The sequence below is a fragment of the Xenorhabdus szentirmaii DSM 16338 genome (genome assembly GCF_002632585.1).
GTDB classification, from domain to species: domain Bacteria; phylum Pseudomonadota; class Gammaproteobacteria; order Enterobacterales; family Enterobacteriaceae; genus Xenorhabdus; species Xenorhabdus szentirmaii.
Window position 1 is genome coordinate 1380313 of record NZ_NIBV01000002.1, and the last position, 57671, is coordinate 1437983.

The 57671-nt window shown below is 40.2% G+C and carries 60 protein-coding genes and 3 pseudogenes (2 of these 63 only partly in view); 22 read left to right on the forward strand and 41 right to left on the reverse strand.

The genetic code is table 11. The features are described from left to right. From Xsze_RS16070 to rsxA, 8 genes are all read right to left on the reverse strand, one after another. On the reverse strand, window positions 1-887 hold the 5' end (the start) of the coding sequence (locus Xsze_RS16070; protein WP_038233603.1) for an exoribonuclease II. 1054 nt of this gene lie to the left of the window's left edge; the window shows 887 of its 1941 coding nt (coding positions 1-887); its start codon is at window positions 885-887; the stop codon falls past the left edge of the window. An 872-nt stretch (window positions 888-1759) separates the two neighbouring features. After that, a complete protein-coding gene (nth, locus tag Xsze_RS16080; protein ID WP_038234087.1) occupies window positions 1760-2392 on the reverse strand; it encodes an endonuclease III in 633 nt (210 codons plus the stop codon). A gap of 14 nt (window positions 2393-2406) precedes the next feature. After that, window positions 2407-3111 (reverse strand): electron transport complex subunit E, encoded by a 705-nt coding sequence (locus Xsze_RS16085; protein ID WP_038233600.1) that lies wholly within the window; start codon window positions 3109-3111, stop codon window positions 2407-2409. A gap of 2 nt (window positions 3112-3113) precedes the next feature. Beyond that, window positions 3114-3740 (reverse strand): electron transport complex subunit RsxG, encoded by a 627-nt coding sequence (gene rsxG / locus Xsze_RS16090; protein WP_038233598.1) that lies wholly within the window; start codon window positions 3738-3740, stop codon window positions 3114-3116. A 17-nt stretch (window positions 3741-3757) separates the two neighbouring features. Beyond that, a complete protein-coding gene (gene rsxD / locus Xsze_RS16095) occupies window positions 3758-4837 on the reverse strand; it encodes an electron transport complex subunit RsxD (RefSeq protein ID WP_038233596.1) in 1080 nt (359 codons plus the stop codon). 12 nt (window positions 4838-4849) lie between these two features. Next, entirely contained in the window at window positions 4850-6850 is a 2001-nt protein-coding gene (rsxC, locus tag Xsze_RS16100; protein WP_038233594.1) for an electron transport complex subunit RsxC, read from the reverse strand. Beyond that, complete coding sequence (gene rsxB, locus Xsze_RS16105; RefSeq protein ID WP_038233592.1) at window positions 6843-7466, reverse strand: electron transport complex subunit RsxB; 624 nt, start codon at window positions 7464-7466, stop codon at window positions 6843-6845. The genes rsxC and rsxB overlap by 8 nt, the downstream gene beginning before the upstream one ends. Beyond that, complete coding sequence (gene rsxA, locus Xsze_RS16110) at window positions 7466-8047, reverse strand: electron transport complex subunit RsxA (protein ID WP_038233590.1); 582 nt, start codon at window positions 8045-8047, stop codon at window positions 7466-7468. Before rsxA ends, rsxB begins: the two co-directional genes overlap by 1 nt. Before the next feature lie 314 nt (window positions 8048-8361). On the opposite strand from rsxA, the gene Xsze_RS16115 reads away from it, so the two are divergent. Both Xsze_RS16115 and Xsze_RS16120 read left to right on the forward strand, forming a co-directional pair. Then, complete coding sequence (locus tag Xsze_RS16115; RefSeq protein ID WP_038234084.1) at window positions 8362-9402, forward strand: oxidoreductase; 1041 nt, start codon at window positions 8362-8364, stop codon at window positions 9400-9402. Between the two features lie 44 nt (window positions 9403-9446). Next, entirely contained in the window at window positions 9447-10448 is a 1002-nt protein-coding gene (locus Xsze_RS16120) for a bile acid:sodium symporter family protein (RefSeq protein WP_038233588.1), read from the forward strand. 95 nt (window positions 10449-10543) lie between these two features. Here the strand turns inward: Xsze_RS16120 and add are convergent, their stop codons facing one another. The 3 genes from add to manA form a co-directional block, all read right to left on the reverse strand. Next, window positions 10544-11545, reverse strand: coding sequence for an adenosine deaminase (gene add / locus Xsze_RS16125; protein ID WP_038233585.1), 1002 nt, complete (start codon window positions 11543-11545; stop codon window positions 10544-10546). A gap of 126 nt (window positions 11546-11671) precedes the next feature. After that, on the reverse strand, window positions 11672-13327 hold the full coding sequence (locus Xsze_RS16130; protein WP_038233583.1) for a YdgA family protein: 1656 nt from the start codon (window positions 13325-13327) through the stop codon (window positions 11672-11674). 163 nt (window positions 13328-13490) lie between these two features. Next, complete coding sequence (gene manA, locus Xsze_RS16135) at window positions 13491-14663, reverse strand: mannose-6-phosphate isomerase (RefSeq protein ID WP_038233580.1); 1173 nt, start codon at window positions 14661-14663, stop codon at window positions 13491-13493. Between the two features lie 173 nt (window positions 14664-14836). Here manA and fumC point away from each other — a divergent pair, with 173 nt between their 5' ends. Continuing rightward, window positions 14837-16231: a class II fumarate hydratase gene (fumC, locus tag Xsze_RS16140; RefSeq protein WP_038233578.1), complete on the forward strand. Its 1395-nt coding sequence runs from the start codon at window positions 14837-14839 to the stop codon at window positions 16229-16231. Between the two features lie 81 nt (window positions 16232-16312). On the opposite strand, the gene tus is transcribed toward fumC, so the two are convergent. Beyond that, the gene (gene tus, locus Xsze_RS16145; RefSeq protein ID WP_038233575.1) at window positions 16313-17254 is read right to left on the reverse strand and encodes a DNA replication terminus site-binding protein; all 942 of its coding nucleotides are present in this window, start codon (window positions 17252-17254) and stop codon (window positions 16313-16315) included. Window positions 17255-17381: 127 nt separating this feature from the next. On the opposite strand from tus, the gene Xsze_RS23130 reads away from it, so the two are divergent. Beyond that, window positions 17382-17510, forward strand: coding sequence for a hypothetical protein (locus tag Xsze_RS23130; RefSeq protein WP_280176092.1), 129 nt, complete (start codon window positions 17382-17384; stop codon window positions 17508-17510). Window positions 17511-17543: 33 nt separating this feature from the next. Here the strand turns inward: Xsze_RS23130 and Xsze_RS16150 are convergent, their stop codons facing one another. Then, window positions 17544-18497 (reverse strand): Rpn family recombination-promoting nuclease/putative transposase, encoded by a 954-nt coding sequence (locus tag Xsze_RS16150; protein WP_038233573.1) that lies wholly within the window; start codon window positions 18495-18497, stop codon window positions 17544-17546. A gap of 588 nt (window positions 18498-19085) precedes the next feature. Here Xsze_RS16150 and Xsze_RS16155 point away from each other — a divergent pair. Next, a complete protein-coding gene (locus Xsze_RS16155) occupies window positions 19086-19718 on the forward strand; it encodes a helix-turn-helix domain-containing protein (protein ID WP_038233570.1) in 633 nt (210 codons plus the stop codon). A gap of 88 nt (window positions 19719-19806) precedes the next feature. Here Xsze_RS16155 and Xsze_RS16160 read toward each other — a convergent pair whose 3' ends face one another. Further along, window positions 19807-21027: an MFS transporter gene (locus Xsze_RS16160; protein ID WP_408673374.1), complete on the reverse strand. Its 1221-nt coding sequence runs from the start codon at window positions 21025-21027 to the stop codon at window positions 19807-19809. A gap of 178 nt (window positions 21028-21205) precedes the next feature. Here Xsze_RS16160 and Xsze_RS16165 point away from each other — a divergent pair, with 178 nt between their 5' ends. The 3 genes from Xsze_RS16165 to bioD all read left to right on the forward strand — a co-directional run bounded on the left by Xsze_RS16165 (window position 21206) and on the right by bioD (window position 23694). Next, window positions 21206-22114, forward strand: coding sequence for a LysR family transcriptional regulator (locus Xsze_RS16165; protein WP_038234082.1), 909 nt, complete (start codon window positions 21206-21208; stop codon window positions 22112-22114). 190 nt (window positions 22115-22304) lie between these two features. Beyond that, a complete protein-coding gene (locus Xsze_RS16170) occupies window positions 22305-22892 on the forward strand; it encodes a helix-turn-helix domain-containing protein (RefSeq protein ID WP_051462242.1) in 588 nt (195 codons plus the stop codon). 127 nt (window positions 22893-23019) lie between these two features. Next, on the forward strand, window positions 23020-23694 hold the full coding sequence (gene bioD, locus Xsze_RS16175) for a dethiobiotin synthase (RefSeq protein WP_038233562.1): 675 nt from the start codon (window positions 23020-23022) through the stop codon (window positions 23692-23694). 36 nt (window positions 23695-23730) lie between these two features. Here the strand turns inward: bioD and Xsze_RS16180 are convergent, their stop codons facing one another. The 4 genes from Xsze_RS16180 to Xsze_RS16195 form a co-directional block, all read right to left on the reverse strand. Beyond that, complete coding sequence (locus tag Xsze_RS16180; protein ID WP_038233560.1) at window positions 23731-24048, reverse strand: DUF1161 domain-containing protein; 318 nt, start codon at window positions 24046-24048, stop codon at window positions 23731-23733. A 32-nt stretch (window positions 24049-24080) separates the two neighbouring features. Further along, window positions 24081-24443, reverse strand: coding sequence for a DUF1283 family protein (locus Xsze_RS16185; RefSeq protein WP_038233557.1), 363 nt, complete (start codon window positions 24441-24443; stop codon window positions 24081-24083). 148 nt (window positions 24444-24591) lie between these two features. Continuing rightward, window positions 24592-25341, reverse strand: a complete 750-nt coding sequence (gene ydfG, locus Xsze_RS16190) for a bifunctional NADP-dependent 3-hydroxy acid dehydrogenase/3-hydroxypropionate dehydrogenase YdfG (protein ID WP_038234080.1) — start codon at window positions 25339-25341, stop codon at window positions 24592-24594. A gap of 201 nt (window positions 25342-25542) precedes the next feature. Next, window positions 25543-25986, reverse strand: coding sequence for a PACE efflux transporter (locus Xsze_RS16195; protein ID WP_038233553.1), 444 nt, complete (start codon window positions 25984-25986; stop codon window positions 25543-25545). 102 nt (window positions 25987-26088) lie between these two features. Between Xsze_RS16195 and Xsze_RS16200 the strand changes: the two genes are divergently transcribed. Both Xsze_RS16200 and Xsze_RS16205 read left to right on the forward strand, forming a co-directional pair. Next, window positions 26089-26976, forward strand: a complete 888-nt coding sequence (locus Xsze_RS16200) for a LysR family transcriptional regulator (RefSeq protein ID WP_038233551.1) — start codon at window positions 26089-26091, stop codon at window positions 26974-26976. A 52-nt stretch (window positions 26977-27028) separates the two neighbouring features. Then, window positions 27029-27160, forward strand: a pseudogene (locus Xsze_RS16205) (DUF1176 domain-containing protein); the annotation flags it as partial. A 97-nt stretch (window positions 27161-27257) separates the two neighbouring features. Here Xsze_RS16205 and Xsze_RS16210 read toward each other — a convergent pair. Beyond that, complete coding sequence (locus Xsze_RS16210) at window positions 27258-27800, reverse strand: GNAT family N-acetyltransferase (RefSeq protein WP_038233549.1); 543 nt, start codon at window positions 27798-27800, stop codon at window positions 27258-27260. 102 nt (window positions 27801-27902) lie between these two features. On the opposite strand from Xsze_RS16210, the gene Xsze_RS22830 reads away from it, so the two are divergent. From Xsze_RS22830 to Xsze_RS16220, 3 genes are all read left to right on the forward strand, one after another. Continuing rightward, window positions 27903-28280 (forward strand): DUF4184 family protein, encoded by a 378-nt coding sequence (locus Xsze_RS22830; RefSeq protein ID WP_051462241.1) that lies wholly within the window; start codon window positions 27903-27905, stop codon window positions 28278-28280. Between the two features lie 19 nt (window positions 28281-28299). Next, window positions 28300-28689: a hypothetical protein gene (locus Xsze_RS23370; RefSeq protein ID WP_422645805.1), complete on the forward strand. Its 390-nt coding sequence runs from the start codon at window positions 28300-28302 to the stop codon at window positions 28687-28689. 279 nt (window positions 28690-28968) lie between these two features. Further along, the gene (locus tag Xsze_RS16220) at window positions 28969-29784 is read left to right on the forward strand and encodes an intradiol ring-cleavage dioxygenase (protein WP_038234078.1); all 816 of its coding nucleotides are present in this window, start codon (window positions 28969-28971) and stop codon (window positions 29782-29784) included. A 105-nt stretch (window positions 29785-29889) separates the two neighbouring features. Here Xsze_RS16220 and ptsJ read toward each other — a convergent pair whose 3' ends face one another. Beyond that, window positions 29890-31218, reverse strand: coding sequence for a MocR-like B6 salvage transcription factor PtsJ (ptsJ, locus tag Xsze_RS16225; RefSeq protein WP_038233546.1), 1329 nt, complete (start codon window positions 31216-31218; stop codon window positions 29890-29892). A 328-nt stretch (window positions 31219-31546) separates the two neighbouring features. On the opposite strand from ptsJ, the gene Xsze_RS16230 reads away from it, so the two are divergent. The 5 genes from Xsze_RS16230 to Xsze_RS16250 all read left to right on the forward strand — a co-directional run bounded on the left by Xsze_RS16230 (window position 31547) and on the right by Xsze_RS16250 (window position 35430). Continuing rightward, a complete protein-coding gene (locus tag Xsze_RS16230) occupies window positions 31547-31882 on the forward strand; it encodes a metalloregulator ArsR/SmtB family transcription factor (protein ID WP_038233543.1) in 336 nt (111 codons plus the stop codon). A 235-nt stretch (window positions 31883-32117) separates the two neighbouring features. Then, window positions 32118-33407 (forward strand): arsenic transporter, encoded by a 1290-nt coding sequence (locus Xsze_RS16235; RefSeq protein WP_038233540.1) that lies wholly within the window; start codon window positions 32118-32120, stop codon window positions 33405-33407. Between the two features lie 321 nt (window positions 33408-33728). After that, window positions 33729-33905, forward strand: a complete 177-nt coding sequence (locus tag Xsze_RS22235) for a hypothetical protein (RefSeq protein ID WP_038233538.1) — start codon at window positions 33729-33731, stop codon at window positions 33903-33905. A gap of 445 nt (window positions 33906-34350) precedes the next feature. Then, window positions 34351-35064, forward strand: a complete 714-nt coding sequence (locus Xsze_RS16245) for a hypothetical protein (RefSeq protein ID WP_038233536.1) — start codon at window positions 34351-34353, stop codon at window positions 35062-35064. Window positions 35065-35154: 90 nt separating this feature from the next. Then, complete coding sequence (locus tag Xsze_RS16250; protein ID WP_038233534.1) at window positions 35155-35430, forward strand: type II toxin-antitoxin system Phd/YefM family antitoxin; 276 nt, start codon at window positions 35155-35157, stop codon at window positions 35428-35430. 1050 nt (window positions 35431-36480) lie between these two features. Here Xsze_RS16250 and Xsze_RS16260 read toward each other — a convergent pair. From Xsze_RS16260 to Xsze_RS22835, 15 genes are all read right to left on the reverse strand, one after another. Continuing rightward, on the reverse strand, window positions 36481-37179 hold the full coding sequence (locus tag Xsze_RS16260) for a zonular occludens toxin domain-containing protein (RefSeq protein ID WP_084616094.1): 699 nt from the start codon (window positions 37177-37179) through the stop codon (window positions 36481-36483). Between the two features lie 5 nt (window positions 37180-37184). After that, window positions 37185-37472 (reverse strand): DUF2523 family protein, encoded by a 288-nt coding sequence (locus Xsze_RS16270; protein ID WP_038233529.1) that lies wholly within the window; start codon window positions 37470-37472, stop codon window positions 37185-37187. 11 nt (window positions 37473-37483) lie between these two features. After that, window positions 37484-39265 (reverse strand): hypothetical protein, encoded by a 1782-nt coding sequence (locus Xsze_RS16275; RefSeq protein WP_038233526.1) that lies wholly within the window; start codon window positions 39263-39265, stop codon window positions 37484-37486. A 96-nt stretch (window positions 39266-39361) separates the two neighbouring features. Next, window positions 39362-39607 carry a hypothetical protein gene (locus Xsze_RS16280; RefSeq protein ID WP_244431711.1) on the reverse strand — a complete coding sequence of 82 codons (246 nt, stop codon included), beginning with the start codon at window positions 39605-39607 and terminating at the stop codon, window positions 39362-39364. Between the two features lie 17 nt (window positions 39608-39624). Beyond that, window positions 39625-39825, reverse strand: a complete 201-nt coding sequence (locus Xsze_RS21850; protein ID WP_141557198.1) for a hypothetical protein — start codon at window positions 39823-39825, stop codon at window positions 39625-39627. An 88-nt stretch (window positions 39826-39913) separates the two neighbouring features. Beyond that, window positions 39914-40339, reverse strand: coding sequence for a hypothetical protein (locus tag Xsze_RS16285; protein WP_051462239.1), 426 nt, complete (start codon window positions 40337-40339; stop codon window positions 39914-39916). 243 nt (window positions 40340-40582) lie between these two features. Continuing rightward, window positions 40583-42655: a replication endonuclease gene (locus Xsze_RS16290; RefSeq protein WP_051462238.1), complete on the reverse strand. Its 2073-nt coding sequence runs from the start codon at window positions 42653-42655 to the stop codon at window positions 40583-40585. Between the two features lie 411 nt (window positions 42656-43066). Continuing rightward, entirely contained in the window at window positions 43067-43567 is a 501-nt protein-coding gene (locus tag Xsze_RS16295) for a GNAT family N-acetyltransferase (RefSeq protein ID WP_051462237.1), read from the reverse strand. A 14-nt stretch (window positions 43568-43581) separates the two neighbouring features. After that, window positions 43582-43893 (reverse strand): transposase, encoded by a 312-nt coding sequence (locus tag Xsze_RS22435; protein WP_071991723.1) that lies wholly within the window; start codon window positions 43891-43893, stop codon window positions 43582-43584. Window positions 43894-43913: 20 nt separating this feature from the next. Continuing rightward, window positions 43914-44642, reverse strand: coding sequence for a type 1 glutamine amidotransferase (locus Xsze_RS16305; RefSeq protein ID WP_038233524.1), 729 nt, complete (start codon window positions 44640-44642; stop codon window positions 43914-43916). A 577-nt stretch (window positions 44643-45219) separates the two neighbouring features. After that, window positions 45220-45549, reverse strand: coding sequence for a thioredoxin (gene trxA, locus Xsze_RS16310; RefSeq protein WP_038233522.1), 330 nt, complete (start codon window positions 45547-45549; stop codon window positions 45220-45222). A 105-nt stretch (window positions 45550-45654) separates the two neighbouring features. Beyond that, the gene (locus tag Xsze_RS16315) at window positions 45655-46680 is read right to left on the reverse strand and encodes a serine hydrolase domain-containing protein (protein WP_038233520.1); all 1026 of its coding nucleotides are present in this window, start codon (window positions 46678-46680) and stop codon (window positions 45655-45657) included. Window positions 46681-46766: 86 nt separating this feature from the next. After that, the gene (locus tag Xsze_RS16320; RefSeq protein WP_038233518.1) at window positions 46767-47873 is read right to left on the reverse strand and encodes an alkene reductase; all 1107 of its coding nucleotides are present in this window, start codon (window positions 47871-47873) and stop codon (window positions 46767-46769) included. 384 nt (window positions 47874-48257) lie between these two features. Continuing rightward, window positions 48258-49112: an SMP-30/gluconolactonase/LRE family protein gene (locus Xsze_RS16325; RefSeq protein ID WP_051462236.1), complete on the reverse strand. Its 855-nt coding sequence runs from the start codon at window positions 49110-49112 to the stop codon at window positions 48258-48260. A gap of 365 nt (window positions 49113-49477) precedes the next feature. Further along, window positions 49478-50065, reverse strand: a complete 588-nt coding sequence (locus Xsze_RS22835; protein ID WP_071991722.1) for an aminotransferase class I/II-fold pyridoxal phosphate-dependent enzyme — start codon at window positions 50063-50065, stop codon at window positions 49478-49480. Window positions 50066-50074: 9 nt separating this feature from the next. Here Xsze_RS22835 and Xsze_RS22440 point away from each other — a divergent pair. The 4 genes and pseudogenes from Xsze_RS22440 to Xsze_RS16350 form a co-directional block, all read left to right on the forward strand. After that, window positions 50075-50188, forward strand: a pseudogene (locus Xsze_RS22440) (Rpn family recombination-promoting nuclease/putative transposase); the annotation flags it as partial. 65 nt (window positions 50189-50253) lie between these two features. Further along, window positions 50254-50832, forward strand: a complete 579-nt coding sequence (locus Xsze_RS16340; RefSeq protein ID WP_038234053.1) for a TetR/AcrR family transcriptional regulator — start codon at window positions 50254-50256, stop codon at window positions 50830-50832. Window positions 50833-50848: 16 nt separating this feature from the next. Then, complete coding sequence (locus Xsze_RS16345; protein WP_038233516.1) at window positions 50849-51346, forward strand: nuclear transport factor 2 family protein; 498 nt, start codon at window positions 50849-50851, stop codon at window positions 51344-51346. 100 nt (window positions 51347-51446) lie between these two features. After that, window positions 51447-51989 (forward strand): annotated as a pseudogene (locus tag Xsze_RS16350) (LysR substrate-binding domain-containing protein); the annotation flags it as partial. Here the strand turns inward: Xsze_RS16350 and Xsze_RS16355 are convergent. The 6 genes from Xsze_RS16355 to Xsze_RS16380 all read right to left on the reverse strand — a co-directional run. Next, the gene (locus tag Xsze_RS16355; RefSeq protein WP_244431710.1) at window positions 51986-53155 is read right to left on the reverse strand and encodes an MFS transporter; all 1170 of its coding nucleotides are present in this window, start codon (window positions 53153-53155) and stop codon (window positions 51986-51988) included. The pseudogene Xsze_RS16350 and the gene Xsze_RS16355 overlap by 4 nt on opposite strands. A gap of 154 nt (window positions 53156-53309) precedes the next feature. After that, window positions 53310-53741: a GNAT family N-acetyltransferase gene (locus tag Xsze_RS16360; RefSeq protein WP_038233514.1), complete on the reverse strand. Its 432-nt coding sequence runs from the start codon at window positions 53739-53741 to the stop codon at window positions 53310-53312. 3 nt (window positions 53742-53744) lie between these two features. Then, entirely contained in the window at window positions 53745-54161 is a 417-nt protein-coding gene (locus Xsze_RS16365) for an ASCH domain-containing protein (protein WP_038233512.1), read from the reverse strand. Window positions 54162-54335: 174 nt separating this feature from the next. Continuing rightward, a complete protein-coding gene (locus Xsze_RS16370; RefSeq protein WP_038233510.1) occupies window positions 54336-55832 on the reverse strand; it encodes a CoA-acylating methylmalonate-semialdehyde dehydrogenase in 1497 nt (498 codons plus the stop codon). A gap of 16 nt (window positions 55833-55848) precedes the next feature. Then, the gene (gene aptA, locus Xsze_RS16375; RefSeq protein WP_038233509.1) at window positions 55849-57180 is read right to left on the reverse strand and encodes an omega-aminotransferase AptA; all 1332 of its coding nucleotides are present in this window, start codon (window positions 57178-57180) and stop codon (window positions 55849-55851) included. Window positions 57181-57621: 441 nt separating this feature from the next. Next, a protein-coding gene (locus Xsze_RS16380) for a hypothetical protein (RefSeq protein ID WP_038233505.1) crosses the window boundary here: on the reverse strand, window positions 57622-57671 show its final stretch. It continues 838 nt past the right edge of the window; 50 of the gene's 888 nt are visible here — the last part of the coding sequence; its start codon lies off the right edge, out of view; the stop codon is at window positions 57622-57624.

The following is a 57671-nucleotide window of genomic DNA, read 5'->3' on the forward strand; positions in this document are numbered from 1 at the left end:
AATTGCCCATCTTCCAGAATAGAAACCTGACAAACGAGAGCAGGGCGGCGGACATTTGGGCGCAGAGAGCATAAATCATCAGACAGCTCGCGAGGAAGCATAGGGATGTTGAAGCCTGGCAGATAGTTGGTGAAACTACGTTGATAGGCTATTTTATCCAGCTCACTATCCGCCTTGATATAAGCGGTTGGATCAGCAATTGCAATTGAGAGCTTCAGACTGCCGTCATCATGTTTGGCAATATGGAGGGCATCGTCCATATCTTCTGTTGTTGCACTGTCGATAGTAACAAAATCGAGATGAGTCAGATCAATGCGCTCAAGAGTGCCGTCATCCAATTGGCAGTCGGTCATGGCGGGTGCTTCACGTTCCAGGTTGTGGCGTGTCAGCGTTACCCACCAAGGAGCATAATGGTCATCACCTTTGGTAATGTAACCGGTAATTTCAGCATAGAAGCCCCGATCACCTTTTAGAGGATGACGGCGCATTTCAGCGACAGCCCAGTCCCCTTTTTCAAAGGCATGAGTAATATTATTAGAAGGACGGCAAGGAATGGTATCTTTCAATAAAGGATGATCTGGAATAATCCATAGGCGATTGTCATTTTCTTTTTTTTGGACTCTTCCGACAAAACGAGTCAAAAAGGGTTCAATTAGTGTTTCAGGTTCAGCGATTTCTTTGTCTTTATCCGTATGAATAGCTGCTGTAACCCGGTCACCATGCATGACTTTTTTCATGTGAGGAGGTGGAATGAAGTAGCTTTTTTGCCCATCGACTTCTAAAAAACCAAAGCCTTTTTCGGTGCCTTTGACTAAACCTTCTACACGTGTGGTTTGATCGTGTAATTGCTGTTTTAGCTGCGCAAGCAGCGGATTATTTTGAAACATAATATCTGGGGAGTATGGAGTTATTATCGGTAATTTTAGACAACAGTTTTACGCGAATCGAGGTTATGGAGCAAGTAACATCTTATCAAAACAGGAAAAACTGTGTGATGAGATCAATTATTCGACATTTACAGCAGATAGTTATCTTACCCTTGCAGATAGTGATTATGATTGAGCTATTAATATATTAAGTTAAATTCAGATTGATTACTTTTTTAATTTCTGTGTTGTCGATTAGATTGCCCCAATTCTGCTTAAATATAATAACTATATGATAAAAAATATTATTTTCACCTTTAAGGTTTTTGCAAAGTATATTAACCAAATTAATAGAAACAGTGACGAGAGTGTTTTACCTCTATTAGTTACAACATACTTTTTATTACCAAACAATCCACTCAACCTAAACTTCACCTACAATATTCGCTTACCAGACCAAAGATAGAAGCCTGGGATTCGAAGTGACAGCTGCATATTCACTTCCCTCTAATGGCCCTATGGTATATGCGATGATAAGACGAGAGGCATCTCGGTGACCTTGGTGTTAAATCGCCATGCACTGGATGTTGATCTGGAAAAAATCGGACTATTCTTGTAGAACAAATGGCTGAACGAATAGCTGAACAAATAGCTAAAATCACATAACGTTTGCTTATTGGTTCAGCTATTTGTTAGCCAGGATTGAATACCATATGAAGGATATCTTTATTTACACTTAAACCTGCCAAAACTATCAGTTGAACATCCATGTCCTGATACAGGAAGAATCGAGCTTAAAGAAGCGAGTGATATCAATTTCAACCGTCACTTTTTGCTAATACATCTCAGGGAGTGTATTCAATTTTATTATTTCCATTCCTTACACATTACTGTCACTCAGTTTTTTCCTGAAACTCGCACAGGTCTTCAATAATACACGATCCACAGCGGGGTTTACGGGCAATACAGGTATAACGCCCGTGCAGAATCAGCCAATGATGGCAATCAACTTTGAATTCGTCCGGAACAACTTTCAACAGTTTCTTTTCGACCTCATCAACGTTTTTCCCCGGTGCGAACTGAGTTCGGTTACTGACGCGAAAAATATGTGTATCTACCGCAATGGTTGGCCATCCGAAAGCTGTATTTAAAACGACATTTGCTGTCTTGCGGCCCACTCCCGGCAACGCTTCCAGCGCAGCGCGATCTTCCGGTACTTCACCCTGGTGTTTTTCCAGCAAAATCCGGCAGGTCTTAATCACGTTTTCAGCTTTGGTGTTATACAATCCAATAGTTTTTATATACTCTTTTAAACCATCCACACCGAGGTCGAGAATGGTTTGTGGAGTATTGGCAACGGGATAAAGTTTTGCCGTTGCTTTATTCACGCTGACATCGGTAGCCTGCGCAGACAGCAACACAGAAATCAGCAATTCGAAAGGTGAATTGAAAACCAACTCAGTTGTCGGGTGTGGGTTGTTATCCCGTAAGCGGGTGAGAATTTCGACCCGTTTTTGTTTATTCATACCTGATTGCACCTTCAGCTTCTTGTGATATGGCTTCCGCAGCCTTTTTCTATGTTGTAACGGCGTTCTTTATTTTCTGAACGGTTTCTCATGCGTTCATCAATAATGTATTTCCCTGCCAGCATCAAACCTAATCCAATAAAAGCACCGGGAGGTAAGATAGCAAGCAAGAAGGGCGAATCCATATGAATAATCTCAATACGCAGTGATTTTGCCCAACTCCCCAGCAGTAAATCCGCGCCATCAAACAGAGTGCCATTACCCAGAATTTCACGTATCGCTCCCAGAACGAATAGGGTAAAGGTTGCACCCAATCCCATAGCAAGACCATCAATCATTGAATGGTAGACAGAATTCTTGGATGCGTAAGCCTCAGCACGGCCAATCACAATGCAGTTAGTGACAATTAGCGGGATAAAGATGCCCAATGATTCATATAACCCAAATGCAAATGCGTTGATTAACATTTCAACGGCACTGACAACAGACGCAATGATCATGACATAAATAGGAATGCGGATTTCATGGGGAACCCAACGTCGTAAGGCAGATACGGCAATATTGGTGCTCAGTAGAACCAGCGTAGTTGCGAGTCCCAGCCCCAGAGCATTCGTTGCCGTGGAAGAAACTGCCAACAGAGGGCAGAGTCCCAGGAGCTGAACCAATGCGGAGTTATTTTTCCATAGTCCCTGGATAAATAGGTTTTTGGTTTCACTCATGATTATTTCTCTCCGCATGTTGGAAGTGAGGAAAGTTGTGTTGGCACTGTTTCCAGATAAAGCGCCGTTCGTTTTACCGCATTGACAACAGCACGGGGAGTAATGGTTGCTCCGGTAAATTGGTCAAATTCACCACCATCTTTTTTGACCGCCCAAGTGTGATCATTTTTTGACATAATCGTTTTGCCAGAGAAAGCATAAATCCAGTTGGAAATACGAGTATCAATTTTATCCCCTAAACCGGGGGTTTCATGGTGCTCAGTTACACGAACACCAAAGACTTTGCCGGAGAAATCAGCCCCAACCAGCAATTGAATGGCCCCTGAATAACCATCAGGTGCGGTACTTTCCAATGCGGCCGCAACAGGGATGCCATTTTTCCGGGCGAGGTAAAGGCGGTGGGATTGTTTGTTACCTAATTCTTTATCTGTGACCAGATAACATTCATCCTGCATTTTGTTGTCGTATAAGGCTGCAGGGACAACTTGATCCAGCAATATCTTATGTTGCAACGCGGTTTGTTCGGCGATCCGATCTTTTGTTAATGAATAGACAATTGCCGTTAATCCTGTCGTACAAGCGGCAAATATCGCAAGGGTAATACCGTGGCGTCGCATAGTTTCTAACATGCCTGTTCTCCCTTTTCCTATTGATGGCCGTAAACACGAGGTTGTGTGTAATGATCGATCAGCGGTACGCAAATGTTTGCTAATAATACGGCGAATGCTACGGCATCAGGATAACCGCCATAAACACGGATAATCCAAATGAGGAACCCGATAATCGCACCGTAAATCAGACGGCCTTTTGGTGTTGTTGAGGCACTAACCGGATCGGTTGCAATGAAAAATGCCCCTAACATGGTTGCACCGGAAAAGATTTGCAATAAAGGTGGTGAGTAACGGGCAGGGTCAATGAGCCAGCTCAGTAATGCACAAGCAGCCAGTGATAAAATAAATGCAGTTGGAATTTGCCAACTGATGATTTTCCGGTTGAGCATAATCAACCCACCAATCAGATACGCGACATTAACCCATTGCCAACCAATACCACCTAAGGTGCCTTGCAGTATAGGTTGTTGTAGTACTTCATTAATATCATGAGTCAGTCTGCCTGTTTTAAAGCTATCCAGTGGCGTTGCCTGGCTTAATCCATCAATGCCTTGCTGTAATTGAAACAAGGTAGAGCCATCAGGTGTATGCCCGGTAAAGATAACCATCAGACTATCCCAAGGGGCTAAGGAGAACATTTGCAAGGATGCTGGTGGTATCCAACTGGTCATTTGCACCGGAAATGAGATCAGAAGAACAACATACCCGACCATGGCCGGGTTAAATGGGTTTTGACCAAGCCCACCATACAGGTGCTTGGCAATAATGATAGCAAAGAATGTTCCGAGCACAATCAACCACCAAGGCGCTAATGGTGGCAGGCTGATCCCAAGTAGCAACCCTGTAACTAAAGCTGAATTGTCTTTGAGATAGGGAGTGACCAATTGTTTTTTCAGCGCAATGGCGGCGGATTCAGCTAACCATGCAGTAATGATCGCCAACAAAATCTGGAACAATGTTCCAGAACCAAATAAATATGTTTGTACGGCAATACCGGGAATGGCAGCTAATACCACCCAAAACATGATTTGACTGGTACTTTTCTTATTATGAGTAAAAGGCGAACTCGCGACTTTCAGTAGATTATTATCAGTGTTTACTGGCCTAAATTTCATCGGTAAATGTCACTATTCTGTTGGAATTTCTTGTTTTTCTTGGGCGGCTTTTTTGGCCCTGACGCGGGCAATTGCTGCGGCAACGGTAGCCTTGCGGGGGTCAATCTCTTCCGGTTCAGCCGCTTCCACGGGTTGCTGAACTGGGGCCGGTGGATTCTGCTCCGCCTTTTTGGCCTTGGCGCGGGCAATTGCCGCGGCAACGGCAGCCTTGCGTGGGTCAACCTCTTCCGGTTCAGCGGCTTTCACGGGTTGCTGAACTGGTGCCGGTGGATTCTGTTCCGCCTTTTTGGCCTTGGCGCGGGCAATTGCAGCAGCAAGAGCGGCTTTACGTGGATCGTCATTATTACCTGATGTTTCTATATTTGAATCCGTGTTTGTTACTGCCTGTTTTTCTGCCTGACGTGCTCGTAACTGTTCTTTTCTGGCCTGACGTGCCGCAATTGCAGCAGCATTGTCTGGAGATTGTCCTGCTTGCACTGTAATAGTTTCGCCGGCATTTGCATGTTTTTCTTTCATGCGGGAAAGGGCAGCTTGTACGGTATTTTTGTCATTACTATCAATTTGAACAGCAGCTTTCTTATGGCGTTCTTCACGAGCCAATTTCTCTCGTTCCATGCGTGCTTGTTTGGCTTCAAAGCGTACTTTAGCTTCAGCAGAACGACGAGTTTCTGAATCAATAGAGCGTATTTCCGCTTTTTCCTGCCGATAATATTGAACCAGGGGAATATTGCTCGGACATACATAAGCGCAGGCTCCGCATTCAATACAGTCGAATAAATTATGCTTTTTGGCTTTTTCGTGTTCTTGCCCACGGCTGAACCAATAGAGTTGCTGAGGAAGCAATCCGGCAGGGCATGCCTCGACACACAAACCACAACGAATACAGGCTTCCTCAATTTCCTTGGGTTCCATTTCTTGTGTTGAGGGAGCAAGAATACAGTTGCTGATTTTGATAATGGGTACATGGAGATCCGGAAGAGTAAAGCCCATTAATGGCCCGCCCATAATCACCATCTGTTCTGGTGCTGGTTTAAATCCGGCTTGTTGTAGTAGAAACTGCACAGGGGTTCCAAGGCGTGCCCAGAAATTACCCGGTGAAGTTACAGCCTCTCCTGTCAAAGTCACAATGCGTTCGATTAACGGTTCTCCGTCGATAACAGCGCGTTTGATGGCGACTACGGTGCCAACGTTTTGCATCAGGACACCAATATCAGAAGAACGCCCACCTGAAGGTACTTCTTTCCCAGTCAGGATCTTGGTAAGTTGCTTTGCACCACCAGAAGGGTATTTTGTCGGAATAACGCGTACAGTAATCGATTTATCGCCTTGGAGGGCTATATTTAAAGCGGCGGTTGCTTCGGGTTTATTATCTTCAATGCCAATCAAAGCCTGCTTAGGTTTGAGCAAATGCATCATGATGCGAATGCCTTCGATAACTTCGTCAGCATGTTCCCGCATTAGGCGGTCATCTGCCGTGATATAAGGCTCACATTCTGCTGCATTGATAATAAGAGTCTTAAGGTTATGCTTTCCTCCCTGAAGTTTTGTGGCCGCAGGGAAACCAGCTCCGCCCAATCCTGCGATACCCGCTTGTTGAATACGTTGCAACAGCGTGGCAGAGTCAAGTGATTTATAGTCAGTAATCTGAATGCGTTCACACCACTGATCTTCACCATCCGGTCGCAGTTTGATACACAATTCCTTCAATCCGGATGGATGAGTGGTCACACAAGGTTCAATCGCAGTAATTGTTCCTGAGGTGGAGGCATGAACAGGCAAAGTCCGCCCGGTACCAAACGTTAATGGTTGGCCTTTTAATACCTTGTCACCCGTTTTTACGAGTAATTCACCCGTCGGCCCCAAATGTTGCTGTAGAGGAATAATGAGTTCATCCGGAAGTGGGGCATAACGGATGGGAGTGCAATTGGATTGCAGTTTCATTTCCGGTGGGTGGATACCACCATCAAAATCCCAGATCTTATTCTTATTGAGCAAGTTGAATAGATTAAACATTAATTTTAACCTCAACAGGCTTAATATCTTGGAAAAGCGTGGGTTCAGGTGTAACTGCAATATTTTTAACCGGAATGGTATTTAAATCCCATTTCCAATTTGAAGTAGTGGTGGCAACTGGGATCATAGCAATACAATCTGTTGGGCAAGGTGCGACGCACAAATCGCAACCTGTGCAGAGATCTTCAACAACGGTGTGCATGGCGCGATTAGCACCGATAATCGCATCGACCGGACATGCCTGAATGCATTTAGTGCAACCTATGCAGTTTTCTTCGTCAATGAATGCAACTTTTCTGACCGGGTTCTGTACGCTTTCATCGCCATCCAACGGTTGCGGATCAACACCCAGTAATTCGGATATTTTGAGCATGACTTGCTCTCCGCCCGGAGCGCATTTGTTGATCATTTCACCGTTATTGGCGACAGCTTCAGCATAAGGCCGGCAGCCAGGGTAGCTGCATTGCCCGCACTGACTTTGAGGCAGCAGATTATCAATTTTCTCAACAATCGGATCTTCTTCTATTTTAAAGCGTCGGGCAGCAAAACCAAGAATTAAGCCAAAGCCTAACCCGAGCACACTTAATACGCCGATAGCAATCCATAATGATATCATCAGAATTTCACCAAACCACTAAAGCCCATAAATGCAAGGGACATTAACCCCGCAGTAATAAGCCCTATCGATGAACCACGAAAAGGGGCAGGAATATTGGCTACAGCCAAACGTTCACGAATGGCAGCAAACAGCACCATCACAAGGGAAAAACCCGCAGCAGCGCTGAATCCGTACACAGCTGATTGCAGGAAGCCGTGAGATTGATTGACATTGAGCAGTGCTACACCAAGTACCGCACAGTTGGTTGTGATTAGCGGTAAAAAGATCCCCAAGAGCCGATAAAGTGTTGGGCTGGTTTTGCGAACGGCCAGTTCAGTAAATTGAACGACAACCGCAATGACCAAAATAAAGCTCAAGGTACGTAAATAAACCAAATCCAGCGGAACGAGGATAAAAGAGTTTATCAGCCATGAACAAACAGAAGCCAGAGTAAGGACAAATGTTGTCGCTAAACCCATGCCAATGGCAGTTTCAAGTTTTTTTGAGACGCCCATAAAGGGGCATAGTCCCAAAAATTTAACCAAAACAAAGTTATTGACCAAAACGGTGCCAATAAATAAGAGAAGGTATTCAGTCATTGCTATACCTGAAAATAATATATTGGAAAATGAAATATTGCTTATATAGCCCGAATAGAAATTCCCCATCTTGCAGAGGGGCAGGGAGTGACAATAATAACAACCAATTATGGTGTATGTTATCGATCTTGTGTGAAAGTCATGTTTACACAGCAATCGTACTTATTTTAGTAATCATACTGATAGCGTGCGTTGATAAAGAAAAAAGAAAGTAGCATAAGAATAGAGATTATTTTAACGTGTGATAGGCGATGATATTTTCTTATGTCATTGTGATTACTGAAGGATATTACGATCATTTTCCAGAGGCTGTTATGAGTGATTTTTTAAGAGTGGGTTTAGTGGGTTATGGCTATGCAAGTAAAACATTCCATGCTCCTTTGATTGTCGGGACTCCCAATGTTGAATTGGTTGCAATTTCCAGCAGTAATGCCGAGAAAGTCAAAAAAGATTGGCCGGAGGTATCGGTTGTTTCTTCACCGGAAGCATTATTCAATGATCCTAATATTGACCTGATTGTGATCCCAACGCCTAATGATACTCATTATCCATTGGCACAGAAAGCGTTGTCTGCGGGCAAACATGTCGTCGTTGATAAACCTTTTACCATTACGGTAGAACAAGCGGAATCCCTAAAAAAACAAGCCGAAGATGCTGGTTTGTTGTTGTCTGTATTTCATAACCGTCGTTGGGATTCTGGTTTTCTGACAGTGCAATCCCTCATCAAAGAAAATACATTGGGTGCGTTGAAGTATTATGAATCCCATTTTGATCGTTACCGTCCTGATGTCAGGCAACGCTGGCGGGAATCGGCGGGTGTAGGCAGCGGTATTTGGTATGATTTAGCCCCACATCTGTTGGATCAGGCTGTTCAATTGTTCGGAAAACCACAGGCCATTACGGCAGATTTAGATATGATCCGCCCAAATGCTGAGACTGCGGATTATTTTCATGCACAACTCAGCTATCCCAATTTGAAAGTTGTACTGCACGCATCAATGCTTGCGGCAGCAGAATCACCTATTTATACCCTCCATGGTATGGCAGGCAGTTATGTTAAATATGGTTTAGACCCACAGGAAGAGCGATTGAAAATGGGTGAGAGGCCACCGCAAGAGGAATGGGGATATGATGCCCGTGACGGATATGTGACGTTGTCACAAAATGATGGGCTGATTACACAAGTGATCCCAACGTTACCCGGTAAATATGGTGCTTATTATGCTGCTATTCGTGATGCCATATTATTTGGAAAACCAAACCCTGTGACTGCGAGTGAAGCTATTTTGATCATGAAGCTTATTGAATCAGGTGAAAAATCGGCAAGAGAACAACGTACCATCTTGATTGATTAACGAATCTGGGCAGGCAAGATAAAGAAGATAAAGGAATGCAGCGGATGAACGTGTTACAGAAATTAAAGGTTGACTCTTTTTTAGTAATATTGATTTCAGTTGTCGTTGTTGCGTCTTTTTTTCCTTGCGAAGGTGAGGCGAAAAAATGGTTTCAGTATTTGACAACAGCGGCTATTGCACTTTTGTTTTTTATGCATGGGGCGAAATTGTCCCGTAATGCTATTCTGGCGGGAATAGGGCACTGGCGGCTGCATTTGGTGATATTCATCAGTACCTTTGTTTTATTTCCGGTATTGGGTATGGGATTGCATTTTATTGTGCCTGAATGGATGTCTCCTACGGTCTATATGGGGTTTCTTTATCTTTGTGCTTTACCTGCCACAGTTCAGTCGGCCATTGCCTTTACTTCTGTTGCTGGTGGGAATGTTGCTGCTGCAATATGCAGTGCTTCTGCTTCAAGTTTATTGGGAGTCTTTCTTTCCCCGCTATTGGTCAGTTTTCTGATTCAAGGTATTGAAAGTATTGAAGGCGAAGCAAATACCGATATCTGGAAAGCAATAAAAGATATTATTTTGCAATTGATGGTACCTTTTGTTATTGGTCACTTATCACGACCTTTGATTGCAGGTTGGGTGGAGAAACACAAGAAACTGGTTAACATGACTGATCGTTCCTCTATTCTGCTGGTGGTTTACGTTGCATTCAGTGAAGCTGTTGTGGAAGGGATCTGGCATAAAATTGATGTTTACTCACTGGTTATGATTGGTATTGTATGCTGCCTTTTATTGGCTATTGTGTTGGCAATTAATGTATGTAACGCCCGTTTGTTTAAATTCAGCAAAGAAGATGAAATTACCATTGTCTTTTGTGGTTCAAAGAAAAGCCTTGCGAACGGAGTACCTATGGCCAACGTGCTATTTCCAGCCCCGATGGTGGGGATCATGTTGTTGCCGCTGATGATTTTTCATCAGATCCAATTGATGGTGTGTGCTGTGCTTGCTCAACGTTATGCACGGAGTCTGAAATCTCGCAATAAGTCGGATTAATAAGTCAGAAATATCAATAAGTTATTGATGTTAAAAAGGCAGGTTAATTCCTGCCTTTTTAATGGATTGAAATAAGTCAGTTCAGAATGAATTCGTTAGCGGCTTGCGACTTTATCTTTCAGTGCCTGTTTTTCTGCGTTACTGAGAAATGCTGTTGATAATCCGTTAATTTGTGCTTGTCTGATTTGTTCAGGAGACAAGCCTGCCGCAGGTGCAGCAATATGATATTCATGATGAATTTCGATACCTTCCACCGCGGGATCATCAGTATTAATGGATGCCAAGATGCTATGCTCAAGGAATTGCTTCAGTGGGTGAGCTTGTAGTGAATTGACAGTGCTGGTCTGTAGATTTGAAGTCAGGCACGATTCAATACCAATACCGTGTTTTGCTAAGTAATCCATCAACACAGGATCGGTAATGGCTTTAACGCCGTGACCAATGCGGGTTGCGCCTAACTCACGGATAGCATGCCAGATACTTTCCGCACCTGCGGCTTCACCGGCATGTACGCTAATGTTCCAACCTGCATCTCGTGCCTGGATAAAATGTTGTTCAAAGAGATGCCCCGGAAACCCTAATTCATCACCAGCCAGATCTAATGCAGTAATGTGTTGCTTATGAGCCAAAAGACCGGCCAGTTCCTGAGAACAGGCTTTTTCGCCAAAGGTTCTGCTCAGAATACCAATCAAGCGAATTTGAATATCATGTTTCTGGCTTGCTGAATGAATGCCATCAATGACGGCTTCAACGACACCTTCAACCGGCAACTGATGTTTCATGGCCATGTAGTAAGGAGAAAAACGCAATTCAGCGTAATCAAGGCCCGCATTAACGGCGTCCTCAACGTTTTCAACAGCGACTCTGCGGCAGGCATCCAAATCAGCCAAAACAGCGACACCCCAGTCCAGTTTTTGGAGAAAACTGATAAGGTCAGGCTCATTTTCAACAATCTGGACATGAGAACGCAATGCTTCCAATTCGTAAGCGGGGAGTAGGATGTTATGTTGGCGGCCAAGGGCTAAAATGGTTTCTGGGCGAATATTTCCATCAAGGTGGCGATGTAAATCAGTCAGGGGAAGCTGCATATCAATCATGTTGTTATCCTTCTTATCAACCTAATATACAAAAAAGCCAGTCAACGTATTGACTGGCAAGAAAATGAAAGCACTATTGATGTTTGAATGAAACCTTAGTTTCTAATTGTTGGCATATACTTCCGTTTATTCTGCTATAGGAAGTTCAGTCTCATTGTACTGATCTTGTTCATCATCATAGGATCCTGTAAAGCCATAATCAAGCAGGAATTGATGCAGACTGTATTCTTTGCCGTTAAATTTCACTTTGTCATTGTCATAATGAAAATTGAGGGCAATGGTGTCTCCGTCTTTAGTTAAAATATTTTCTGATAAAAACCCGGATAACAGCATATTCACTAGTTTTTTTGAATTTTCTTCGGCGTCTTTTTTATCTGTTTTACCGGATATTGTGCTGGTTAAGGAGAATAACTCAACCAGCATAGATTCGGATAATTTCACATCCAAAGACATATCTTTGCTGAGGGCACGGATGACTTTTTCAGTATTTCCAAGTATGCCATTAAAATCATTAGGGTCTTTTGGTAAGTCATTTAATGTAAAGTTAAAGTTTACAGTTCCTTCCCCTTTACTATTTTTGTAGCTGACAGGCATGTTTAATTGTGGGTTGTGTTTCAGCAATGAGGGTAAAAGTGCTAATATGTCGGCATTTAATTTGATTGATTCATCAAGTAAATCGATATCATTCTTATCATTTTTAAATGCTTGGAGGAGAAAATCATATAACTTTTGCTCTAACTGCCCGTGTGCTTGCCCATCCAGATGGTTTAAAGCTGCCCCAACATTGATTGAACCTAAGTCGACATCGTTAACTTTAACAGTATCAATGCCATAAGACGATTGATTGTTTATATTTTTATTTTTATCTTCGCTGATAATGGTAGATGATTTTATTCCTTCTATAGACATGTCCTTAACGTCGCTGGAGAATCCTTTCAGGTTTATTTCGCCTATACTGTAAGCGGTATTACCAAGGTAACTGCCGAATTGATTTCTCTTTATGTCAGATGACGAACCTATATTTTTAATTGAAATAGTCTGTTCTCTTGGAAGATTAAATGCTATTTCACCTCCTTTCATCGTTGATGAAAATTTACTGAGTCTATTATCTTTACCCATATGGACTGTAGCTGAAAGGTCGATATCTTTCAGTGAAAGGGAATTAATGGATTTTGACTCTGGAAGGTTTATTGCCATTCCACCTCCCTTTATGCTTAATGAAAATTCATCTAGCTTGTTATTCGCATCTATATGAATTTTTGCACCAGGGAACCCGAAGGTTGTATTATTTTCTTTATGTTCAACGGGTGCGAGATCGATACCGAAAGATAGCGCTTTACTATAACCGATGGTTGTATCTACAGTGAACAGAGATTTGTCTTTGGTAATTTCGAACAGTTGCTTCAGAGTCTCATTTTTTTCTAGCTCTGTGTGTATTACTGCAAGCTTAGGTGCTAACTTGAATTTTACAACGTTGGCTACCGGAAATGGCCCGTGGCTGATATCTGATTTGAAAATGATACCTTTTTGTTCATCTTGAGAACCTTTGCTGTTTAGAACAAAGGTAACATTGGAACTAAAAATACCTCGTTTAAAATCTTTTTTCTGTAACTCAATCAGATCATTGCCGTCTTTGGGGTATTGCGCTGCAATGATGGCATTGACCTTGGCGAGCTGACTATCGAGGTGATTTTCAATTTTTTTACCTGTATACCATGATGCGCCTGTCCATGCAGCACCCAGAGCAACAATAACACTTACTGCGACTAACGATTTTTTCATGTGGAAATCTCATCCTTTTTTACGCATCTATGATAGAAGTATGCGTTCTGTCTTCATGCAAATAATGGTTGTTAAGTGTACAGACTAACTAAAATATTTTTAATTAGTTTTCACTAAAAATGTGACCAACAACCAATGAGTATAATGATAGTCTTATCAATGCTTAATTAGATACTTTGGCTATTTTTCCGTTGCCATAAACGGTTATGTTTCTTTCCGTAGCGGATAAGAAAATTGATTCACCTGAGTGTAAGACCAGTTGCTGCTCATCAGAATTAATGACAGCCTGACCATCAAAGCAAAATAAAATTGATGCAGAATCATTTTCAAATGTAACAGATTGCTCCAGAAGAGTATAAACAGAAAAAGTAAAGTCATTGACGGGAACAGGATAATTTAAGGCGCTTTTTTCCCGTTTTGGTGTAGTCAACAAAGTATCGGCAGCTTTTGGTATGAAATCTAAATTAGCCATTAACTCCGGTACATCAATGTGCTTACTGGTTAAACCGGCACGTAGGACATTGTCCGAGTTTGCCATCACTTCCAGTGCAACACCTTCGAGATAAGCATGAGGAGTACGTGCATACAGAAACATGGCTTGCCCGGGTTCCAGCTCAACAATATTGAGTAAAAGTGGTGAGAACAAACCATTATCATCGGGATAGAATACAGCCATTTTCCTGATGGTATCCCAGGGTTCTCCCTGACGACGGTTAAGCTCAGATTTTAGGGTTGCAATTGCGGAACGCTTTTGCTTCCCTTGCATATTCAACAAACCGGCAAAAAGAAATGATAAATGTTTTTCGTCAGGTTGCCGGAGGAACACAGAAATATCCGGGTGGGCATCAGCAACATAACTCAGTAACTGTGCAATCTCCGTTAACGGGCGGAAGGAGTTCATTGCCCTGAATGGTGTCAATGCATAAACCAGCTCTGGTTTATGGTTATTATCTTTATAGTTGCGTTGTGAGGAATCCAGGGGAATTCCGGCCTCATTTTCTTTGGTAAATCCTATTTCCGCAGATGCCTTATCCGGGTGTACCTGAATCGAAAGGGGTTGGGCTGCGCACAAAACCTTAAATAAGAAAGGTAAGCGTTGAAACTGATGAGCCACTTTTTTTCCAAGGTATTGCTCAGGTGCTTTGGCTATCAGTTCATTTAAAGTCATTGATTCACCGGTATGGGGATCTGCAATCAATGAACTGCATTTTGGGTGTGCGCCCATCCAGAGTTCTGCCATCGGCTGATTATCGGGGTTTTGGATGCCATAAATATCCGTTAGCGCGGTTTTACTTCCCCAATCATAATGTTGAATGTTATTGGTCATTTTCAGCATGGCGAGAAATCCTGTTGTAAAAAACTGATTTATTTATATGGCAACAATACAATAAACACGATTAGGTCGCATTATCGATAATAAATTTATGGCATTATAATCGAATGCCGATTGATTTATCTGCAAAATCTGTTCCGGCGTATTCAATTATTCTGTGTGCTAAGGAGATAGTAATGGCAGCCACTCGCATTGAAAAAGACTCAATGGGACCAATTGAAGTACCTGCTGACCAATTATGGGGAGCGCAAACTCAGCGTTCACTGGAGCATTTCCGCATTTCTCAGGAAAAAATGCCTGTTGCGTTAATTCATGCTCTTGCATTGACTAAACAAGCAGCAGCCAGCGTTAACATGGATCTGGGCCTTTTGCCTAAAGAACGTGGTGATGCAATTATCGCAGCAGCGAAAGAGGTGTTGGAAAACAAACACCCAACAGAATTCCCTCTTGCTATCTGGCAGACCGGTTCGGGTACTCAAAGCAACATGAACATGAATGAAGTGTTGGCGAACCGTGGTAGTGAGATCCTTGGTGGTCAAAGAGGTGGAGATCGTTTGATTCACCCTAATGATGATGTTAACAAAAGTCAAAGTTCTAATGATGTTTTCCCAACGGCTATGCATGTTGCAGCTGTGACTGCATTGCGTGAACATCTGTTGCCAGAGTTAAAAGTATTGCAAAAAACGTTGGCAGATAAAGCGGAAGCATTTAAAGGCATTGTAAAAATTGGTCGTACCCATTTACAAGATGCAACACCTTTGACATTAGGGCAGGAAATTTCTGGTTGGGCGGCTATGTTGACGCATAACCTGAAACACATTGAAGATAGTATCCCTCATGTATGTGAATTGGCTCTGGGGGGGACAGCGGTAGGTACAGGCCTGAATACTCATCCTGAATATGCAGTCCGTGTTGCGAAGAAAATCGCAGAATTATCCGGTCAGCCTTTTGTAACATCACCAAATAAATTTGAAGCATTGGCAACTTGTGATGCGCTGGTTCATTCACACGGTGCATTGAAAGGTTTGTCTGCGTCACTGATGAAAATTGCAAATGACGTTCGTTGGTTGGCATCTGGCCCTCGTTGTGGCATCGGTGAAATCTCCATTCCAGAAAATGAGCCAGGCAGCTCAATTATGCCAGGTAAAGTCAACCCGACTCAATGTGAAGCACTGACCATGTTGTGTGCTCAGGTTATGGGTAACGATGTGGCTATTAACATTGGTGGCGCATCTGGTAACTTCGAGCTGAACGTCTTCCGTCCTATGGTTATCGATAACTTCCTGCAGTCTGTTCGTCTGCTGGCGGATGGCATGCGTAGCTTCAATGAGCACTGCGCTGTTGGTATTGAACCTAACCATGACCGTATTACTCAATTGCTGAATGAATCATTGATGCTGGTGACTGCATTGAACACGCATATTGGCTACGATAAAGCAGCAGAAATTGCTAAAAAAGCGCATAAAGAAGGGTTAACCCTGAAACAATCAGCGCTGCAATTGGGGTATCTGACCGAAGCTGAATTTAACGAGTGGGTACGCCCAGAAGACATGGTTGGCAGCATGAAATAAACATATAATCTATTGATTATATGCATGATTGAATAAGAGCCGGAGTAAATATTCTCCGGCTTCTTTATTTAAAAAGCTTATTTAAATTTCTTTGTAGAGATGTAAACGGGGGATAATCAATTCCAGAGGCTTAGCTTTAGGTTTATATCGATGTTTAATGGCATTGACATTGTAGTTTAGTAGCATACCAATTTTGGGTTTTGCGTCATTGAATTCGGTATAGATATCTTCTGTGTAGAAAACAATAACAGGAAGCGGGCAGGCATATTGTACTTGCTTCTGTATTTCGGAATACCACACACGAGTAATGGGCTGAACTTTGACGGGGCGTTTAATTTTCAACACGACATCATCAGGCAATTTTTTTATATCTGTTATTTCCAAAGCAACCAACGCAGCCCATTGATCACTTGAGTAAGGAGGAACTGCTCGCCCGGCGCTGTGGCTTTTTTCCAGACGTTCTAAAATTTGTTGTTTAGTAACTTTGTTTATGATGTTCTTATTGGCCCAACCAAAATTAATGGAATCAGGGTTGAGAAGGGGAGTGATCGTACGATAAGCATTTAAGGTGATTAACCCCCTTAAATGATCATGAACAAATTCAAATCTTTGCTCTTTGCTGACACCGGATTCTTTGGTAACAATCGTCTCCAGCTCATTTTTTAATTGGTTTACTTCATCAATTAGCCTCATAGCATCTTTATATTGCTGGTGGCTAACGGAAAAACATATTGCACCGGGCAGGCGACTTGCTGCTTTGCTACTGATGTTAGGGTTGTTATGGTGTATAAACAGTTTTTGATAAAATCGTAATCCCAAATTAAGTGCCTCAACTCCTTGTATAGGGTTAACAGTAATTTCAGTGATCTGTTCGTGCTCTTCACCTTTTTCTATTTTAGGTAATTCAAATACTTTGGCATCAATCAACGAATAACTCTTCAACAACTCAATTAATTCCGATAATTTTTCTTCCTGTTTTTTAAAACAAGCTGTAAGTGATTCTATTGAAAGATATTTATTCATTTCAAGCCTCAATAAACCTTGTTAGTTACAACATAATTTTAAGTTTAAACCTAAAACGCATCTGCATCCAGAACAAAAAAATGTCAATAAAAATGGGAGGAGGAGTAAAAGGGAAATGAGAGTCAGCATGTCAGGAGTAATGGCAATGCAATTGTCAGGGATAAGAATACAGGAAAAAGTTGTCCAATGGGGAATCTCAATGGAACAAGAGGAAAAGGAAAATTCTGACATCATGGGGGTTATTTACCCGCCTTAGATTAAGGCGGGTAAGAGTACAAAAATGGGAAGGTTACTGCAAGGAGAGGAGTTCTTCACGGCTCAAACCGGTGCTTTTCATGACTAGCTCAATACTGGCACCGTTTTTTAAAAGAGCACGGGCAATATTAATTGAAGCCTGTTTTTCACCTTCCTTAATACCTTTTTGAATACCCTCTTGAATACCTTCCTGGATACCTTGTTGAATACCCTGCTGTATGCCTTGTTCCCGTAGTCGTTGTGCAATATTCATGATTGCCTCCTGGTGGCTGTCTACCTGTTCAATCAGTTTCTGGAGCACCTGTTCAAAATGGGGGGAGTCCATTGTCACAAACAGGTAGTTGAGAATAGTAACAACATCGTTGTCGCTATTATAATTGTCCTTAAGGGCTTGTGCCAATAATGCAGTCACCGCCTTGAAGCCTTCACGCAAGTTCTTATGTTTCATCGCCAGTTCCATCACGGCGATTTTGCGATGATTGACCAACTCATTATCATCAATCACGGTCACATCGACGAGGGGAAAAGGATGGAAATAAATATCTTCCGCCAGGCCCGGTAATGAAAAGCACTGTGTCCAGCGTTGCTGAAAAGGGTAAGGGCTGCTGTCACCGTGGTAAAACAGCACGGGCACAACCAGCGGAAGTGCCTTATTACCTTGTTGCAAATGCTGATTCATTGCCATAAACGCGTAATGCATCATTCGCCATGCCATCATTTTATCCGGCGTCGACTGGTGTTCAACCAAAACATAAATATACCCGTCCCCTTGTTGCGTTTTCACCGAATAGAGCACATCGGATATCCTTGAACGCAGCTGGTGGTCAATGAATGACGAGTTTGTCAGGGTTAATGTATTGAAATCGCAAATTTTTTTAATTTTTTCCGGCAGATGAATGTCAAAAAAGTCACGGGCATTCTCGATCTGTGCCATGAATCTTTTGAACGTCGAATCATGCGGTGTAGGTGGTGTCTTTTTATTGTTCATAGTTTCTTATAAAAAATTAAATTTCATATTCAATGTACAGTACAATACTCACTGATATCAAGGGTTATAATCATGTAGGCGATCGTATTACATGGAAAATTAATTAATTTTACTAATTATTATTTGAGTGTTGCACGAAAAATAGACGGTGGCGCAGGAATGTTGAATGACTTACTGGCACATGTCCTTTGTGTATTCGTACTGAAAGAAATAGAAACTGCATTATGAGGATTATCGTTGCCGGATATTGACTCAACTGAATTGAGTTGAGGGAAGACCGCCATTCCATGGTTATGATCATTTTTTACGGTTGGCGTGATGAGATTAGAAGAGGCCTGGTTGCATCATTTCACGACATTAAACATATAAATCAAACAAACATTCAATAAAGCATATTGATTAGAAACAGTCATTGCGAATTGTTTAATTTTTGTGATAAAAATGTAAACCGCAAGGGAATTTTTAGTTAATATAACGCTATTCTGTTCATAAGCTATTTACATAGTGATACATAAGAGAAATTTAAATTTATTCTCTCTGCTTATATGACTTATATGTCAGGAGAATAATGCAGCAGGATTTCCCAATATGAAAAAATTAGTTAAACCTGTGAATTCTTTTAAAAAGGTTGTTGATGCACTATTGCCATATTCAGAGTCCATCACATCTGATTTTCCGACACAAGGAACATTTATTAATGTAGAAAATGAATTTGCTAAAATTTTTTTATTAAATCAGGGTTATATCAATGTTCACAGGATAAATGATAATTTGATTGTTGCCACATCATTTTCTCCTTACATTACTGGATTATCTTTTTATTCCGGTTCGGAGATTTATTATTCTATTGAACTGGGGCCGGATTGCAAAATTTATCAGATTTCAAGAGGTAACGCTTTGAATGCGATAAGGAAACATGATTTGCATCGGGAATGGATGAGAATAGTTTCTTATAAATCAGCTTTTTTTTATGCGAGGGATATTAGTATTTTTCGCCATAGTTCCAAAGAAATAGTGTGCAATTTGTTATCTCGACTTATGACTTTCCCTGATGAGTTCCGTGAAAATATCTCAGCGATAAAATATGTAGAACAACGATGTACACTTTCGCGCAGTTGTATCCAGCGTATATTATTTTCCCTGAAAAAAGAAGGAAGTATTGAAATCATAGATGGATGTTTACAGCGAGTTTTAAAATTACCTTCGCAATCTTGCTATTGAAACGAAAAGATAAATCATTAAATCATCTTCCTGATTGATGATTAAAACATTGCCAACACCATTCATTAGCATCGGCAATGGAGAATAGTTATTGAGCTAATTTGTTGAGTTTAAAACCTAAGTAAGTAGCCAGTGTAATTAAAAGAAAAATAAATACAGCGACCCCATCCCATTTAAAATGGGACCAACAGATACCACCTAATGTTCCGACAACACTTGAACCTGAATAGTAACAGAATAAATAGATTGATGAAGCTTGTGCTTTTGCTCGTTTAGTTCTCTGTCCTATCCAGCCGCTGGCAACAGCATGAGCGGCAAAGAACCCTGTTGTCAAGATTGACACTCCCAGCATAATGACCCAAACATGGGAAAATACAGTCATGGCACAACCTATTAGCATAAGGCCCAATGCAAACAATAATACTTTTCCTCGTCCATATTGGCTGGTTAAAGAGCCGGCTTTTGTTGCGCTATACGTTCCTGTTAAAAAAATGACAGATAAAAATCCGATGATGGTTTGACTAAAATTGTAAGGTGTTTCTAATAACCGATAGCCAATGTAATTGAATATGGTAACAAAGCTTCCCATTAATAAAAAAGCTTCTGTAAAAAGAAGGGGCAGCCCTTGATCTCTAAAGTGTAATTTAAAGTTTAATAACAACGATTTAAACTTTAATGAAGAGGGCTTGAAATTTTTGGATTCTGGTAAAATTCGCCAAAATATAATGGCTGAAATTAAAGAAAAAGAACCCAGTAAAACAGTAGCAAATCTCCATGAAAAATGGTCTGTTACGATACCAGTAACCAAACGCCCGCCCATTCCACCGACTGAATTACCGCTGATATAAAGCCCGATAGATAAGGCTACATATTTAGGATCGATTTCTTCGCTGAGATAACTCATGGCAACGGCAACAACACCACTTAATGATAACCCCAACAGAGCACGAATGAGCAGGATGCCATGCCAGCTTGTGATCGTAGCGCTCAACAGAGTAAAAATGGCAGCAGAAATCAATGACACCACCATGATATTTTTTCGGCCAATTGCATCAGACAGGGGTCCTGTTATCAATAATCCGAGTGATAGCATTCCGGTGGAAAGCGATAAAATCAAACTACTATTGGCGGGGGAGATATGAAATTCTTCTGACAAAATTGGCAGTACGGGCTGAACAAAGTAAAGCAACGCAAACGTTGCTAATCCCGCAGCAAAAAATGATAGGGTGATACGTAAATACATTGTGTCTTCACGTTGGATCAGGCGGGGTTTGCTCTGATGTTTCTGGTTAATTCTGTCTTCATCTATTTCAAGGTCAGAGACTGCAGATTTTTCACCGACGCTTTGGATAATACTCACATTACTTCCTTAACTCATGTAAAAAAATGTTTCGGCTCAAGAATAGAAACTCGCAAATATATTGTCTAATATATTAATCATTCAAAATGATACTTTTAAAGTATCAATAAAGTGACGAATTATGACCATTAATATTGAACTCAGACACTTACGTTATTTCATTGCTGTAGCAGAAGAACTTCATTTCGGGCGGGCAGCAGAGCGTCTGAATATATCTCAGCCGCCACTGAGTCAACAAATTCAATCACTTGAATTGAATATAAATGCCAAGTTATTGGTCCGTAACAATAGAAATGTGAGCTTAACGGCAGCTGGCCAAATGTTTCTGCAAGAGGCATATCAGGTTATTGCTCAAGTTGAGGCTGCGGCAGTTAAAGCTGCCCGGATGCAACAGGGAGAATTGGGGGAAATATCTATTGGCTTTACGACCACGGCTCCCTTTATGCCTAAAGTGGCGCTGAGCTTACGTCAGTTCAGGGAACGTTACCCTGATGTTGCCATCCATATGCATCAGATGAATACAAAACAACAAATATCACCGTTGCAGACAGGGCGAATTGATGTCGGGATCATGCGTAATACGTTATTACCCGATAATTTGGAGTATCAATTACTTTTTAAAGAACGTTTTGTTTTGGCGGTATATGACGGGCACCCTTTATTGAAGTATGCAGATGAAGGCGTAAATTTAGCGATGTTATCTGGTTATCCACTGGTATTTTTCGAACGTGATGTAGGAACGGCTCTCTATGATGAGATCATTTCCTTGCTGGCCAATGCCGGAGTCACTCCCACAATTTCGCAAGAAGCGGGGGAAGCCATGACAATACTCGGATTGGTTGCTGCTGGGTTAGGAATCAGTATCGTCACTGAATCATTCATACGAATGAAACTTGCTGGTATTCAATATTTGCCTTTGGCCAATAACTCAATTTATTCGGAAGTATGGTTGGTTAAACACAAAAGCCAGCATAACAGCCGGGCGGCGGATCGATTAACCGACCTTCTGCTCTCCAATATTTCGCCAATGCTGTAAATGAATGCTGTCAAACAAAGGAAGTTCGTGTGAAGGATCACATTTCTACGTTAAATGAATATATTCTAATTTTAACAGTTACATAATCACCGTTAATTTTTTTAGTGGGTTGAATTAAATAGCGGGAGGCGAGGTCAGTGTTGATGTTCAGCCAAGTCATATTGACCAAATTAAACAAACAAATATTGGCTTGGTTTATCGACTCATTGATCAGCATGGTCCTATCTCTCGCATTGCACTTTCCAAAAGAACCCAATTAGCTCCTGCCAGCATTACCAAAATCACACGTGAACTTATTGAGTCGCATCTGGTGAAAGAAACCGAATTTCCTGATCTCGGTTTTCGTGGCCGTCCTGCCATCGGGTTAAAAGTTTCTAGTGAGGGGTGGCAGTTTTTATGTATTCGTCTCAATAAAGGAAATATGGTCATTGGGCTTCGTGACTTAAGTGGTCATCTTGTTGTGGAAGATAAACTGCCAATTACGGTGCTCCACCAGCAAACTTTTCTGGGCTGTATTGTTGAAAAAATTAATGATTTTTTCTTTCTCCATCTATTTAACCCTGAAAAAATATTGATTGGCTCGCCGCTGAACGGCGTACAGCATATCCTTTATCCGGCCATTCAAAGGCAAATAGTTCAAGGCTCACTTCCGGGATATAGTCGGCAAGTTGATATTGTCGCAACTCAATTTGAGAATGCAGGCACACTTCCCACCGCAGCACTAATTAAACAATCCTTGTATGGCGGCGAATTACTTATTGAACTTATGCAAGGATAAAATGCTTTCATCAAGTAAAACATTGAGCTAACGCAATCCCTATCTCAAAGACATCTCCTACACTTTAGACCTGCTCGCTGGAAAGCGTAGCTTGTCTATCTATTCTGTCATTACGGAAAAATGAATTATGTTAACGCGCTTATTTGTTACAGGCACGGATACCAACATTGGTAAAACAGTTGCTACCCGTGCATTACTGCAACTTCTTAATCAAGAAGGAATAAATGCAGTAGGCTATAAACCCATTGCAACAGAAAAACAAGAAACACCAGAGGGGATACGTAACCGAGACGCTGTCATCATACATAAATCTTCGCCGGTTCAAGTGACTTATGAAGAAATTAACCCTGTTATTTGGAACAGCAATTACGAGGAAGAAAATCAGGCTGACTTTGTTCAAATGACAAATGGGCTGAAAAATCTAGAGAGAAAATCAGATATTGTGATTGTTGAAGGTAACGGTGGTTGGCGTATGTTACTTGAGGATGAAACGTTTTACTCTGATTGGGTTGTGCGGGAAAAAATCCCTGTTATTTTGGTTGTCGGAATTCAGGCAGGTTGCGTAAATCATGCAATTCTGACAGCACAATCTATCATTAATGACGGCGTCCCTTTGGTTGGTTGGATTGCCAATCGCATTAATCCAGGATTGGCACATTATGCAAAGACACTCGAGCGTCTACGTCGCCATATTCCTGCACCACAATTTGGCGAAATCCCTTATCTCTTAAGGCCTGAGGAACGAGATTTATCTTGTTACCTAAGTGATTCTGCGATAGTTGTATTTAATGAAAGTAAGTAAAAAAAAGGGAGCATATCGTGCTCCCTTTTTTTAGATTTATTCGTGAAGTTCTGTGCTATCAGAAGGCGCATTAGAAGAGAGGGATTTAGATTTAGAAAAACGAGTGTAAACAATCTTTTTCTTCCCTAAGTCACAATGACCAACAACTTTCTCGTTGCCTGTCACAACATTGTCTTTCACATTTTGTTCATCAGGGATAATCTCGAGTTTAAAATCGCCTTCTGAAACACCATTTTTGATAATTTTTTGCGCTATTTCCTGTTTCAGGCTTTCACATGTCACTTTTTGTGTGGCCTGAACCGCAAAGGGAGAAAGTGCAAAAAATAAGGACCCAATCAATAGGATCTTCTTCACTATGATCTCCTTATGTTCATGTCTAATATCTATCAGGGTTTGATTGGCTGGCCTGTGTTGATATCCAGGCAACGTTTTGTATTGGGTTCCCAATAAGCATTGATATTGGCGCTTTTTAAACAATCGTCACGATTATCAACTTCCGTTTCATACTTATCAAACTCTTTCTCTCTGCGGTCATTGACCTTGTGGCGTAATTTTCTTTGCTCATCCCATTCTTCCTTGCTTTGGCGAGCATTTTCTTTATTCATTGCGCCACCTTCCGCTCCATTGATGGTTATACATGTACTATCTGATGTACAGGGGGCTGAAAATGCAGGGGCTTGCCAAAAAAACGAAAATAACAGGGCGATAACAGAAAGATTTTTGGCGATGAAGGAATTATGAATGCTCATGTTTGAACCTCTTTATTTGTGTCATTTACAAAACCAGATTATCTAACAAGAAGATTAGGTTATTTACAGATGCCATCCAAGCAATGTTGTGCTGGTCAGCGTCTTCAATGGCATCTGGCATTACATTAATACATGCTTGAGATTGCGATTATTGGTTTCTATGTACACTTAAGCCTGCGAATGACTGACACACAGGCATCATCTCTAATATATTAATATTGACATGAGACGGAAGGTTTGCAACCCAGAAAACGGCTTCAGCCACATCATCAGCAGTCAGGGAGTCAGTTCCGTCATAAGTCTTGGCCACTTTTTCATCATCACCCTTAAAACGAATTTGAGAAAATTCTGTTCCGCCAACAAGCCCGGGTTCAATGTCAGTAACCCGAATTTTTTTCCCTTGCAAGTCAGCTCGCAGCCCCAAACTGAATTGCTTAACAAACGCTTTGGTGGCTCCGTATACATTACCACCAGCATATGGCCAGCTTGCTGCTGTAGAACCAATATTAATAATGTGCCCATGATTGGCCTGTACCATATCAGGCAGCAGGGCGCGGGTCATGTTGACTAACCCCTTAGTATTGGTGTCGATCATAGTTTCCCAATCATCCTGATTCGCTTGATGGGCAGGCTCTAACCCCAACGCCAGCCCTGCATTATTCACGAGGACATCTATGCTGCGCAATAACTCGGGTAATTGCTGAACGACTTGATCAATGGCAACACGATCTCTTACATCAAGTTGAATAGGGTGGAAATTTTCTCCTAATTCTTGTTTCAAAGTCTCTAATCTATCTTTACGACGCCCTGTAGCAATGACTATGGAGCCATGTTTGATAAATTTTCTGGCAATTGCTTCACCAAAACCGGAGGTTGCTCCTGTCACAAAAATAATCATCATTACCTTCTTCTTTGTTATCGTTAATTCCTCACTAGTAGAAAAAGTTAAACCTGATTAGTCAAGGTTAAATTTCATTTTTTATTTATAACTATTTATTTTAATTATGAATTATTGTTTTTACATAAGGCGCAGGAATTAAAAACCTTGCGGATATAACTCATTCAGACCCAATTAAATCAGGCCTGAATGGATAACTGATTAAGAATTGTTTTGTTGTTCTTGTGGTAACGCTGATGCGGGAAGGCCAAAAATTTTATCGAAAGCCCAATTAAACATAAAAGTATAAATAGGAATATAAATAATGAAAATGACATCCAATATAAATGCTTCCAATAGTGTAATGGATAACCACCAAGATATTAAAGGAATTAAAAATACAACTAATGTGAGCTGAAATAAAATAGCATGGGCAAGACGTCGGCGAAATGTTCGGACCCGTGATACTTGGCGAGCTTCCCAATACTCAAATAATGAATTGAAAATAAAATTCCATGTTACTGCAATGGTCGTGATGGACAAAGCAAGGGGAGCAGTGGTATCGGTTGAATTTCCTGACAAAAATGCCATTCCCAAAGATGACATTATCATACCAATGATCTCATAGGATGAGATAAAGACTATCTTACGTTTAATGCCTTGCATGACAGTGAGTTGATTCCTGGATTTGAGAAAAGGCCAAGTTAAATCAATAGAAATGATAATAAAAGTCAGCTACTATCAGATTTTTTGAAAGGTCGTGCTCCTATGCCATTTTCAAGCGATAACTTGCAGCTATTTTTAACTGTGTTGGATAAGGGATCTTTTTCTGCGGCAGCACGAGCATTAAAACGTGTTCCCTCATCTGTCAGTATGGCGATTGCTAATCTGGAAGCAGAACTTGGCTATGAGTTGTTTGATAGAAAATGTCGAGAGCCACTTCCCACAGAAAAAGCATTGGTCCTTGTTCCCTACGCACGGGAGATCGTTGATAAGCTTCATCAAATAAATGCGTTTTCCCGGGAGCTGTCCCAGGGAATGGAAAGCACTCTTTCCATAGGGATAGCGACAGACATTAATCCATCCCGTGTGCTGGTGGCGCTGAAGGAATTGAATCAGCGCTATCCTTTAATGAATGTTGAAATAACAACCGCGCCACAAGACGATATTTTACCGTTGTTACATCAACATAAAATTCAGTTGGCCATCATTTTCGGCGGCTTATATATCAATCCGCAGGAACAGTTTCAATGTGTGGGGCATGAATCTCTTATTGCAACAATTTCAGCTGAACACCCTTCATTGACGCATACTAAACCGCTTTATATTGAAGACTTGATTCAAGCCCGTCAGATTATTATCGCCAGTCACCACCACGATCTCAGTGATGTTCGCACTCAGATTGGGACGAAATTTTGGCGCACAGACAGTTTTGCTATGGCATTGGGTTTAGTGGAAGCAGGGTTGGGATGGGGAAATCTGCCTTATTCATTGATTCAAGATCAGCTTTCAAAAGGTCAATTAAAGCGCTTAGAGTTTCGTAATTTGCAAAATGGCCTGATCTTACCGATAAACGTTGTTTGCTTAAAAGGAGAAGTACTGAAACGAGGCGCTCAAGAATGCATTGAATTGTTGAAGGAAGGTTTTTTATCATGATGGTGTACTTGAGTATTCGCTAAAAGGAAGAGGTTTAGGAGACTGCTGGAAATATGATTACTGGACATGGGATGGAAACGATTTTGTACAAAGTTCGAGTGGATATACTGGCCGTTGCCGGTTAATTCGCGCTGGTGGAGCATGGAATATACCAACAATGACGACTATAGTGGTCGCAGATTGATATTCACACCTATCTAACATTAACGCCAAAAATAAAAAACCAAGCTCTTGGTAAGAGCCTGGTTTTTATCACTCACAGAGAGATTTATTATTAAAAGCTATAATGAATTCCATTCATCTCGTGTGATCCGACTGATATTTTCAGTTCGAATTTCATCCATAATAACAACATACTGCTCATCAATGACATGATGATGGCGAAAACCGCACTTTTCCTGAACGCTTTTTGATTTATGATTGTCAGCAAAATAGCCGCACCATAAATTCTCTAACTTCAATTCTTCAAACCCATAGCGCATAAGTTCACGCAGTGCTTCTGGAATAAGCCCTTGTCCCCAAAAAGGTACACCGATCCAATAGGCTGCTTCTGCGTCATTATCTCCGATAGAGAAGTTGCTGTCTTTTGCCATTAACAGCCCGATGCAACCAATAGCCCGATTATCGCTTTTCAGTGTAACTGCATATACTTTGTCGACCATAAAGACATCGCGGATAATTTGTGCACTTTCTTCTATACTTTTATGTGCTGGCCAACCTGCAATAGGGCCTACACGTTCATCTTTGGCATATTCATACAAGCTTTCAGCATCTGTTTCCTGCCAGGGACGTAAAATTAATCTTTCTGTCATTAAATTTTGCATTGTGTCACTTATCGCTTTCTGAATACCGGAAAAAACAATACTCATGTAGGTAATTAATGGGTTAATTGGCTAAAGCACGCTAATTTTTGGGGGGTATTTATAATGCCTTGGACATTTTCACATCCAGCTGCCGTTTTTCCTTTAAGATATCTTCCTGGAGGAAAGTTATTGAATTTACCTGCACTCATTGTGGGAAGTGTGTCTCCTGATTTATTTTACTCTGCCGGATTGTATGTTATTGCAGCAACGGCGCATCACTTGCCTGGATGGTTTTATACTGGCTTACCTTTATGTTTACTGATCTTCTGGCTTGCTCGTCGGTTGTCATCGCCTTTATCCGTCCTTTCACCCATATCTTTTGTTTGTCATAAAAAGTGGGATCATAAAGATAAAATTATTTTCATCTTTTCGTTAATTATAGGCGCTATTACCCATATTAGCTATTACCCATATTATCTGGGATGCATTTACTCACGATAAGCGCTTTTTCGTTGAACTGATCCCTCTATTGCAATTTCGCGTTTTTCACTTCATTGCCGAGGGACAGGGGGTTGGTATATATAAAATTCTGCAACACCTCAGTTCATTGCTGGGAGTGTTGTATCCAATAATGATTTATTGGCAATATCAGAAAACATTGGATCCCGCCATTCAGAAAATAAACAAAAGAAAGCTGTATTGTCTGATTGTTATTGGGGGAATTTCAGGTCTTTTGACATGTCCCGTGGCATTATTTTTAACTTGGGAAGTCTCTGGAATAAATATGGGCCGGTTTGTTTTCAAGGAGTTAACGCTATCTGTGCCTGTCTTTTTCATTATTTTGGTTATTGTTTCATTATGGATAAGCCATTGTTCGCCAAGGATTAGATCTGTTCTCAATGATTATTGAGTGTTAACTGAATGCCATCAAATAATGATATTTACCATGATTGGGGCTGGTGGCACAGCCTCATAGGCTATTGTTCATTAAACCCATCAGATTGGAAATGCAAAAATTATTATAAAAATGATTATGTTATTTCTAAATATTAATTGACGCATGGTTAAATACTGGTGTCATATTTCAAATGTAAGCCTATACACTTATCCAAATCAGAACATTAAACTAATGTTTATCGTTGAAGATACAAAAAATCATATAATTAAATGGAATATGAGGATTCAATTTATGAAAAATGGAAGAAGACTTTTTCTAAAACAAGCAAGTGTGACTGGTGCAGTATTTTCACTATTACCTCTGATGCCGGCAGGGGCTCTTGCATCTTCATCATCTCAGTCCAAAAAAGGAATTGATGTAGGGGTTTGTGAGATGACCCCAGAAGAAATGTCAGGCCCATACTTTATAAATAACAAACTGTTGAGGAGGAATATTACAGAAGATGAGCAGGGAATACCTCTTTTACTGACAATGAAAATAATTGATTCTGCAACCTGTAAACCTTTGGATGATGTTTTTATTGATATATGGCATTGTAATGCAATGGGAAAATACTCCGGTTGGAAATACATAAATCCAGATCTTAAAGCGTTGACTGGTGAGATAGGTTCGATTTCAAGAACTGATGAAAGCACATTTCTCCGTGGTGCACAAAGGACAGACAAAGAAGGGATAGTCAGATTCACCACAATTTTCCCTGGATTTTATGCCAACAGGGCTTTACATATCCATGTCTCCGCAAGAAGTGCAAATGTCCAAAAAAGACAAGACGATAAATTCTATTTTGTAGGCCAAATCTATTTCCCGGAAGGGGTATCTAAAGAAGTAATGGCGAATGACATGTATTCTCCGAGGGAAATTAAAAGGCTTAAGAATGAAGAAGATCATATATTTTCTGGCGTTAAAAATAGGGCTGCAATTTTGAATATAAAACAAATAGGTGATAATTTATTGGATGGATTATATGGACAGATAGTTTTATCTATTAATAAAGATCATATATCTAAGAAAATCACCCCTAAGGACTTGGCTAAGCACACTGTGTAGCCAATCTGATAAGTGTAGTTAGGTGAGTTTTAGTGTATTTCTTCTTAGCTTTGGTGAAGCTTTTTCAAAGCTAAGTTGAAATATTTTTGCTTTATGTGGGATATTTTATTTTGATTGGATCTTCTGGCGGTGTTTGTCATCGACTTTTAGAATACCGGCGAGAACTTTGGCAAGGGATTCTATAGTTGATTCATCAAGTTCTGAGATGGTGATCCTAAGACCATGGCAAGTTTGTGTCACTCCGAAAACCTCTCCTCCGCGTGTTAACCATCCATGTTGTGCCAATAGCATCACTGTGTTGGTGCTGTTATCTTCCAATGGGAGCCATAGATTTAATCCATCATGATGTTCAGACACATTAATGCCATAATCCTTTAAGCATCGGGTCAGATGCTCACGTAATTTCCAATAAGTTTCTTTTGCTCGTGTCAGTTCCTGTCCAAAATCCGGTGAGTTCCAGGTCGCAGTGGCAATCTCTTGAAGAATATGACTAACCCAGTTTGTTCCCGAATTTAACCTTTGACGCAAGTGTTGCGAGGTTTCTGTATCACTGGCAACAAAAGCCAACCGTATATCCGGGCCCAGAAATTTTGAAGTCGAACGAATAAGTGCCCAGTGACGTGTCGTGGCAGGAATAATATGTTGGTAATCAGTTGTTGAAAGCAAAGAGAAATGGTCATCGACAATGACCAGAACTTGCGGATAACACTCAAGTAATTCCTTTAACTGCACGGCACGCGTGGCGCTAAGTCCCCAGCCAGTCGGATTGTGTGCTCGTGGGGTAATAATAATGGCTTGCACGCCAGCAGCCAGATGAGCTGAGAGATCAGAAACCTGAATGCCTTCTTCATCAACCGGAACACCAATGGCGACAAATCGATTATTCTTGATCGTATTGATACTGCTTAAAAAACAGGGATCTTCAACGGCAATTTTGTCTCCGCTAATCAGGTAACAGGTCAGCAACCGCTCCACAGCATCAACAGCACCGTTGGTCAGGTTCAGTTCGTAACTCACTTGCAGATCTTGTTCGAGCAAATTACGTCCTATCCTTTCAAGCTCCATATTGATTATGGGTTCGCCGTAGAGTTTTGAAACGTTCTTTTCATTGAGTGAACTGATTCTTAGCTTCGGAAGCAGAGCAGGAGAGGGATTTCCTCCAGCCATATCTCTGAGCGCCAATCCCGGGGGCGTTCCTTCATAAGGCGTGTTCTGAACCTGTTCTCTGATTAAAGTACCATTACGGCCTTTGCTCACAGCAATGCCTGCATCGGCCAGACGTTTATAAGCCGCAGCAACTGTATTACGGTTGATGCCGAGTTCAATTGCCAACTCACGAACCGGAGGCAGCGAATCCCCGGGCTTATAATTACCGGATTGCACTAAAGTTCTTATTTGCTCAAAAATATCAGTCGCTGTTTTTCCCGTTATCATATTTGACCTATGACAAAAAACACATAATCGAGGACAATACTAAGTTATTCTCTCATTGACGTCTATAAAACTGTAAGTCTATAAATTTTCCATGGTCATGTCAGGCAATTTTGAATTTGTGATTGGGGAGGGCGTCTGGCAGCCTATTTTGGCACTTCTTTGTTGCAGAGTGGCTATTTTTGTCTAATCGAGATTTAATAAAAAGAAAAGATTGCGAGTTAATCTGACCAAGATCCATTCTAGGTGTTTTTATGTGCAAAAACATATTCGAATTGACGTATATATTATTCGAATGTACATTACAAAATAGATTTTCAAAGGAGCAGGTATGGAACCATTACAGTTATTTAAAATATTGGGCGATCAAACGAGACTAGACATCATATTGCTTCTCAAAGCATGTGGTGAACTGTGTGTCTGTGATATTTATACCGCTTTGAATCTGTCTCAGCCTAAAACATCCCGACACCTTGCCATGTTGCGTGAATCTGGTTTATTGCTGGATTCGAAGCATGGCAAATGGGTTCATTACAGATTATCACCTGCATTATTACCGTGGGTAAAGAATATGATAGACCTGACTTATGCCACAGAGAAAAACCGGGTTTCTCAATTACTTAAAGCTATAGGGAAAAAAGATCTTATTGATAATTGTTCAGCTTGAAAATTTTTAAACAAACATATATGAAAAAACATATATAACATCATGGTTATGAAAAGGTTAGCAATATTTGGCCCTGCGTTATATTGCAGCATTGGCATGCGGGAACAGATGCGGAAATTATTTCCCTATTTGAAAATGAGCCGGCTGAAATATCAACACTAAGTTAATCAACGGGTTAATTGTTATCTTTTCGTATAAGAAAGTGTCTATTAGTACCTTATTAAAAGAGGGTGTTATGCTTATTGCCGCATTGATATTTATTCTGACGATTACTTTTGTTATTTGGCAGCCTAAAGGGATAGGAATTGGCTGGAGTGCAACTATTGGTGCACTACTAGCCCTATTATTTGGTGTCATCAGTTTTCAGGATATTCCTGTTGTCTGGAACATTGTCTGGAATGCAACAGCAACATTTGTTGCCGTTATCATCATCAGTCTTCTTTTAGATGAAAGTGGTTTTTTCGAATGGGCCGCACTGCATGTAGCAAAATGGGGCGGTGGAAAAGGGCGATTATTATTCAGCTATATCGTTTTACTAGGCGCAACAGTTGCCGCCTTATTTGCGAATGATGGTGCTGCGCTAATTTTGACTCCGATTGTCATCGCCATGTTATTGGCATTAGGTTTTAACAAAGGAACGACGTTGGCGTTTGTCATGGCCGCAGGTTTCATTGCTGATACCGCCAGTTTGCCGCTGATTGTTTCCAATCTGGTTAATATCGTTTCTGCTGATTTCTTCAATATCGGTTTTAGTGAATATGCATCTATCATGGTTCCTGTTGATATTGCCGCTATCGTCGCAACGTTAGCTATGCTGCATTACTTTTTCCGTAAAGACATACCGAAACACTATGATGTATTAAAACTGAGCAACCCGGTTTTAGTGATTAAAGATAAGACCACATTTAAAGCGGGATGGTTTGTATTGGTGCTGTTATTGATAGGCTTCTTTGTGTTAGAGCCTTTGGGTATTCCGGTCAGTGCCATTGCCGCAATAGGCGCATTAATTCTTTGGGTCATTGCCTCCAAAGGGCACATTATCAACACCAAGAAAGTGTTACGTGGTGCACCGTGGCAAATTGTGATTTTTTCACTTGGCATGTATTTGGTTGTTTATGGTTTAAGAAATGCAGGGTTGACCAACTATCTTTCGGAAATATTCAATTATCTTGCTGATAAAGGTTTATGGGTAGCAACACTGGGTACTGGGTTTATCACCGCCTTTCTATCTTCCATTATGAATAATATGCCAACAGTATTAATCGGCGCATTATCTATTGAGGGAAGTGAAGCTACCGGATTGATACAACAAGCAATGGTTTATGCAAATGTCATTGGCGCTGATTTGGGACCGAAAATCACACCAATTGGAAGTTTAGCAACCTTGTTATGGCTACACGTGTTATCGCAAAAAAATATGACCATCACATGGGGATATTATTTTAAAACAGGTATCATCATGACCATTCCTATACTAACAATAACACTAATCGCTTTAGCACTTAGGCTTTCACTATTAAATTAATGGTAACGCCTATATTTTTATAATATAGGCGAGCATAAAAGATGGGGTAGAGTCGTTTTATGGTTTTGCTGTATGAAGAACACTGGTGAATTTATTATCCAATAATTCGTATTTAACATAATATAGATTATGCGAACCTAACCAGACAAAAATAAAATCACTCCCACAGTGACCCTGATTATCAGTATGCAAACAAATCTCAGAACATCAGAAATTATTTTCTTATTTTCTGGCTCCGTTATAAATTCTTAGATCCTAATTGTCAACAAGTTTTGAAATTTTAGATTATGATAATCATAAAATTTATACGGAGGTCAAAAAATGCCGACGAAGCACATCAACGACAACATTTGGCGTTTGGTTGAAAAAGAGACGGTGAAAGCAGTCATCGAACTCAAAGAGCCGGTTAAAGACACTACTGTCTTAGAATGGTTAATCCGGAAAGGTTTGGAGACAATAAGTGACGAAGATTACAGAAAATTTTCAAGAAAAAATTAGAAATTAGATAAGAATTGAACGAAAAAAATTTCATCAGATGAGGACTTGAAAAATGCCCTACCACACCATATCTGATCTTAAGGTATTCAATGGTGAATACCTTGTACAAAAAGGATCTAATATCATGAAAAAGAAGAATGTTTCCTATGGGAGTGATGTATCAGCAGGCACGTATACTTGCTCTGATTGTGGATATAAGTACTCTAATCAGAGTAAAACATCTCTACCGCCTTGCCCAAATTTCAAAAGGAAGCCTCATCCTCTAAAAAGCTGGGATATAGAAACTGGTCAAGGTGACGCAAAAAATGATCCATACCCAAATAGAAAAAATAGATAACACACCTAAAAATCCAAAGTAACGTTAGACTACCACTGTAGTACTCAATGGTATAGAACGGGGAGTACTACGGTGACGAATCCTATTTAAACATAATAAAAGAACATTATGAGTGATAAAGATATAACCATTGTTACACTTAAAGTAGATAGCAAAGAAATAAAATTTGAGATTCCTAGTTACATATGTGAATTAATATCAATAGAAGAAAATAATTTTATACCTTTACAATCTCATTATTCTGAATCATTAGAAAAAATATTGAGAACATTTATTCCTGACAGCATTAGACCTGCAACTAAAAAACAAGTGGATTTTATGCGCTCAATAGCAGAAACATTAAATATTACTATAAGTGAAAAGCAACTAAAAAATAGCACTGCTGCTAGAAAATTTATTAGCCAATATATAGATGAATTCAATAACAAAAAAGATGAAGAAAAAATAGCCGAAATAAACAACTCAAAACATCATAAGGAAAGACTCAAAAGACAGATGTCTTATTACACATCAATAGCCAAGACATATGTTTTATCATTTGGAATAAAAGAATTATCGGATGCAGGGATAGGAGCAGAAGAAATCTCTGAAATTACTGGATTAAATCCGTCTGCTATAAAAAGATCATTGGAAAAACTTAATAATCTATTAAATAGGAAAAAAGACGATGAACAATCTTATATACTGCGTATCGCATATTATATGCACAAAAACGATGAATACGCAGATATAGATAATATAACAGATGATCTACTAGAACAATTAATAGTAATGACAATAAAAAATAAAGATGATAAAAAAGACTGGTTTTATAAACTTTAAAACATAATTTTAGATTTCCCCCGTAGTACAGTACGGGGGTTTTAGTGAACCTAATTCGAGCCATTTTGTACTTTATAAGGAGCGTGATTTATGAAAATCATTCCTGCACAACTCGCAAAAAATCAGTTTGGAGAGCTACTCATGAAGGTTCAACGTGAACCAGTTGAGATTAGTAAGCATGGTAAGTGCGTAGCTGTGGTTATGTCTCCAGAAGAATATGATCAGTTTACACAGCTTAAATTACAAAATTTAAAAGCTATTCTAGCTGAATCGATTACACAAGCAGAACGTGGAGAGCTGCATCATATTGATGATGTTTTTGCACCTTTAACTAGCGATGAACTCGAAAGTTTAGCTGACAAATGAGTGTTCAGTTTACCAAAAAAGCAAAAGAAAATTTTTTTACCGTATTTCTCAAAAGAAAATAGATGTACTATCGTATGATTTTCATGAAGACCCTGAGTCATTCATTAACATTCAACTTTAGTATAAAAATAATAAAAACTGTCTAATAAGAGGTTGTGAGCACTTCGTGTTCACAACCACCTTGCCCAAGTGTTTTTAACCGGAGTGTCGTACAAGTATTAAATCGGAACCCTAAAGGGACCCCACGATTTAATACTTGACGATTTAACTATTGAGAAAAATTTACGACCTTCATTCAGGTAATGATAATTTAAAATTCATATATAACAATAATATAAATTATAGAGCCATTTAAAATGATGACATTTTAACCATTCCTAAGTAAAAAATCACGTAATGATGTTATTCCGGCAACGTTTAGCTCCGAGTTCCTGAATAAAACGAAAAGCATAGTAAACGATACAAGAACAAACTATACAACCAGATATAACATACCAATAGAAAAAATAAATAAGCCAACTAGGCAAAATACCGAAATTGAGCTTAAAAAACGTTCACGTTCTCGCCCTGCTATATCGGTCAGTGTTCCCAGTAATTTCTGATAAACCGCCTCCAATGCCCTGACGGGCATAAAACACAGAATAGACGCTAGTTTGATGTTAAAATTAATGATTAAAAATATAAATTATAAATTATAAATTATATCTTCTCATAAATTTTCAAGCTTATCGCGTATGGTAAATAAAAAATAAAAATCAAAGAAAATATGACAAACAGGTTAGTAAATATGAAAAGCCAATTTACGTAAATAAAAGAAAAGGAAGCATATTCATAAATGACACCCCACTCAAGAGGTAACCCAAAATAAGAACAGGCGAGTATATGAAAAAATAAAGATGAAAAAATTCCGATGCATGAAAGAATCAAAATAGAAATAATTTTATATCTTTTATCAGATAACATAATCCAATCCCTATATTTTAATTGATATCAAGCTAAAAAGTGCTCCGCCTAGGATTCCGCCTCCTCGCCAGCTGCGGGGAAGAAATCCTAGCGTTTTACTTTTTTAGCCTGAAGAATAATTAATATATCAGTTTTTGTTTTCTCTTTGCTGCTTGTAGAAAACCAAGATGGCATAAAGGATAACCCTGTATTAGCGCCAGTATCTTTATTATCAGCCAAACCGCCAATCAAAATAATGTCGCCATCACTGACAGATACTGACGTCTGAATATTACGCTTAATTAAGGTTGGTGAATTATTAACACCTGTATGCGTCTTGGCAAAGTTTGATAGTTCCTGACTGATAGACAAATCAATCACATCCTGTCTTACTTCCGGCATAACGTTAAAAATAACACCCGATGAACGATATTCCACTGACTGAATCGGCTTATCACCTGAATAACTGACATTACTCAAAACAGGCACATCTTCACCCACAGAGAAAGACGCAGACGTACCAGAACGCGCGCGCAATGACGGCGAGCTAACCACAGTAAAACGGGAATTATAAGGAAAAAACCCCGCCTGCATGACCTGCTCATCAGTTACTGAAACTATCTCACCGAAATCGCTCCCCTTTCCCTTAGACAACTTCGCCGCATAATCACGGATGGCATCGGGATTAATACCGTCAATATTGGTTATAATCCTCCTGCCTTGCAGATAGGCAGGAAGAATAACACTCTTAACACACTCATGACTCTTACCAGAGCCAGGAACGCCGAAGTAAGCTGTGATAGACATGTCAATTACCCTATAAAAGGAAGTCTGCGAATGATAAAACGGGTGAACCAAGCATCGATTAATAAGTTTATGCCTAAAACCCCCTGAAACAGATTGATAAAGTACCAAGCCGAATCAGGTAACAAATCAAACAAAGCCTGAAAATTCGAACTCTTAGGCAGCAGTTCCACAATGACAGACATGAATTCCTTCACAATAAAATACAGGGAAAAAAAGATAATAAACTTAAGAACAGCAGCACGAAAAAGATAGGTAAGCACTGTGTTCAAAGCAGAAAGTAAGAAACCGTACATATAAACTCCTTTTAAGCATCCAGAACTATACGCAAGGCAATAAAAGCCCAAACTAAAGAAGTTATCAGCTCTATCAACTTCCTGTTTCTTTCTATCAGGTCGCAATGACTGTCAATAACCAAATCAAAATCAAATCCTATTAAAGAAAAAGAAGTATTCACGGTGGGACAAGATGCGTCCTTACCTGATATCTTATAATCAGAAATAAAAGACATTCCATCTATAATGGGCTGGGCAATTTCTTTACCCGTTGGCGGTTTTTCCAAGTCTGGCGCTTTTATTTTTGGATCAGTTCCTAAATCGACTTTGACATCAATATTACCGCCGCCACCATTGCCACCATTATTATTAACCATCGTTTCATGAGAAGATAAATCCAGTTCAATATTCTGAATCGGTGAAAAAAAATCTGATGCATCAATTTTACTATGTCCCAATTCTCTTAACGCATCATCAACCTCAGATGAAGTTACATAATCCCCATCACTGACAGTGACCCCCTCATAACCATTTTGAGCCGCCGCATCATGCAATAAATCGTTAATTAAATCGGCAACAATAGAATTATCAAGTGGCCTATCTTTCAAAAGATGAGGCAATTCATTAGCTGAAACCACCCTAACGGAAGAGGATTTTAATTTTTCATTAAAGTAATTTCCGTCATAACTCCGATTTAAACCAACATGAATTGACCAGCTTGTTCTTTCCGAATGGAATAAATAATCAGATTCCGAAGGTGGCGTACAAATATAATCACCCCAAATAGAATTTCCCTGCGCATCTTGTTTTACCCTGTCGCAAGGTTCAAAATTACTTTTTATCTCCTTCCTATTGATAATGACAGGAACATTGGCGCTAAAATAATTGTACGCATTTGGAGTAAATAAAGAATCTTCTGAGTTTTTAGAATTAATATCAAAATTAACATTAAAATCCAAAATATCAACAGACTCAGAGGAAGTAACATAATCGAAAGCATCATTATCACCACTGACTCGAGTAGTGTAAAATCTAGATTCATTTCTGGTTTCATAATGTTTTACAACCCCCGTAAGAATTAAATCTTTCACGGAACTTAATTTATCATCTTTAATGTAAAAATAATCACCGCTTGAACTTGAAATGTCCGCTGAATAGGTTGCCAATTTATTATTTAAAAAATTAGATTGAGTAACAGAAGAAGGAACGGGAAAAGATTCAATAACTTTTCCATCAAGAAGAATACCTTTAACCAAAGGAGTATCAGATAAAACTGAATTCCAATCAAGTTCAAAATTTACTGAATCATTACCATAAAGAATAACCGGAGAATTCGGCGATGGCTGGAAATCAACAATCCGAGTTCGTCCCCCTACACTAACCTCATATTTGCCGTTCCCCAATGCAACTCCTTGAAAGTCATCAGAACGAAAAGTATCAACCAACTCCGAAGCAGTCATAACCCCACCTACCACACTAAGACCCGCCCAAGTAACCTGCCCTGCTCTACGCAAAGATGAATTAGCCGGAACCGTGGCCGCTACACGAGACATACCACTTAATGTTGCCGCCGATTGTCTCCTTATCGTTTCCTGCAACACAGCTTCTGTTAACGGATATTTAGTCACAGCTTGCTTTGCAATAACCTGAGTTGCCGCTCTCTTTGCCGTAGTTTGTGCAATAACCCGAACCAATAAACCCGCTGCCAGAACCGGATTAGCCGCAACAGGTTTAGGCCAACTGATAAACAGAAATGAAAAACAAAAAGAATAAACAATTAGCCTTTGAATCCCTGAATGACAGCCCAAGCGCATAACAGCCCCCAAATAAAAACAACAAGCGTTAATAAATCGGTATGCATAAATAAAAAAAAGGGGCTTTCACCCCTTTACCTTATAAAATGAATAAAATTAAGCCCCTTTTACCGTTCTCAAAACCCATCGAATACCCGCAAAGCCTGTATACAAAGTAATAATAGATCCCGCGACTGCCATTAATGCAACAAGCACACCTGAAAAGCTAATACTGTTAGTCAGCGACGATAAATCAACGTCACCCGCCTTACCAACAGCTTCATCCGCAAACGCGCCAGCAGAAGATAACGCCAGTGTAGAAACAACAAAAGCCTTCGTGCACAGAGAAGAGTATTTAGACATTCTTTTAATTTCCTATATTAAGCATGTTTAACCATACGAATTATTTGGCCTAAGCCAAAAGAAAAAAGATATAACATCATGACAGAGCTAAAAGCCAATCCCCATACCTTACCTAAATAAGGATAATCATAAGATATGGGTAACTGGCTTGATATATCCAATGTTATCTTTTGACAATTATTAGATATATCGCATATAGAACCTGTTAAAGAGGACATTAACACCCCTTATTTAAATAAAAACTCTATAGTTTTATTAATTGTTTAACAGTTTCCATCGGCACATAAGAAACATTCCACTGGTTAATTATTTTTTATTACTGATTAATGGCTTTCCATCGAAACGCTGAATTGAACCAGAGACATATTGATACCAGACACCATTATTATCCCGTGATGTTGCCCACGAACTCGGCAAAAATGAGACATAAACGGGTTGTTCTGAAATGTCCGCTTCAATGGATTTAAGGAAAAAATAATCTTCTTTAGAACAAACATATTTACGAAACTCAGTTGTTCTTACCTTTAACTTATGATCATCAAACGGCACAGCCAATACAAACCCAAATTTTTCTTTTTGCTTAAGCTCTTTCGTGCCATCGGAAGCCAAAACCTCCCTTTCTTCAATATCTGAAAGCACATGAGAAAAGTGCCCGCCTTGAACGGCCATAGGTTTAAAGCCATCAGGCATAGCATGCTTATACTGATAACGATCTACATAATTCTGAATCATATTTCTATCTCTCTGTTTGGCGACAGTTATTGTCACGAGTCCGAGTCCAAGGAAAACAAAACAGTCGCAAGGCTCGTACCTCACCTTGTGACCGCTTTGTTTTCAAAAGACACGATGAAAAACCCAAAAAGCTGTCTTCTGAGAACAAAAAGCAAACAGCACTAGCAGGCAATAACGATGCAGCATCCCTGCAACGCAATAAAGTATCTATCCGGATATACATCGCATACAAAGAAAAACGCATCATGAGTGAATACCTTCCAATAGACTTTGCAAGCGTCTCCCGTTCTCCGGTTCGTAATCATCTTCAAAATCATCAGAACCCTGTTCGAGACAATCAAGAAATTCCTGATTTAAAGTATTTTCATCTGCGCGTAAAAATGCCAGCGCAAGGCGATCGGCTTCATTCATTTGTCTAACCTCACAATTTGTAAAACGAGTTATAAAAACATGGTGATGAAAGGTAAAACCATAAACGACTTTACTCGCGGTTTCTTCGTAACAATTCTTTTTTTCTTCACCATCAATAATCTGAGTTAAGTAATAAGGTTGCGCCACGAAATCAGAGAAAAAACAGCCAATTAACTCGATATAACGTAAAAAGTTGCCTTCATCAGCAGCAAGGCGCAATTCTTCCAATTCACGCCTTTCATCATCAGTAAAATGCCCCAATGAAATATCACCTTTTTTCAACGGCTGGCGCAAACGCCGCAATTGGCGATAAACGGTAACACTCGGACAACCGAAGAACTGGAAAAGCCGAATGCCTGAAACACGAGACCAAACAGAAACACGCTGTACAGCATTCTGAAAGGAGGCTCCCGAATATTTATCATTCAACCCTGAAATACCTTTAGCGTCCTCAAAACCTGCCATCTTGGTAATATATTTAATGATATAAGAGAAGCCATCACCCTTTTCAGGATCAACTGCTGTCACTTTCATACGGTGCTGTTCTGCGCCCTTCTCATCCGGTGAATCCCTAAATGCCTCTTCCTTGAATATCGATAAAACTATATCAAGATGCTCAGGCTGGGAATAAAATAATATGTTCCAATGAACGCAACCATCTGCGTGCGGCTCAACCGTCCGCAATCCTGGAATAGTGATATCAATTTTATCCAACCGTTTACGGACTCGAGTAAAAGTATCCAGTAGCCATTGATGAGAATCACGAACGGTCGGCATTCCATTTGCGATCCATTGTGGATTTTCAACATGAAAAGCCTTACCCGTTTTACTGTTTTTCACAGTTCTGACTGAATGAAAACGAGAAGGACAGGTCAACACAATAAAGTAACCTTGTAAGCCGATATTTTCAGCCAGCTCACAAACCCCTTTTGCACGAACTATCAACTCGACAACCCGATTTTTACGATTAGAAACAGAAGAATCAAACGCTTCTTTCAGACTGCAAACCAGTTTTTCATCAGCATCAAAGATCCCCATCGCTTCGAGAAAACGCAGTGTTTTAGCATCCTTACGTTTATAATATGAAAGTAGCCAGTCAGAGGAATAAGGCTTTAACGGTGAAAGCATCATCAAGATACGGGAAATTTCAAGCACTCTGGCCAGTCGTTGCCGATCCAAGAAGCGACGAACAAAATGAGGATTCATAAAGCGCAGAACAACGCCTAATTCCTTATGTGTACTGACCAAATTCAACACGGTATCAGCAGAAAAATTAAAATCCTGTTCTACACGGTTGGTAATAACTTGAATAAAGGTATGACAAAAAAGATCCCGATCACCAGAAGATTCCAACCAAGACCATAAAGGCGAATCAGATAGTGACTGAACAAGATCATCAGCAACCAGTTGTAAATCCTCGTCTGAACCAAAAAGGTTAATGCCTTTTCCTTTACCGTCTGGAGTGACAAACGCCAAAGAATAAGCCACTTCTAATCTTGTCACTGCTTTTTCGACACCTAATCCCTTAACTAAATGACAAACCGCTTGCGCCACTGAGATAGAAAAAGAGCCAAAACTAGATGCTAAATAAGCAACGTACATACGCCAGTCAAAGGAAAACTCAGGCAATGAATCGGCTTCAAACAAAAAAATAACTTGGTGAACACGGGAATCAAGAGAAGGCAAAAACGCCCCTTCCCGCTCTCCAAATACCTGAATATAACGTTGTCTGGCAAAAAAATAATGGCGTTTTGACTGAGCAAAACGAGCAATTTGCTTTTGGTATTCCGGTTGGGATTGTAAAGGCTGATGTTGGCGGTGAAATGATTCAAAATAATCGTTATACGCATTCAAAAATTGAACGCCAGATGCGGCACGCTCAGAGTGTGAATAGATAGTGTTCATAACCCCTCTTGTACTAGTCAAGGGGGGAGGAGGGTTTTTGTACCGTTATTTGGCTCGCACAATCCGCATTATGCTAAATTGCTAGGCTGCCACTGCTATTCTAGCAGCCTAGCAATTAAACATAATGCTATAGATTATGCGAACCATGGGGTTGTAGCCGAATCCATCATATCTTAAACGACTTTTAACCGATTAACGTCTTCCAATGTAAAAAACTCCGTTCGATAAGCTGTCATGTGGAACCTTTAATAGTGAGTCTTACAATTGCCAACTAAAATGGCAGTTAGTTCGCTACCACACTGATGGGCCTTTAGGTATAGCTAATGTCGTGGTAAACCAAGCAATAATTAACTGACAATATGCTTGAGGCTCTAATCACTCTGCAAGCTCGTTTTGAAGAGATGTTTGGGATCAAGGCACCAAGACCAAAGGATCTTGTTCCCTTTCTTCAGATTTAAATCCTGCTCGTTTATAAAATGGATAACTTCTGTCACTTGGCCATACAATTAATAACTCGCACTTGTTCGCAACGGCTTGTTCTTTGACAAAATTCAATAGTCTCTTACCAACTCCATGATTCCGATATGTAGGTTTTACGTAAACATTAGTTACATATCCCCAGCAACCATTGATTTCGTATGGAGAAGGTATTTTATTTACCAAAATCAGAGAAATAACGCCTATCAACTCAGCATTTTTTTCAGCGACGACGTTGATTAGATTCCCCATAGAATCTAATTCAATCGTTTTTTTTAGAAATAGTTCTGTGAAATGGGCTTTATCTATTGGTTGTTCTGTTTTTCCATCATCACTACATAAAGCCCAGCGTAGATCAGCAAGTGTGGATAATTCGGTAATAATGGATGTACGTATGTGGATCTCATCACAATTTAGGGTGTCGCTTGATTTCATATGCCTGTCTTATATTATCTATATATTTTCTTTTCCCAACGGATTAATATTCGACGATAACGATTCATCCAACTATGCGTTCTTTCTACAACCCAACGGCTCGTTTTAAAATCTACGTCCTTTATCATCGCATTATGCTCTTCTTTCCGTGATTGAATGCAGGGAATATATCGCTGTTTTCTCAGCGCTTTTTTTAACCACCCCGCCTCATAGGCTTTATCCAAATGAAGCGGCAACGACTGCCCCGGCCGACCTGTTTCAAGATGTTGTTGAACGGTATATGACAACATAGATGGCAGCACAGCGTTTGGAGATCCTCCGAACATTAGGGCTGTCACCTGCTTTCTCACTCAATGAGGTGCGTTTTATACCGGCTTTCTAGTTTATCGAGAAATTCAAACAATACCTTGTTCATTTCGCTGTAGTCATGTGAGCGTAATTTTTCCGGCGTATCAACAAAACGATATTCCATTGCTTTATTCAGATCGCCTTCTGAACTCTGGATTAAAAGTTCAACAACAGGCAGTGTGAATTCCATATGACACTGGAAGCCATAGACGAGATCAGTATACGCAATTATTTGGCGAGGGCACCCTTCACTGAAAGCGATAATTTGCGCATCAGAAGTCAGCCCTGGCATGTCATTGTGCCAGTGTCCGACTTCTATCTTATTCCCGAAATGACAGAATAATTCGTGATTATGTCCTGTCTCCGTTAATTTAATGGGAAATTTACCAATTTCTTTTTCTGGGCTGTGTTCGAAATCAGCTCCCAATGCCTGACCAATTAATTGTGAGCCCAGACAGATGCCAACTACAGCCTTTCCAGAGTTTACTGCGGATACAATAAGTTGTTGCTCACCTACAGAGTCAAAGTGCAGACATTCTTCCCGCGTTGTAGCAGGGCTTTGTGGCCCACCCATAACGATCAAGAAATCAATATCTTCAATGTTTATAGGTAACTTATCTCCCAGGTAAACTCGTGAATGGGTTATTTCATGATTTTTATTTAGAGCCCAGTCTTCATACGCACCTGGTGCTTCGAAACTTTCATGAATAATAAAATGAATATGCATCTGACTACTCCGTGAAGGTTTTTATTTACTCAAACATTTACGCCAATTAAAACTATGACATAGGTATTATTGTCATAGGATAATAATACTCCTAATTAATCATTAGGGCAACAAAGAGTCATCTTAAAACCACAATAACTATATGCCTAATGCGCTCTATAATGATTGTCTAAAAATGGTTTAATTTGGTTAATGAGTGCCACTTTGATTGGATGAAATGGATATCTTCCTCAATATTCGTTTTAGCGGAAACATCCATCATGAATGGTCAAATTCGTATTTGGTGGGGATAGGTGTTTGATGAAAATAGATTTATGGTTCATTTCCCCAATAATAAACTTGTTTATCAAGAAAGTTGATTATTTGATGCGGGTATTTATCTCCCGGTGGGATGTAAATAACATCTCCCTCTATTATTTTCATTCCAATTTGAAACAAATCTCAAAAGATACGGCCTATCACCCTACTCTTTTGGTTATTTGACAACTTCTGAATGAGGAGGCCTTACGGCGTTTGTGGGGGAAATAAGTGGTTGTATCACGTAGTGTTCACAACCACGTCGTGCAACATTAATAACTCAGGAATCCAAGGCCTTTGAAACCAAATCCTTGAATTGGGAAAGTGAAGCTACACCAACCAGCGCATCAACGGGTTTGCCATTTTTGAATACCACTGTTGTTGGGATACTGCGAATACCATAGCGAGCAGCAATAGAAGGAGATTCATCAATATCCAGCTCTCCAAATATTGCTTTTTTTCCCATATCTTCGGACAATTTTTCAAATATTGGTGCAACCATACGACATGGGCCACACCAAGGAGCCCAGAATCGAACAATAGATATTTGTGAGTCTGGGGTAATTACATCGTCAAAATTGTCTTCAATAAGTTTAATTAGATTACTCATCGTTTCTCCATGCAATGTTATTGATATGTAAAAATCTTATTTTTCAATGTAATAATACTAACTATTGCCAGTTTGTATGAGTGTGATAAGGATTGCTTTAAATCATTATCTTGTTTTTTTCAGTAAAATACTGGCGATTTTATGAGTTAGTGCTCGTGTATCAATAGCCACGCAATTACTCAAGACTGCAATGGTTAAATGTGAATTAGGGAGTCTCATAAAATAAGATATGTATCCCGCCCATTCACCGGAATGTTCCAGGCTCGGCTCAGAAAAATGAGTGTGATACTCTAAACCATATGCATAATCCTCATGATCCCTCACCTTATCTCCGTTAGGTGTTTTTTCTGGTAATGTTTGAGTTAAACGACGCATCAATGCCTTTCCGCCAACTTTGCAATGCGTTAGATTTTCACCCCACAACATCAAGTCTTCAGCGGTGGAGTGTACAGCCCCATCCCCTGTATGTGTCCATAAAGACTCAAAAAGTTGGTTGTCCTGATCATATGCACGTACAAACTCAGTAGTGATTGGATACTCATCAACAATGAAGGTATTCTTCATCCCGAGAGGTTTAAAAATACGTTCCTGACTGAATTGGCTCAGTTTCATACCGCTTGCTCTTTCAACCACCTGAGACAGCAAAAAATAGCCAGTGTTGCTATATTCGAAAGCGGTTCCCGGGGAAAAGACAGCTTGAGATTGAGCGTATAAGTGACGTAATGACTGATCAGGTGTCAATGGATCTCGTTCACTAATTCCTGCTGATTTAGCCAGCTCCATGTAATCAACAAGCCCGCCAGTATGGTAAATCAAGTGGCGCAAAGTCACTGGTTCAGCATATCTGCCTAAATCAGGCAGATATTTTATGATTGAATCATCTAGCGATAAATTTCCGTCATTTTCTAATAATAGGATCGCAAAGGCTGTGAATTGTTTTGAAATTGAAGCAATATTAAATACGTTGCCTATTGAAAGAGGTTTATGTGATTCTAAACAGGCTAAACCTACAGAGCCTTGATAAATCAAGCCACTATCATATTTAGCCATATAGACAAAACCAGGAGAATCTTTGTTGAATGGCGTTAAAAGTTCATTTAATGCTTTGATAACTCCGGTACTCTTTTGCATAAGAAATCCACTTAATCATTTACAAAGCTATGATGGGCTTTTGACAGCTCATCTTACTTCGGCAGGCCCATACAGCATCCATATATTCAAAAGTCATTTGCTTTAGGCCAATCAGTGTATCCTTTCTCACCATTTCCATAATAGGCATCATTGTTGACTTCTGCTAATTCAATTCCATAGCGCAGCCGCTCGACTAAGTCGGGATTAGAAATAAACGGACGTCCAAATGCAACGGCATCAATCTTTCCTTCCGCATGGCGGGAAATCGCCATTTCAAGATCATAATTGTTATTGCCAATATAAGGACCATCAAATAGTGATCTGAGCGCGTCTAAATCAATACCTTCAGGAATGGTACGGTTTTTCCCTGTAGCTCCTTCAACAAAATGGAGATATGCCAGTTTAAATTTATTGAGTTGTTGAATCAGATAACCATAAGTCGCCATAACATTGCTATCAAGGGGCGAGTTTCCAACTTCTGGGGTCGTTGGTGAAAGTCTGATACCAACCTGGTCGGCATTCCAAACTTGGGTTACCGCCTCAACCACTTCTAATATCAGTCGGGCACGGTTTTCAATGGAACCACCATATTGATCAGTACGATGGTTAGTTGAATCACGCAGAAATTGTTCCAATAAATAATTATTGGCAGAGTGAATTTCTACACCATCAAAACCTGCTTGTTTAGCGCATTCGGCGGCATGCCTATATTGCTCAATGATGCCCGGAATTTCATCAGTTTTCAGGGCGCGTGGCATGGAAGCTTCTTGAGGGCCAATATAGGTATAAACATTGCAGTCTGCTTTTATTGCCGATGGCGCTACCGGACATTCTCCACCCGGTTGAATATCAATGTGTGAACAACGGCCAACATGCCACAATTGAACGACAATCTTACCGCCCGCAGCATGAACAGCATCTGTGACTTTTCTCCATCCGTTTACCTGTTGTTCTGTCCAAATACCCGGTGTCATAACATAACCGCGTCCTTGAGCCGAAATATTGGTCGCTTCTGAGATGATTAAACCTGCGCTCGCACGCTGAACATAATACGTTACGTTAATCTCGTTCGGAACTCCTTCTTCATTGACCCGACTGCGGGTTAAAGGCGCCATAACAATACGGTTAGCCAATGAGATATTCCCTAATTTTATAGGTAAAAAAAGCTCAGTACGAATACTGTTATCGGCCATAATGTTTCCTTCTAATCGTGAAATCTGGTTTCATTTTACATATCTGAATGCGTAGTTTAGATGCGAAGTGGCAATAAAGATTTTATGGTACTGTGATTAATTACAATAACCTTTAACAGCCAGACAGAAACATAACTTTACTAAATATGAATGAGTTAGCGATATTCAAAATGTGTTATATTAAGTTTATGTTTATTTTCAAAATGGACTAATTTCAATTTAAAACTATCACATGTATATGAGAATGATAAAAAACAAGTCATTATCAAACGATCAGTAGTGAAAGATTCTAAAGATATGTTAGATTGTAATAATAAAAATATTGTCATAAAAGGTATCTATAAAAATATTCCCAATAATATAGACACCTGTCTGTTTGCAATTTTATTTTACTGAAATAAATCCGGAGATATCAGCGCAATATAACGAAGTTGTCGCTGTAATATACAATTGATCGCCATGAATTCCACCCAGTGTACAATTGGATACTCGTTCAGGCACAGGGATTTTATAAAGCTTTTTGCCATATTTGTTAAAAATCAGAATGCCATCTTCACAACTACAATAAATATGATGGAATTTATCAATGCAAAACCCATCCGGAATTCCGGGAGATATTGTTGCGAAATGTTTGCCGCACCCTAAGGTTTTCCCTTGTACGGAATGGATGCGTAGTTCACGCCTGCCATGCGAGGGGAAATCAATAATAGACATATCAGCGATGTAAAGCCATTTTTCATTTGGTGAAAATGCAATCCCATTAGGGCGCTGAACATTAACTGTAGCAATGGTGATGGTATCATCATGTGGATCATAGCAATAGACATAGCACCCAATAATCTCGCTTTCTGCCTTATGTCCCTCTGCATTGCTAATGATCCCATAAGGTGGGTCAGTAAACCAAATTGTCCCGTCAGAACGCACAGCGACATCATTAGGTGAATTGAATCGTTTACCATCGATTTTATCAACTAACATAGTGACACTGCCGTTTTTTTCAGTCCGGGAAATTCCTCGCCGACCATGTTCACAGGTAATTAACCTACCTTCATTATCCAATGCATTGCCATTTGCATAATGAGAATTTTCCCGCCATACGCTGACGCCATCATCTTCTGACCAGCGAAACATTTTATTTCCTTTAACATCACTGAAAATAACGGCTTTTTCATCAGGGATCCAAACGGGTCCCTCTGCCCAAATAGCCGGAGAACAAAGTTTTTCTAAATGTATTTTCATCGTTACACCTGTTATTTTCTGGGAATGATATTATCTTTTGGTTTTAAATAATGTCTCTTTTGCTTGAACTCACTTTTCTGTTTGTCAATTTATACGAAATCTCATGCATCGTATAGCAATCTAATTTTGTTCTCTTTATTCAGAATAAAATTAACGCTGGAATAATTTCAATGAACACGACTATCTCAGTCGATACTGATATTGTGTTTGTTTTAACTGGTATAATTCATCTTAAAATTGATAAATCATGGAAATAGAGATGAAATATTAGGGAGGAACTAATATTAATTAAAAATAAGATGACGACTATCTTAATCTGATTTTCAGGCATGATACCCGTTATCGAATGAAAAAAACTTTCTCCGTCAATTGCAATCACAGTTATAAATACCAATATTGCTCAATAACATTTCTACCTTCCTCAGTGCCGTTCGTAAAGAATCTAACTCTACCGACCCTATCGCCAATCTAATCGCGTGTGGTACAGATGATGATACTGCGAATGGTTCAGCAATTGATACCGAGATATTTTCCTGAATCAGCGCCATGGCAACTTGATCTACCCTCACTTCTTCAGGCAGCGGAAACCATGCAAAATAAGATGATGGATGGCTGATATAGTGCATTCCGGCAAAAATCTCCTGTGCGATTCGCTGGCGTATTTGTGCATCTTTGCATTTTTCTGGCTCCAATTGTGCGACTGTACCATCATTGATCCATTCACAGATGATAGATGTCATTAACGATGGCGTATTCCACGTCGTTACTCTGATAGCACGCATGAGAGCGGGTATATATTTTTCATGGGCTGCAATGAATCCAACCCGTAATCCTGCGGCAATATTTTTGGAGAAACCAGAAACGTAAATGGTTAAGTCGGGTGCAAGTGAAATTAGTGGCGACGGTGCATTCTCTGCCAGAAAAGCATATACACCATCTTCAATAATGAACATCGCATATTGGACATCAGCGCGCTCAGCGATGAAGAAATACTGACACACAAAAGCATTGCCTTGATGGAGCTGGTACAGAAGCATATCCGCTGTCGGGATATGCTGGAATGGGTCCCCCAATTGACGACGTATTTCCAATAATTGATAATAAGCTTGATTTGGTAGAACGATCGTTCTACCATTATCGCATGAATACAAAAAATACCTATGAAATACGAAACAAATTACTGGCAGTGACTGAATCGTTGATTTACCAGTATGGCATTCATGCTACCGGAATGGAGCAAATAGTTAAGGAAACAGGAATATCGAGAAAAACCATTTATCGTTATTTTTCCAACAAAGATGATCTTTGCGCTCAGGCGTTATTGAGCCGAGATGAACGCTGGATGAAATGGTTTACTGATTCTTCCTTAAAAGGTGAAAATCCGGAAGCGTGTATTCTTGAAATGTTTCATGCACTTAAATCCTGGTTTATGTCAGGGGAATTTCGTGGGTGTGCATTTATAAATGCTACCGGAGAAATTTCTGACCCAACCCACCCGATAAGAATTATTGCCAAGGAACATCAGCAAAAGATTTTCTCATTCATTCAACAGTTGACTGAAAAATTGGATGTCAATAAGCCCCTTGAATTAGCCCGGCAACTTCTGGTGCTTATTGATGGTGCAATTACTGCTGCCATGATGATGAATGCCCCCTCAGTGGCAGATGATGCAAAAGAAGCTGCAAGGTTATTAATAAACAACTCTCTCATACAACGGTAAAATTACCGGAGGAAAAATGTCAGACTCTATTGAAAGAAAAGAAGAAAAAGAATACAAAGCTCCTTTCCCACCTTTTACTTATGAAACCGCAATCCAGAAAGTCCGTCTGGCCGAAGATGCTTGGAATACACGTGACGCATCCAAAGTTGCCCTTGCATACAGCAAGGATACTCAATGGCGCAATAGGGCTGAATTTATACAGGGTCGGAATGAAGCAGAAAAATTCCTGTCACGTAAATGGAAAAAAGAATTGGATTATCGGCTGATAAAAGAACTTTGGGCAGTAGAAGGTCATCGGATTGCTGTAAGGTATGCTTACGAATGGCATGATGACTCTGGAAATTGGTTTCGTTCATACGGCAATGAGAATTGGGAATTCAATGAAAATGGCCTGATGGTTAATCGGTTCGCCTGCATCAATGATATGCCTATCAATGAGAATGAACGGAAATTCCATTGGCCATTAGGGCGTCGTCCTGATGATCATCCCGGGCTCAGTGAATTGGGTTTATGATTTAAAAACCATGTCCTTATGGATAAAACAGGGATAAATTGACCTCAACATGCGCAGAATAGATCATCTTGGTGGCATAATTTCCCGTGACTATCCGTAATTATCTCTTACTGTTTCATTCAGTGAACGCTTTGTCGATTTAATTGAGGAAGGCATTGATCTTGCTATACGTATTGGTGAGTTATCTGACAGTAGCGGATTGGTTGCCCGTCGATTAACAGTTCAGAAACTGATTATTTGCGCATCACCGGATTATTTGCACTCTAATGGAGAACCCATAATTATTGATGAATTGAGTCAACATCGATGTATTGTGGGGTTTCGCAGAAGCCAGCCTGTATCTTGGTTATTCAAGGAAAAGAATGGAGAGGTAAAACGTTACACTCCACCAGCAACATATGAATTTGCTGATGGAGATGCAATATTGGCGGCCACACTGGGTGGATGCGGATTTTCCCAGTTACCGTTATGGATGGTAGGCAAGTACCTTAAAAGCGGAGAACTTCAAGAAGTACTGTCAGGCTATTCAGGAATAGAAATTCCTATCAGTGCGTTATGGCCTAAAAATCGGCAGTTGTTACCTAAGATCCGCCATGTTGTAGATACGTTGGTCGACATGGCGGAAAATGGCTTGTTGGATTAATAGACAATTCTGTTTTGATAAATGGCGCTTTTCATATAGATGGTTAAAAGCGCCATAAATGCAAAAAGAATACTACTCCACATCACTGCACTTACACCGAATTGTGAAAGAAACCATCCGCCTGTCATGGCACCAATTGTGATCCCCAAATTGGAAAATGCAATATACAGACTATTGGCAAATTCAGGGGCTTCGTCAGCTTCCTGCATAAGCCATGTCTGACTAACCACCAGCCCCGCGGAATGCAGTCCACCCCAAAAGATAATCAGCACACACATAGCAATCAACGAAAATCCCAGAAGCCAAACTTGAACATAGATAAAGATGAGCAACATCGGATATACAAACGTTGTCTTTAAGACACTTTTTTGCAATGAGCGACTAAAAGCAAAATTGCCAATCAATCCGCAGCAGCCAAACAAGATTAAAATTGCACTGACAAGATTATTATCAAGATGAGTAACCTTTGTCAGATAATCTGCGATATAACTGAAACTTGAAAACATGGCAGAAAAAATCAATGACACGGTAGTCATTGATAGCCAAAGTTTTCCTTTTCGCAACACATTCAATTGACTGATAAAAGTGACGTTTTTTGTAACAGGCATCGAAGGCATAAAAACAAAAATACCGATAAAAGCCAGCGTACATATACCCGCACCAAAATAAAATGCAGCACTAAGCGACAAATTTTCCTCAACAAACGAACTCATGGGCATGCCCAATACCATGCCTACTGCAACACTCGCAAAAACCTTTGCATTTGCACTTGCACTTTTTTCTTCAGGAACTGAACTAGCCGCAACGACAAGCGCCACCGCAAAGAAAACGGCATGAACCAATCCGGGGAAGATCCTGAACATAAGCATCAGGTAAAAAACATCAGTTATGGCATAGATAAGGTTAGAAATAATAAATACCAAAAGAATGGAAAGAAGAATGTATTTTTTGTTATATCCAGAGAGCATTAAAGTGATAAATGGGCCAGTTACGGCAACCACAATGGCATAAATACTCACGAGAAAACCGACTTGAGTCGGAGTGACATTCAACTGCACTTCCAGTTGTGGCAGCAATCCGATAACTGCGATTTCGGTGGTAATAGGCAATTGATAAAGCCAGTAGTAATATAGAACGCTTATCCAGCATAATGAAAATCTACCCATCTTGTCTTAAGCACGTATACAAAATGATGTCAAACGACGAGTAGAAACAGAAGGATGAGTTCGTCTATTGTTTGTAGACATAACTTCACCAATAAATTCCATCAATCGCAGTCAAACTGTGATTAAAAATTCCATGGTGATATTTAAGAATAGCTCAGTGATTAACGGGTAAGATCATCAAATAGTAATCACCAGCAATGGGATCGGAACTTCTTTTCTTTTTGATAAAACCACGTGATTCATAGAATGCGGTGGCTTTATCATTATTTGTCAGGCACTTAAGCCCGAGTTCATGGGGATATTTGGATTTCACAAAATCCAGCAGTCGGGAACCTATCCCAATCTTTTGATATCCAGTGGAGACATAAAGATGATGGATAAAATAATCAGGTTCCCAAACAGAGATAAATCCTAAGACCTTATCATTTTCTATTGCCACATAAATTGCCTCTCCCTCAGTATCTGCATCAAAATCTGTTAGCAAATAATGGGTTGTATTCAACCAAGTAAAAGCAGCCGTCCTTGATTCCAGATAAAGCGTTCTTAATGCCTCAAGGTATTCAGGAGAGAATGTGACTATTTTCATGAGTTACAATCTCTCAATCACGGAAAATTCGAACACAACAATTTCCATATCCGGTGAAAAAGTGCCTTCACGCGTAAAGAAATTGTGATGCGCATGTTTCCATTTGTTAAGGCTTCGATCCCCCTCTCCTTCTTTCCAGGCAAGTTCTTCAGTCATTTCTGAAAATTTCATAAGATGCATGGTCATGATTCTGGTAACACAAACAGGAGTATCCCGACTGTCAAAAACCACATTATGGCTGCCAATAATGACAGGCCCATATTTGCAGTAAGAATCGAATGAGCAAGTCGTTGCCGTTTTTGTACCATTTGTGACTAATTCAGCCAATTCATCATTCATTTCAGGAGAGTCACCAAATACCCAACGGCCGGCTTTGGGATATGTATTTTCTAACGATTCCATAATATTACCTGTTTTCATATTATTAACTGCTTATGAATTTTATAAATGAGCAAGCTTATTAACACAATAACGACAATTTAAACCACCACTTCTTGCCAACTCTATGACAATTATCCCATTTGCTGTTTAATTGACGTAATAAACAGCAAATATGAGCGGCAAATAACCGCTCAATAAAGATGTTAATATTATTCAGTCATTACTTGGAAAAGCGAATTGAGCGGCTTCATGACTTTCACGTTTAACCCAACGTTGAGTGATTGTTTTGCGGCGAGTGTAAAAACGTACACCATCTGGACCATAAGCGGCTAAATCACCAAACAAAGAGTGTTTCCATCCGCCAAAGCTGTGATAAGAAACGGGAACAGGCAGCGGAACGTTAATGCCTACCATACCAACTTCAATTTTATTGGCGAATAACCGCGCAACGCCACCATCATTTGTGAAAATGCACGTTCCATTACCATATTCATGGGCATTGATCAGCGCGATTGCTTCTTCAAGATTGGATACCCGTACAATACACAATACAGGCCCAAAAATTTCTTCCCGATAAATACGCATTTCTGGTGTCACACGATCAAACAGGCAGCCACCAATAAAGAAACCATTTTCATACCCGGCAACAGAAAGATCTCTGCCATCAACAATCAGTTTAGCGCCGGCATTCACGCCTTCTGTGATGTAACCAGAAACTTTTTCTAAATGAGCTTTTGTAACCAGCGGTCCCATATCCAAACCGTGTTCTGTTCCTGCACCTATTCTGAGAGCCTGAATTTGCGGGGTGAGTTTTTCAATTAAGGCATCAGCAACCAGATCCCCCACACAGACAACAACTGAAATAGCCATACAGCGCTCACCACAAGAACCATATGCTGCTCCCATCAGTGCACTGGCTGCATGAGTTAAATCAGCATCCGGCATAAGCACTGCGTGATTCTTTGCTCCGCCCAGTGCCTGAACACGTTTACCACGCCGGGTACTTTCACTGTAAATATACTCTGCGGTGGGCGTTGAACCGACAAAGCTCAACGCTTTAACATCCGGTGATTCAAGTAAACAATCAACCGCCTCTTTGTCGCCGTTGACAATATTCAGTACACCTTTTGGCAATCCAGCCTGATGGAACAATTCTGCGATGTATAACGCTGAACTGGGAGCGCGTTCTGATGGTTTTAGAATAAAAGTATTCCCGCAGGCAATTGCCAGAGGATACATCCATAAAGGCACCATGGCAGGAAAGTTAAACGGCGTGATACCGGCAACGACACCCAAGGCCTGAAAGTCGCTCCATGAATCAATTTCTGGTCCTGCATTTCGGCTGAATTCACCTTTCAATAATTCAGGCGCGGCTGTAGCAAAGTCTACGTTTTCAATTCCCCTTTTCAATTCTCCGGCGGAATCCTCCCGTGTTTTACCGTGTTCTTCACTGATCAACGTAATAATTTGTTCTTCATGCTGTTCAAGCAGCAGTTTAAAACGAAACAGAACTTGTGCACGTTTTGCCGGAGGTGTATCGCGCCAGAGAGGAAATGCTGCCTTTGCGGCGATGATAGCTTGCTGAACGGTTGTTTTACTGGCCATTTCAACATGGCGTATCACATTTCCCGTAGAAGGATTAAATACCGCTGAAGTTTTACCATTTCCTATAGTCATCTCACCATCAATTAAATGCGTAATTGTTCTCATGCTTCTTTAGTTCCCTTTATTTGATTTGGTGCAAAACATCACCCACAGCATTAAACAAACGACCCAGATCGTCTCTTTGTGCATTGAACATCGGGCCAAATTGCAGCGTATCTCCTCCGAATCGCACATAAAAACCTGCTTTCCATAATGCAATCCCGGCTTCAAAAGGCCGGACAACGGCATCACCATCCCGTGCGGCAATTTGAATTGCCCCCACCAGCCCACAGTTACGGATATCCACGACATTCGGGCAGTGTCTCAATTCATGTAGCGTCTGTTCAAAATAGGGAGCTAATTCAGCGGATTGTTGCAGTAAGTTATCTTTCTCCAGTAATTCCAATGTTGCCAATCCAGCCGCACAGGCAACGGGATGACCGGAATAAGTATAACCGTGGCTGAACTCAACCATGTGTTCAGGTATGGACTGGGACATAAAGGCATCGTAAATTTTGCTGGAAGTTACCACACCGCCAAGCGGGATTGCCCCGTTGGTGATTTGTTTGGCAAAGTTGAGAATATCAGGAGTTACTCCGAAAAACTCGGAACCGCTCCAACGTCCCAGGCGCCCTAACCCCGTAATCACTTCATCAAAAATAAGCAGGATATTGTGTTGGGTACATATTTCCCGCAGACGCTGTAAATAACCTTGTGGAGGAATGATTGCCCCTCCGGATCCTGCAACAGGTTCAACAATGACAGCGGCAATATTACTGGCATCATGCAATTCAATCAGGTTAAGCAACTCATCTGCCAGTTCCGGACCCCCAGTCGCTGGTACTCCTTTTGTGAAGGCCATGTTGGGTTGTAATGTATGTGATAAATGATCCACATCCATAAACTGGCCAAACATCTTACGGTTTCCCCCAATTCCGCCAAGGCTGGTTCCGGCAATATTGACACCATGATAACCACGCGCACGACCAATAAATTTAGTTTTTGCTGGTTGTCCTTGAATGCGCCAATAAGCACGAGCGATTTTCACTGCGGTATCTGCGGACTCTGAACCAGAACTGGTGAAGAAAACGTGATTCAAATCGCCGGGCATCAGGCTGGCAATTTTATCTGCCAGCTTAAATGACAATGGGTGTGCATATTGGAATCCCGGAGAGTAATCCAATATACCCAATTGTTCGGAAACTGCCTGACGCAATTCAGTACGAGAATGCCCGGCCCCGCACGTCCATAGGCCGGAAAGACTGTCATAAATACGTCGACCCTGATCATCAACCAGCCAATTTCCTTCTGCGGAGACAATAATGCGGGGATCTTGTTGAAAATGGCGATTAGCACTGAATGGCATCCAATGTGCTTTAAAATTCAATGTTTGAAAAGAATGATTTTCTGACATTTCTGAACTCCTCCCACAAGGTTGTAACAAAGAGTTTGCAATGAAAAGACAGGGAAGTTAAATCTCATTTATCTAATCATTAGTTATGAGTTTACTTACGTAAAGGACATCTATAAATCTTAGATAATCAACTGATTTTAATTTGAAACTATTACGGATATTTAAGGAAATTATGGAATTATGATTCTAAAATCGCAATAGTAACGCGTAAGAGTAAAAAAATGAATGTAATCTTTCGGTTATTTTGGCATTAGTCAGGTTGTAATTTGATCAATAAAAAAATGAGATGAAACTTGCGGCAATGGGTGGGGATTATGATATATAAACATAAAAACCCCGGCTTACTAGTGGCCGGGGTTTTTGATTCAACTGATAAAATTTTCAACCAAGTAATAACCATTCAATATGCTATCTGGGCGCTAACCTAGATTGTTCGCCTATTTATTTAGGCAGAATTCCATATCTTCGGAAGTCAGAAACTTGATGTATAA

What these genes read in the sequence shown, in the direction of transcription:
- Xsze_RS16150 (WP_038233573.1), bottom strand. Translation starts at nt 18,497, where the DNA reads ATGAACAATAAAAAGACACCACCTACACCGCATGATTCGACGTTCAAA.
- Xsze_RS23130 (WP_280176092.1), top strand. Translation starts at nt 17,382, where the DNA reads ATGTCAGGAGTAATGGCAATGCAATTGTCAGGGATAAGAATACAGGAA.
- Xsze_RS16315 (WP_038233520.1), bottom strand. Translation starts at nt 46,680, where the DNA reads ATGCAAAAGAGTACCGGAGTTATCAAAGCATTAAATGAACTTTTAACG.
- Xsze_RS16130 (WP_038233583.1), bottom strand. Translation starts at nt 13,327, where the DNA reads ATGAAAAAATCGTTAGTCGCAGTAAGTGTTATTGTTGCTCTGGGTGCT.
- Xsze_RS22835 (WP_071991722.1), bottom strand. Translation starts at nt 50,065, where the DNA reads ATGTTCATTATTGAAGATGGTGTATATGCTTTTCTGGCAGAGAATGCA.
- Xsze_RS16185 (WP_038233557.1), bottom strand. Translation starts at nt 24,443, where the DNA reads ATGAGCATTCATAATTCCTTCATCGCCAAAAATCTTTCTGTTATCGCC.
- Xsze_RS16295 (WP_051462237.1), bottom strand. Translation starts at nt 43,567, where the DNA reads ATGAAATCAAGCGACACCCTAAATTGTGATGAGATCCACATACGTACA.
- Xsze_RS16230 (WP_038233543.1), top strand. Translation starts at nt 31,547, where the DNA reads ATGGAACCATTACAGTTATTTAAAATATTGGGCGATCAAACGAGACTA.
- Xsze_RS16260 (WP_084616094.1), bottom strand. Translation starts at nt 37,179, where the DNA reads ATGTCTATCACAGCTTACTTCGGCGTTCCTGGCTCTGGTAAGAGTCAT.
- Xsze_RS22235 (WP_038233538.1), top strand. Translation starts at nt 33,729, where the DNA reads ATGCCGACGAAGCACATCAACGACAACATTTGGCGTTTGGTTGAAAAA.
- Xsze_RS16155 (WP_038233570.1), top strand. Translation starts at nt 19,086, where the DNA reads ATGAAAAAATTAGTTAAACCTGTGAATTCTTTTAAAAAGGTTGTTGAT.
- Xsze_RS16320 (WP_038233518.1), bottom strand. Translation starts at nt 47,873, where the DNA reads ATGGCCGATAACAGTATTCGTACTGAGCTTTTTTTACCTATAAAATTA.
- Xsze_RS16345 (WP_038233516.1), top strand. Translation starts at nt 50,849, where the DNA reads ATGTCAGACTCTATTGAAAGAAAAGAAGAAAAAGAATACAAAGCTCCT.
- Xsze_RS16195 (WP_038233553.1), bottom strand. Translation starts at nt 25,986, where the DNA reads ATGCAAGGCATTAAACGTAAGATAGTCTTTATCTCATCCTATGAGATC.
- manA (WP_038233580.1), bottom strand. Translation starts at nt 14,663, where the DNA reads ATGCTGAAAATGACCAATAACATTCAACATTATGATTGGGGAAGTAAA.
- Xsze_RS21850 (WP_141557198.1), bottom strand. Translation starts at nt 39,825, where the DNA reads ATGTCCTCTTTAACAGGTTCTATATGCGATATATCTAATAATTGTCAA.
- Xsze_RS16250 (WP_038233534.1), top strand. Translation starts at nt 35,155, where the DNA reads ATGAAAATCATTCCTGCACAACTCGCAAAAAATCAGTTTGGAGAGCTA.
- aptA (WP_038233509.1), bottom strand. Translation starts at nt 57,180, where the DNA reads ATGTCAGAAAATCATTCTTTTCAAACATTGAATTTTAAAGCACATTGG.
- rsxC (WP_038233594.1), bottom strand. Translation starts at nt 6,850, where the DNA reads ATGTTTAATCTATTCAACTTGCTCAATAAGAATAAGATCTGGGATTTT.
- bioD (WP_038233562.1), top strand. Translation starts at nt 23,020, where the DNA reads ATGTTAACGCGCTTATTTGTTACAGGCACGGATACCAACATTGGTAAA.
- Xsze_RS16200 (WP_038233551.1), top strand. Translation starts at nt 26,089, where the DNA reads ATGCCATTTTCAAGCGATAACTTGCAGCTATTTTTAACTGTGTTGGAT.
- ydfG (WP_038234080.1), bottom strand. Translation starts at nt 25,341, where the DNA reads ATGATTATTTTTGTGACAGGAGCAACCTCCGGTTTTGGTGAAGCAATT.
- Xsze_RS16355 (WP_244431710.1), bottom strand. Translation starts at nt 53,155, where the DNA reads ATGGGTAGATTTTCATTATGCTGGATAAGCGTTCTATATTACTACTGG.
- rsxD (WP_038233596.1), bottom strand. Translation starts at nt 4,837, where the DNA reads ATGAAATTTAGGCCAGTAAACACTGATAATAATCTACTGAAAGTCGCG.
- Xsze_RS16085 (WP_038233600.1), bottom strand. Translation starts at nt 3,111, where the DNA reads ATGAGTGAAACCAAAAACCTATTTATCCAGGGACTATGGAAAAATAAC.
- Xsze_RS16235 (WP_038233540.1), top strand. Translation starts at nt 32,118, where the DNA reads ATGCTTATTGCCGCATTGATATTTATTCTGACGATTACTTTTGTTATT.
- Xsze_RS16220 (WP_038234078.1), top strand. Translation starts at nt 28,969, where the DNA reads ATGAAAAATGGAAGAAGACTTTTTCTAAAACAAGCAAGTGTGACTGGT.
- Xsze_RS16360 (WP_038233514.1), bottom strand. Translation starts at nt 53,741, where the DNA reads ATGAAAATAGTCACATTCTCTCCTGAATACCTTGAGGCATTAAGAACG.
- Xsze_RS16115 (WP_038234084.1), top strand. Translation starts at nt 8,362, where the DNA reads ATGAGTGATTTTTTAAGAGTGGGTTTAGTGGGTTATGGCTATGCAAGT.
- add (WP_038233585.1), bottom strand. Translation starts at nt 11,545, where the DNA reads ATGATTGATATGCAGCTTCCCCTGACTGATTTACATCGCCACCTTGAT.
- Xsze_RS16210 (WP_038233549.1), bottom strand. Translation starts at nt 27,800, where the DNA reads ATGCAAAATTTAATGACAGAAAGATTAATTTTACGTCCCTGGCAGGAA.
- fumC (WP_038233578.1), top strand. Translation starts at nt 14,837, where the DNA reads ATGGCAGCCACTCGCATTGAAAAAGACTCAATGGGACCAATTGAAGTA.
- Xsze_RS22435 (WP_071991723.1), bottom strand. Translation starts at nt 43,893, where the DNA reads ATGTTCGGAGGATCTCCAAACGCTGTGCTGCCATCTATGTTGTCATAT.
- nth (WP_038234087.1), bottom strand. Translation starts at nt 2,392, where the DNA reads ATGAATAAACAAAAACGGGTCGAAATTCTCACCCGCTTACGGGATAAC.
- Xsze_RS16290 (WP_051462238.1), bottom strand. Translation starts at nt 42,655, where the DNA reads ATGAACACTATCTATTCACACTCTGAGCGTGCCGCATCTGGCGTTCAA.
- tus (WP_038233575.1), bottom strand. Translation starts at nt 17,254, where the DNA reads ATGAATAAATATCTTTCAATAGAATCACTTACAGCTTGTTTTAAAAAA.
- Xsze_RS16365 (WP_038233512.1), bottom strand. Translation starts at nt 54,161, where the DNA reads ATGAAAACAGGTAATATTATGGAATCGTTAGAAAATACATATCCCAAA.
- Xsze_RS16270 (WP_038233529.1), bottom strand. Translation starts at nt 37,472, where the DNA reads ATGTACGGTTTCTTACTTTCTGCTTTGAACACAGTGCTTACCTATCTT.
- Xsze_RS16325 (WP_051462236.1), bottom strand. Translation starts at nt 49,112, where the DNA reads ATGAAAATACATTTAGAAAAACTTTGTTCTCCGGCTATTTGGGCAGAG.
- Xsze_RS16120 (WP_038233588.1), top strand. Translation starts at nt 9,447, where the DNA reads ATGAACGTGTTACAGAAATTAAAGGTTGACTCTTTTTTAGTAATATTG.
- Xsze_RS16285 (WP_051462239.1), bottom strand. Translation starts at nt 40,339, where the DNA reads ATGATTCAGAATTATGTAGATCGTTATCAGTATAAGCATGCTATGCCT.
- Xsze_RS16245 (WP_038233536.1), top strand. Translation starts at nt 34,351, where the DNA reads ATGAGTGATAAAGATATAACCATTGTTACACTTAAAGTAGATAGCAAA.
- trxA (WP_038233522.1), bottom strand. Translation starts at nt 45,549, where the DNA reads ATGAGTAATCTAATTAAACTTATTGAAGACAATTTTGACGATGTAATT.
- Xsze_RS16280 (WP_244431711.1), bottom strand. Translation starts at nt 39,607, where the DNA reads ATGTCTAAATACTCTTCTCTGTGCACGAAGGCTTTTGTTGTTTCTACA.
- Xsze_RS16275 (WP_038233526.1), bottom strand. Translation starts at nt 39,265, where the DNA reads ATGCGCTTGGGCTGTCATTCAGGGATTCAAAGGCTAATTGTTTATTCT.
- Xsze_RS22830 (WP_051462241.1), top strand. Translation starts at nt 27,903, where the DNA reads ATGCCTTGGACATTTTCACATCCAGCTGCCGTTTTTCCTTTAAGATAT.
- rsxG (WP_038233598.1), bottom strand. Translation starts at nt 3,740, where the DNA reads ATGTTAGAAACTATGCGACGCCACGGTATTACCCTTGCGATATTTGCC.
- ptsJ (WP_038233546.1), bottom strand. Translation starts at nt 31,218, where the DNA reads ATGATAACGGGAAAAACAGCGACTGATATTTTTGAGCAAATAAGAACT.
- rsxA (WP_038233590.1), bottom strand. Translation starts at nt 8,047, where the DNA reads ATGACTGAATACCTTCTCTTATTTATTGGCACCGTTTTGGTCAATAAC.
- Xsze_RS16340 (WP_038234053.1), top strand. Translation starts at nt 50,254, where the DNA reads ATGAATACAAAAAATACCTATGAAATACGAAACAAATTACTGGCAGTG.
- rsxB (WP_038233592.1), bottom strand. Translation starts at nt 7,466, where the DNA reads ATGATATCATTATGGATTGCTATCGGCGTATTAAGTGTGCTCGGGTTA.
- Xsze_RS16305 (WP_038233524.1), bottom strand. Translation starts at nt 44,642, where the DNA reads ATGCATATTCATTTTATTATTCATGAAAGTTTCGAAGCACCAGGTGCG.
- Xsze_RS16370 (WP_038233510.1), bottom strand. Translation starts at nt 55,832, where the DNA reads ATGAGAACAATTACGCATTTAATTGATGGTGAGATGACTATAGGAAAT.